Origin of the sequence: Pseudotabrizicola sp. (assembly GCF_030684215.1) — a bacterium.
In the GTDB taxonomy this organism is placed as follows: Bacteria; Pseudomonadota; Alphaproteobacteria; order Rhodobacterales; family Rhodobacteraceae; genus Pseudotabrizicola.
Genome location: NZ_JAUXOV010000040.1, coordinates 56,499 through 111,392, shown reverse-complemented (window position 1 = coordinate 111,392; position 54,894 = coordinate 56,499). Strand labels below are relative to the sequence as shown.

Below are 54,894 nucleotides of genomic sequence, written 5' to 3'. Positions count from 1 at the left end.
TAGGGGGATCGCGCAAGAGCGATGTGGCTTGCCGTATCTGCAGAGGCCGAATCTGTGGCTATATCCTTCACAACCTGCCAAGCTCTGTCGGATGACAATTCGAGAGACTTTCGCGAGAGTTGGGACGCGGAAGATCAAAGCAGGAATTTTTCCTCTTTGGCTCGACTCACCAGACGTGGTGCCAGCGGCTTGAACCAAACACGAAAGCCCAGTTGCAACGTTTGATGCAGTTTGATTCCGCCGCATGCTGGCGGCACCAAACCTCCGGCGCACAAGGAGCTTGTTTTGATTGGATTTGACCTTGGGCTGAAGCAACGCACCTCGCTTGCGATGACCCCGGTCTTGCGAGAAGCCATTGGCTTTATGGTGATGTCTAACACTGAACTGTCTGCGCGGCTGGCTGATCTTGCGCTTGCGGGGGCAATTATTAAGGTCACCTCTGGTCCCGAGGCCCACGACTGGTTTTCCTTACTCCGCCAGATCAAGCCGCCAACCTCGGGCCGTCAGTGCCAGCCACCTGAGGTCCACTCTGGGCCGGGTGGGTTCGATGCGGAACGACTTGCGCAGGCCGATGCCGGACTTATCGTGCATGTGCAAGCCCAGCTTGCGCTACTTGTGCGGAACCCTGAAGATCTGCGGATCGCGCATAGTTTCCTGTTTGCTTTGGAGCCTTCGGGCTGGCTTTGCGCAAGCCTCGCAGAGATTGCAGCCGACGCAAAATGTTCGGTTCCCCGTGCTGAAATGGTTTTGCGCCAGCTGCAAACGGCAGAGCCGACCGGACTCTTTGCGCGATCCCTTGCGGAATGTCTGGCCCTGCAAGCCGAGGAACAAGGCCTGCTGACGCCCGCCTTTGCCGCAATGCTGCGCAATCTGCCGCTTTTGGCTGCGGGCGAGACCGACGCATTGGCCGATGCCTGCGGGTGCGACGTTGACATGGTGCTGGACATGGCGCGCGCTTTGCGGCGGCTGAATCCGAAACCAGGGGCGGCCTTTTCAGATGGATCTGCCGTCGCGCGCCCGTGCGATCTGATTTTGCGCCAAGACAGCGAAGGCTGGATACTGGAATTGAATGCTCAGACGGCTCCTGCCCTTCACCTTGAGCTTAGCAAGGATGCCCCTCTTCAGGCCTTGCAAGAGGCCCGGTCCCTGATACAGGCGGTCGAGCGGCGGCACGCCACGGTTCTGACAATCGCGACTGAAATCATCGTGCGCCAAGATGGCTTTTTGCGTGGCAGCGCCCCGCTTGCCGCCCTGACAATCAACGATCTGGCATCGGCCACTGGCTTGCACCGAAGCACGGTCAGTCGGGTGACGGCGGCGCTGACCATGTCATTGCCAAAGCGGACCGTTGGGTTGCGTGGATTGCTGTGTGCCTCTGCACCGGCGGCTCGGCGCCAAGAAGAGCCGCTTTCGGTTCAGGCAGTGTTGGAGCGGATGCGAAAACTGGTGGCCATGGAAGATGGGTCCAACCCATTGACGGATGAAGCCCTTGCAAAACTGCTGCTGCCCGACGGTGTAGCTCTGGCGCGGCGCACTGTTACGAAATACCGCAAACTGGCGGGCATTCCTTCCAGACCGGCACGCCGGGATGCGTGAAGCGCAAACCACGCCGCGTGCAATTCGCGCCTGAGGCCGCGCCGACCAGCCTAAAGCGCCGTCAAATTCTGGCACGGACTGTGCATAACTGCATTTGTCCGCATCGGAAAGGACCAAGCACCCGAAAACGGGGCTCACTCATAAGGGAGAATTCCAATGAACGCACTGCCGCGCCTTTTACTGGCCACTGCTTTGGCCACATCCCCTGCCCTGATGCCTGCCGCAGTGGCGGCCGAGGACCTGATCATCGGCTTCACGCTCGATGCCGACACACTCGACCCCGCCAATCACCGCAAACGAGAGACAGAGACGGTCATCAGAAACATCTACGACGGCCTTTTAACGCGTGACCCGGATATGCGTGTCGTGCCCGAAATCGCAGAGTCGATGACGCAGGTTTCGCCCACGATCTATGATTTCAAGATCCGCTCGGGCATCAAGTTTCATGACGGCACAGACATGACGGCCGAAGATGTCAAGTTCAGCCTTGATCGCGTGACGGTCGAGGGAGCCATGGGCGATGGCCAGACAAGCCCGCGACAGGGCCTGATGGGGCCGGTTGCATCGGTCGAGATCGTCGACGGTGACACTGTCCGCATCACGCTGAAGGAACCTTGGCCGATCTTGCCTGCGATGCTGCCAAACCAACAGATCGTCTCAAAGGCCTTTGTCGAAGCCAATGGCACCGCCGGAATGGCGACAATGACAAATGGCACCGGACCGTTCAAATTGGGCGAGTGGCGCAAGGGTGATGCAATCATCCTTCAGCGCTTTGACGACTATTACGGCGGCGCGCCCGATATCGAACCAGTCGGAGCGGCCTGCGTTGACCGGGCGATCTTCAAGATCATTCCGGAAAGCGCGAGCCGTGTCGCAGCGCTTCTGGCGGGTGACGTTCATATCATCAACGAACTGCCAACGTTTTCGATCGCACAGGTCAAAGCGAATGCGGGAACCGATGTCATGACGGTAAACGGCACACGCAGCTTCTTTCTGGCCATGAACATGCAAGGCGAGGTGTTTGATGATCTGAAGGTGCGTCAGGCGGCAGCCCATGCCATCGACAAAAATCTGATCATCGACCGTATCCTTGACGGCACTGCCGCCCGGATCGAAGGTATCCTGTCACCCGATGCTTTCGGGGCAAGCGAGCTGCCCGCCGTTGCCTATGACCCGGAAAAGGCAAAGGCACTGCTGGCCGAGGCTGGGTATCCTGATGGCATTGCCATCACCATGGATACGGAAGGCGCCTTCAAAGATACAGCTGAGGCGATCGCCTCGATGCTGACAAACGCAGGCATCCGCACAACGGTTGCGGTTGGCGAAAGCGCGCAACTGACCGAAAAATGGCGCACCGCTGGCAAGCCAAAATCAGGTGACATGTATTTCTCCAGCTGGGGGAATGGCTCACTTGACCCGTTCGATATTTTCACGCCGACGCACAAGACGAATGATCGGGGAAATTCGGCGGGCTATGCCAATCCCGCACTGGATACGCTGCTGGATTCTGCTGCGATTGAAATGGATGTGGACAAGCGCGCCGCGATGTACCGCGAGGCCGAATTGATGATCAACGCCGATCAACCCTACGTCTATCTCTGGGTTCCGCAGGACATCTACGGCGTCTCTAAGAAGCTGTCCGGCTGGAAGCCTAGCGCTGACAGCAGGATCAATCTGCACGACGCCTGCATCAACTGATCAACGATCACAAACATAGGGGGCGAGCATGAGTCTGAGCAGATTACTGGAACGTTTGCTGCAACTTATACCCGTCCTGTTGGGTGTCAGCGCCATCGCCTTTCTGATGATGGCGCTGACACCGGGCGACCCGGTTCAGATCATGATCGGCGACCAGTCGATCACACCTGAACAGGAAGCCGAACTGCGGCGCGGCCTTGGTCTTGACCGGCCCTTGCTGGAACGGTTTTTCATCTTTCTTCGCAACGCATTGCAATTCGATTTTGGCACTAGTTTCTACCACCGTCGCCCGGTCAGTGACGTGATTGCCGAACGCCTGCCCGCAACGATCGAGCTGAGCCTTGTCGCGCTGATCGTGGCCTTGGTCACCGCGATTCCGCTGGGGGTGTTGGCCGCCATCCGCAAGAATTCCATCCTTGACCGGCTTGCGACCGTGGGCTCGCTGCTGGGGGTGTCGCTGCCGGGGTTCTGGTTTGGCATCCTGCTGATCATGCTGTTCGCGGTGCATCTGCAAATCCTGCCGGTCTCGGGCCGGATCGGCTATTCAAGTGAGGTGCCAACGATCACGGGTTTTCTGCTGATCGATACGCTGCTTCACCGTGATCTTGCGGCCTTTGGCGACGCTTTGCGCCACATCCTGCTGCCCGCCATCACACTGGGCCTGCCGATGACTGCCATTCTGATGCGCGTCACCCGCGCCTCGATGCTGGAGGTGCTGCGTCAGGATTACGTTACCTTTGCCGAGGCCAAGGGTCTGTCGCGCCGACGCGTTCTGTTTCGCCATGCCCTGAAAAATGCTTTGATCCCAACCGTTTCGGTTGCCGCCATTGAAACCGGCAGCCTGTTGGGGGGCAATATGATCGTGGAAGCCGTGTTTGGCTGGCCTGGTCTTGGGCGGCTGGTGGTGGAAAGCATTTTCTTGCGCAACTACCCGCTCGTGCAGGCCGCGGTGCTGCTCTACGCGGTCACTTATGTGCTGCTGAACTTTGTCGCCGACATTCTCTACACCATCCTGAACCCGAGGGTGAAGCTGTGACCGACGCAACCCTTTCCCATACCCCGCCCGCAGACTCGCTGTTTCGGCGCAATCTGCGCGACTTTCGCCGCAACCGTCTGGCGATGGTCTCGGTCATCGTGGTCCTGATCTTTGTCATCATGACAGTCGCGGCTCCGCTCGTGGCCCCACATGACCCCAATCAGACCGACCTGTTTCGCCGTTTGCAGCCCCCCGCATGGATGGAGGGGGGCGATTGGGCCTTTGTGCTTGGCTGTGACGGACTGGGCCGCGATATCCTGTCGCGCATCATCTACGGCGCACGCATTTCAATCTTTATCGGGGTTGTCGTGATCGTTCTGGCCACGGGTGTTGGTATTCTGGCCGGTCTGGCCGCAGGGTATTTTCGGGGCTGGGTCGATGTGGTGATCGGGCGGATCGTGGATATCCTGCTGGGCTTTCCCTATCTGATCTTTGCCATCGGCCTTATGGCCATGATGGGGCCGGGCCTGTTCAATATCGTGCTGGCGCTGGCCTATAAAGAGTGGGTCATTCCATGCCGCGTGGTGCGGGGCGAAACGCTTGCGGTGCGCGAGTTGGAATATGTCGAGGCGGCCCGTGCGTTAGGTGCCGGGTCAGGCCATATCATGTGGCGCGAGATCCTGCCCAACATCATGTCGCCGGTGATTGTCGTCTCTACGATCCGCATGGCCAATGTCATAATCCTTGAGGCGTCACTGTCGTTCCTGGGGTTGGGGGTGCAGCCCCCCACGGCAAGCTGGGGCAGCATGGTGTCGGATGGCCGCTCCTTTATCCTTGAGGCGTGGTGGGTATCTACCTTTCCGGGCCTTGCGATCGTACTTTTGGTTCTGGCCATCAATGTGGCCAGCCAGGGGTTGCGCGACGCCTTTGACCCGAGGTTCAGCGAATGACCGTTCTTCTTGAAGTCACAAACCTGCGCACCGAGTTTTCTGCACGGGCCGGTCTGGTGCGGGCGGTGGATGGGGTAAGCCTGCAGATATCGCGCGGCGAATGTCTGGGGGTGGTGGGCGAAAGCGGTTCGGGTAAATCCGTCACATTCGCGTCAATCATGGGGCTGGTGCGCCCGCCCGGACGAGTCACACAGGGCACGATTTTTTTCGATGGTTGCGACCTGCGCGGGATGTCACCGGAAGAGATGCGCGCTGTTCGCGGTCGCGATATCGCGATGACGATGCAAGACGCGCTGACGGCGTTGAACCCTGCCTTGACAGTAGGGGAGCAGCTGGCGGAAGTGTTGATCGCGCATGACGAGACGCTGCCCACCGGTCGCGCGGCCCGCCACAACGCGATCAAGGATCGGTGCGTCGAGATGCTGGGCCTTGTCGGCATCCCTTCCCCGGACTCGCGTCTGCGCCAGTATCCGCATGAATTCTCGGGCGGGATGCGGCAGCGGATCATGATCGCCATTGCTCTGGCCTGCCGCCCCAAGTTGTTGATTGCCGATGAGCCGACCACAGCGCTGGACGTCACCATTCAGGCTCAGGTGCTGGAGCTGATCTCGGACATCCGGGCGCAGATGGGCATGGCTGTGGCACTGATCACGCATGACCTTGGCGTGGTGGCCGAACATTGCGACCGCGTGATGGTGATGTACGCCGGTCAGGTGGTGGAAGAAGGACCGACCGATGATGTGATTGGCCACCCGCGTCACCCCTATACGCGCGGACTGCTGGCATCGATCCCACGCCCTGCGATGCGCGGGCAACCCCTGACACCGATCGTGGGACAGGTGCCCAATCTGATGGGTCTTGCGCCGCAGTGCCGGTTCCATTCGCGCTGCCCGCTGGCGCAACCCAGCTGTCTGGTAGAGGTGCCGATGCTGCCTGTCGGTCCCGGCCGACGCGCCCGGTGTTTGCGACTGGAGGAAACCGCATGAGCTTGCTTCAAGTCACCAATCTCTCAAAGCACTACGAAGGCCGCCTGTCATTGGCGCAGCGCCTGACCGGTGGGCGCAAATCGGTGGTGCGGGCCGTGAACGGTGTGTCTTTATACGTCAATAAGGGCGAGGTTCTGGGCCTGATCGGTGAAAGTGGCTGCGGCAAATCCACGTTGGGCCGCGCGATCCTGCGCCTGCATGAACCGACCGAAGGAAAGGTTGAATTTGACGGCACAGATGTGACGGCGCTTTCGCCCTCGGCGCTCAAGGCGATCCGCAGGCGGATGCAGATCATCTTCCAAGACCCCTACGCCAGTCTGAACCCGCGTCGCACTGTTGCCGAAATCGTTGGGCTTCCCTTGGCGTTGCACGGCATCGCAAGCGGAGACGAAGCACGCGCAATGACCACGCAGGTCTTGCAACGCGTGGGCCTGCAGGCTGACCAGATTGACCGCTATCCCCATCAGTTTTCGGGCGGACAGCGGCAGCGCATCGGCATCGCACGGGCGCTGGTCTCAAACCCCGAATTCATCGTCTGTGATGAACCGGTGTCTGCGTTGGATGTGTCGATTCAGGCGCAGATCATCGCGCTTTTGCTGGAGCTGAAGCAGGAACTGGGGCTGACCTATCTGTTCATCAGCCACGACATTTCGGTGATCGGATACCTGAGCGACCGCGTCGCCGTGATGTATCTGGGCGAAATTGTTGAAACCGGGCCTGTCGCGTCGGTTCTGGACAATCCGCGCCACCCCTATACCCAAAGCCTGTTGTCAGCGGTGCCTGAAATTGGCGCCAAGCGTGCAAAAGGCCGGGTGCGACTGCAAGGCGATCTGCCGTCGCCCTTGAACCCTCCCAAAGGGTGCAAGTTTCACACACGCTGTCCTTTGGCAATTCCAGCTTGTCAGACGCTTGCCCCTGTCACGCAAACTGTCGGTCTTGACCATTTCGCCGCCTGTCACCGCCTTGAAGAAGGGCTGAGCCTGTTGGAAAGCGCACGATGATAGAGGTTTCGGCAAACGGCACAGCCTATGAACGAGGCAAGGCGCAGGCAGGCGCGGCATCGGCAGATAAAGTTCGGCAAGCTACGATTGCCCGCGTCGAGCGGGCAAGTGCCGAAGGTCTGATTGACACTGCAGCCGAGACCTATCTGGCGGCGCAACGTCAGTTTCATGAGCGCCATGACCCCGAAGGGATGGCCGAACTTTCGGGCGTGGCAGCGGCCTTTGGTCTGTCAGAGCCAGACCTGTTTGCCCATCTTCATCTTGGCACCTTGCGTGACATCAAGGGTGGGGCTGTCTTGCTCGACGGGTGCAGCGCATGGGTGGTGCCTTCTGGTCCAGAGGGCGCGCTTGTGGTGAAAAACCGCGACACATCCGGGATTGCCGTAGGCGTACAATGCGTGTTGCGCCATTCCGGCCCCGATATCTTGACGGGCCAAGTCCTCAGCCTTGGCAGCCTTGGCAGTCTGGCCGTGTGGTCATCGGGCATCAACGCGGCCGGGCTTGCGGTGGCTGACACGCAGGTTGCCGTGAACCGGCACCGCGTCGGCTGGCTGCGCTATTTCCTTTTACCGCGGCTGCTGGCCCGCGCCCGCACGGTGGCCGAGGCTGTGGCCATGATCCGCAGCCTGCCGCATGCGGGGGGCGGCACGCTGGTTCTGGCGGATCGTGAGGGGGCAACGGCGGCGGTCGAGCTTTCTGCGGCAGGTCCGGTCATCACACAAGGCGGCGTGCAATGGCGGACCAACCATTACACCACACCGCAGACGCGTGCGGAAACGCTTGGCCCGGACGGCGACAAGATTGCAGGCAACTCGCACCTCCGGTTTGATTTCCTTGGTCGCATATTGCCGGATCAGGACTGGACTGTGCCCAAGGCAAAAGCATTGATGTCCACCCATCCTGGTTCTAGCACGGCGCCCCTCTGCCAGCACGCCGACGGCGTCAATGATGCTGAAACCATTTCCTCGGTGGTTTATTCCTGTAGTGTTGGCGGGATGGAGATCAGTGACGGGACACCCTGTCTGGGCCAATGGCAAAGGATCAAACCCTGCCGGTGATCACACGGGGGATGCAAGGACGGCATGGCAGATTATGGCAGTGAACTGGTCGGCACTTCTCCGGCGATAGAAGCGCTGCGCCGGCTAGTCGAGCGGATCGGAGGCAGCCCAACGCGAACGGTGCTGATATATGGTGAGACCGGCGTTGGCAAAGGGCTGGTCGCGCGCATGATCCACCAGATGTCGAGCCGCGCGAACCGTGACTTCGTTGATATCAACTGTGCCGCTTTGCCCGCCAATCTGATGGAGTCCGAGCTTTTCGGTCATGAGAAAGGTGCTTTTACAGGGGCCATCGACCGCAAGCTGGGGCTGGTCGAGGCCGCCGATCATGGCAGCGTTTTTCTGGATGAAATTCGGGAACTGGACCTGACGTTGCAGGCCAAGCTACTGACATTGCTGGATACTCAACAGTTTCGTCGTGTCGGCGCCGTAAAGCCGGTCAAGGTGGATGTGCGGTTTATCGCGGCCACCAACAAGGTGCTTTTGTCCGAAGTGACATCAGGCCGGTTCCGCGAAGACCTTTACTACAGGCTACAGGTGGTTGCGGTGAACCTGCCTGCTTTGCGCGAACGCGGAGAAGATGTGCTGACCTTGGCGCGCCACTTTATCGCGCGCTTCAATAAGTCTTATGGCCGCACCATGCGGGGGCTGGCTCCCGAGACTGAAAAGATCTTTCTGCGATACACGTGGCCCGGCAACGTCCGGGAATTGGAAAACCTTCTGGAGCGGATCTTCATTCTTGAGGATGAAGACATGATCTTGCCACAGCACCTGCCAGACCGTATTTTGCGGTCGGTATCCGGGCGCGTCGACCAATTTGCAGCCATGCCTTTGAATGGCTCAGAAGACTATCATGCAGCGACTGATTCTTTTCAGCGCGCTATGATCAGTCAGGCCATGGCAGAGGCCAACGCAAACCCGCAGGAAGCCGCGAAACTGCTGGGTTTGTCGCGCCATGCCCTGCGCCACCAGATGACAAAGTTGGGCCTTCTGAAATCCTGAACTGTCCACTGCGTGATGCGCGCGCATGCGCGTGCTTTTCGCGCAAAGCCGTCCGGTTTTCCGACTGTGCGACGATGTTTGCAACGCGGATTTTGGCACGCAATGTGCATATTATTCGATGAAACGCGATGCGCGAGGAAATCGAATGTCTTCTATCAGAATCATCTGCCCGAATGGTCATCTGGGCTTTGCCCCACTCAAGACCGAGAGTTTCCGCCTTGCGGTTGAAACCAACCCGGATTTCATTGCCGCAGATTCCGGCAGCGATGACATCGGTCCTGTGCCCTTGGGCAATGACAGTTGTGCCAGCCCCCGCTCGTGGCAAGAGCATGACCTAGAGGAAATGCTGGTGGCCGCGCGTCGCCTTGGCGTGCCGATGCTGATCGGATCGGCCGGCGACACGGGCACCAATTCCCGCGTTGACATGTTTGTTCAGATCATCCGCGAAATCGCTGCGCGCCACAATATGGCCCCCTTCAAACTGGGGTGGTTCTATTCCGAGGTGGACCGCGCCCATGTCCTGTCCAAGATCCGCAGCGGGTCGGCCATTCGCGGGCTCGATGCGCGCGAGGATCTGACGGAAGCCGAACTTGACGCGACCTCGCGGGTGGTCGCGATGGCTGGGGTCCACCCTTTTGTGAAGTTGCTGGAACAGGGGTGCGATGTCATCATCGGTGGCCGCTCGTCCGATAGTGCAATCTTCGCGGCCTGCGCGCTGTTCAAGGGCTTTCCCGAGGCGCAAAGCTATTACCTTGGCAAGGTGCTGGAATGCGCTTCCTTTTGCGCAGAACCCTACGGTGCCAAGGAAACCGTCATGGGCGAGATCACGTCCGACGCGGTTGAGGTAACGGCAATGGCCTCTTGGCAGCGTTGTACCGTGGCATCGGTTGCAGGCCATGCAATGTATGAGCGGTCCAATCCGTTCCACGAGTTTGTGGCCGGTGGCATGCTGGACATGACACATTGCCATTATGAACAGGTCAGCGAGAAAACCACCCGCGTGACCGGAATGGAATTCGTTGCCGCCGATGACTTCCGGGTAAAACTGGAAGGCTCTGGCAAAGTGGGCGAGCGCTTCATCGGCATGGCAGGTATCCGTGACCCCTACACCATCGCCAATGTCGATGCGGTGATCGACTGGGCCCGCACCCAGACCGAGGAACGGTTCGGACCGACGGGTTGGGAATTGCATTACAATGTCTTTGGTCGCAACGGCGTGATGGGGGATATGGAGCCTTTGAAAGACAAGCCGGGCCACGAACTTTGCGTCGTGGTGCAGGGTGTGGCACCAACGCGCGAGATGGCCGAAGAGGTGTGCATGACCGGAACGCGCCAGATGTTCTATGCCCGCTTGCCGGATGTAAAAGGCACTGCAGGCGGCGTTTCTTTCGTGCTGGACGAGGTGTTGCAGGCAAGCCCGGCGTATCGCTGGACGCTCAACCACACAATGTCGGCCAGTGATCCGCTGGAGCTTTTCCCTACCCATACCGAAATCGTCGGCTGAGGTGCGCCATGAACAACGTCAAGAAACTTTCCGATCTCGCGAAAACCATCCGGTCCAAAAACGCCGGCACCGACAAGATCACCTTTGATATCATCTTCCGGGAGCGTGAGACCTACGATCTGGTCAAGCGGTCCGGCACGCTGACACGCGACAGCGTTTGCCAGATCCTGAACGTGGACTCTGAGCGGCTGACCGATTTTGTCGAGTATGATCCGGCCTATGCCATCAAGTTCACCATACTGCGCGTGCGTCCTTCAGGAAGTGCCGGAGACGGCGATATTTTCGGAGCACAGCAATATGCGCCATTCCTCGATGTCGAAGTGGATATTTCGGCCTGATCCCTTACCTGATGCGCGGCATAACACTTGGTGCCGCGCGACTGGAGTGTTCAACCAGATCATCGACTAATCTGCTAAGACTTTCAGACTTCTTGTCATGGTGGTGACACAACCACATGACTGCTAAACGATGCATCAAGAGTGCGCAGACATCTGCATGCTGCACATACTTTTGCGTCAGCGTTCCTCGAACTGGTCCAGCGGTAGCTTCAGATACCGCCGCCCGTTGGTCTCGGGCGCAGGCGCACGCCCCCCCCGGATATTGATCTGCAAGGCCGCAAGCATCAGCTTGGGCAAGGCCAGAGTGGCATCGCGGGCATCGCGTCGCGCTTGAAATGTTTCCTGATCAGGTGCATCGGCCAGATGGATATTTGCCGCGCGATGTTCTGCCACTGTGGCCATAAAGGCAGCGGGCCGGCCGGGGGCATAATCATGGCCGACAAACAGCCGCGTTGCGGCGGGCAGCGCCAGAATACCTTGCAAGGACTTATACAGTGCCGCCGATGATCCGCCCGGAAAATCAGCGCGACTGGTACCACTGTCGGGCATCATCAGCGTGTCATGCACAAAAGCCGCATCGCCCGCGACAAAGGTCACCGAGGCCATCGTGTGGCCGGGCGAAAACATCACCCTCACCGGCAAAGAACCAACCATGAATGTCTCGCCATCCGTGAACATGCGGTCCCATTGACGGCCGTCTGCCACAAAATCGTCACCAAGGTTATAGATTCCTTTCCACAGGGCCTGCACTTTGACCACATGTTCGCCAACACCTGTTTGTGCGCCGAGCCGGCCTTTCAGCCAACCGGCAGCGGAAAAGTGGTCGGCATGCGGATGGGTATCAAGGATCCACTCGACCGTGATCCCGGCATCGCGCACATAATCAAGGATCTTTTGCGCGTCCCGCGTTGCAGTCGTACCCGACAGCGGATCAAAATTCCAGACCGGATCAACAATCGCACCCTTCATGGTTTCCGGGTCATGAAAGACATACTGCCAACTACCAGTAGCTTCATCCCAGAACGAGGCAATAACGGGCGAAATGGTCATGGCAGGCTCCTTGCATTTGGGGCGCCCGGACAAGATGGTCCGGGCGCGATCAGGGCAGTAAGGCAAGATCACAGCATCTTGGTGGTGAAATACCAGTCTACTGTCTCCAACCCTTCGATCATGCGGGCATCAGCGGCATCTGTTGTCTGCGGGGTTGGCACGATGACCGGTTGGCCCGGATGCCAATTCTCGGGTGTCGAGACCTTGTGCTCAACCGATGTTTGCAGCGCTGTCACCAGACGCAGAAATTCGTCCACGGACCGGCCATTTGTCATCGGGTAGTAGACCATGGCGCGCAGCTTGCCTTCGGGGTCGATCACAAACGTTGCCCGCACGGCCTGCGTGTCCGACGCTCCGGGCTGGATCATGCCGTAGGCCTGGGCCACTTTCATATCAAGATCGGCAATGATCGGGAATTTGATATCCACCCCAAAGCTTTGCTTGATCGACCGGACCCAAGCGATATGGGCATAGTGGCTGTCGATAGACAGACCCATCAACTCGGTGTTGAGGGCCGCGAAGTCATCGGCGCGTTTGGCAAAAGCGGTGAATTCGGTGGTGCAGACCGGGGTAAAATCAGCCGGGTGCGAAAACAGGATCAGCCATTTCCCCTTGTAATCAGACAGTGATTTTACGCCATGCGTGGTCAGCGCGGTAAAATCGGGGGCGGGCTCGTTCATCCGGGGCAGACCTGCGGCAACGGTGGCAACGGTGGGGGTAATGGCGTTCATGGCATCCTCTGGGGGTTGGTGTTGTGATGACCAACAGATAGCCTGACAGAATAAATAGTTGAAATTAATTATATATCTTATAGTTATAGTAAAAATCTATTATAGGCCCCGCATGACCACTCTGCGCCAGCTTCGCTTTCTTGTCGCTCTGTCCGACACGTTGAATTTTTCGCGCGCGGCAGAGCGTTGCCATGTGACCCAGCCCACCCTATCGGCAGGGCTGAAGGAACTGGAAGATCAACTTGGCGTGCCGCTAGCAGAACGTTCCAAGCGGTCAGTCATGCTGACGCCCGTTGGGGCAGAGGTGGTGCGCCGCGCGCGAGTGGTGCTGAATGATGTGGCCGATATCGAGGCCTTGGCCCATGCGCAGGCAGGGACATTGCAGGGCGATCTGCGACTGGGGGCCATTCCGACGGTCGGGCCGTTTCTGGTGCCGCGCGCCCTTGGACTGCTGCGCAAGGCATGGCCGGATCAACGGCTGTTTCTGCGCGAAGAGTTGACCGACTCGCTGCTTGCCGGGCTTGCCGAGGGCAGGCTGGACCTTGTCGTGCTGGCCTTGCCTCATGCCGTAGGGTCCATCGAAACCGAACTGTTGTTCGAGGATGGCTATCAATTGGCCACATCCATCGGACATGCCTTGGCAGGCAGTGCCGAGGTGACAGGCGCGAAGCTGGCAGAGTCGTCAATTCTGCTGCTGGAAAAGGGGCATTGCCTGCAGCGTCATGCGCTGGAGGCCTATGCAGAAATGGGCGCACCGCCGGGCGATGCTTTTTCCGCGACAAGCCTGCCGACATTGATTTCCATGGTTGAGGAAGGGTTGGGCATTACCCTGTTGCCGCAGCTTGCGGTCGATGCGGGTATCGCACGCGGTCATTCCATCATACTGACGCCACTGCCAGGTGCCTGTCCCCGTCGCGTGGTCCTAGGTTGGCGTGCGACATCGCCGCATGCGCGCAGATTCCGCGAAATTGCCGGAATCTTCCGTCAGGCAAGGGCCAGCCTGCGCGCGACGATGTAAGGGTTCTGGGGATGCGCGCCAAAGACACGGTCTGCCACGATCTCGAACCCGGCGTCCCTAATCGCCTGCCGAAGTTGGTCGCCATTCAGTGGGTTTGCAACCGGGAACAACCCGATCACCCGCAGCAGGGGGAACAACAGGCGCAGTTTCAGTGCGACATCAGCAAAGCACCACGTTTTGCAGATCAACTGACCGCCGGGCGTCAGATTGTCGTGGATTCGGGCCAGTGTCGCGGGAAGGTCATCAACCAGATGCAGGACATTGAACGCACACACCGCGTCGAACGGCCCATCGTCGAAGGCCTGCACCGCGTCCGAGACTGTGAAACTGACTTTGTCGGATGACGGTTTGGCCTGCGCAATCCGCACCATCTGGGTTGAAAAATCGGTCGCTTTCCACTGCGCAACGTTTGGCGCAAGCCGGATCGCGGTACCCCCCGTGCCGCAGCCAATCTCAAGCACCTTGTCGCTGGTCTTCAGCCGCGCGGCCACGTCGGCCAGCATCGCCTCATAGGCGGCGACATCCTTGAGCGGGCGGGCGGCATACCGATCGGCGACCTTGTTCCAGAACCGCCTTTGTCTGGCCTGCGCCATCGCTTCTTCCTTTCTGAAAAACAGTGCCCCTAAACGGGATCGGTTGCCGTCAGCCCCAGCCGCGCCAGTAGATCACCTCGGTTCACCGCAATCTGCGCCACAGTCAGATCATCCAGCACCGCCATGAAAGCCCGTGTCGCCTCATGCAGCTTGACCGACAGCTGGCACACACCCCGCAGCTTGCAGGTGTTGCGTTCGGCACTGAAGCATTCCACCAGTTCAAGTGGCCCTTCGGTCAGGCGGACCACATCGCCCACGACAATCTCGGCAGCCGGACGCGCCAGCCGCATCCCACCGCGCGGGCCGCGCACTGTGTCCAGATACCCCGCCTGACCAAGCTGATGTACCACTTTCGTCAAATGGGCACGGTTGACCCGGTGCGCTTTGGCCACATCGTCGATCCGCACCAGATGGGGCGCGCGGATGGCGGCCATTTGCAGGATGCGCAGTGCGTAGTTTGTATAGCTCGTCAGGCGCAAGGCAGGCTCCTTTGTTGGGTGTGACAACGCGTCCCATAATGAAACTTGAATATGATCCAGCGTCACTATATTCATTCATTGAAAGTATATCAATAGAAAGGCCAACCAATGTTCGGCTTTGATGCTATCGAACTGGCTCGCATCCAGTTCGCCTTTACCGTATCTTTTCACATCATCTTTCCGGCCTTTTCGATTGGGCTGGCCAGCTATCTGGCCGTGCTGAACGGGTTGCATCTGAGGACGGGGCGCGACGTCTACCTCCGGCTTTTCAACTACTGGAAAACGATCTTTGCTGTTGCGTTTGGCATGGGCGTCGTGTCGGGAATTGTGATGTCATATCAGTTTGGTACCAACTGGTCGGTGTTTTCCGACAAGGCCGGACCGGTGATCGGGCCGCTGATGGGCTATGAGGTGCTGTCGGCATTTTTCCTTGAAGCCGGTTTCCTTGGGGTGATGTTGTTTGGCCGTGAAAAAGTGGGGCCAAAGCTGCATTTCTTTGCGACTCTCATGGTCGCAATAGGCACGCTTGGGTCGGCGTTCTGGATCCTTTCGGTCAACAGCTGGATGCAGACGCCGCAGGGCCATGAGATAAATGATGTCGGCCAGTTTGTGCCGGTGAACTGGTGGGCCATCGTGTTCAACCCGTCCTTCCCGTATCGCCTCGTTCATATGGTGCTGGCGGCCTATCTTACGACCGCGCTGGTCGTGGGGTCTGTGGGCGCATGGCATCTGCTGCGTGACCGTGCAAACCGAGGAGCGCGGGTCATGTTTTCGATGGCGATGGCCATGCTGATTGTGGTGGCGCCGCTTCAGATTGTGGCGGGCGACTTTCACGGCCTGAACACCCTGAAATATCAACCTGCCAAGGTTGCCGCGATGGAGGGCCATTTTGATCCGCATCCAGAGGGTCGCGCGCCGCTTATCCTGTTTGGCTTGCCTGATGCACAGAGTGAAACCGTGCGCTATGCAGTGCAGATCCCTTATCTGTCATCATTGATCCTGACCCATGATCTGTCGTCACCGCTGCCGGGTCTCACGGATTTCCCGCGCGAGGAACGTCCGCCGGTTGCGATTGTGTTCTGGTCATTCCGGGTGATGGTGGCCCTCGGCTTTGCCATGCTGGGCCTTGGCCTTTGGGCGGCCGTGCTGCGCTGGCGTGGGGCGATGTATGACAGGCCATGGCTGCACCGCGCCTCTGTTGCCATGGGGCCTGCCGGATTTGTCGCAGTGCTGGCAGGGTGGATCACCACCGAAGTGGGGCGGCAGCCATGGACGGTTTACGGTTTTTTGTCCACCAATGACAGCGTGGCTCCGGTTCAGGCTGCGGCCGTGGCGTCATCGCTTGTAGCCTTTGTCGTGGTCTATTTCCTGCTGTTTGGCGCGGGCACCATCTACATCCTGCGGCTGATGGGCAAGCGGCCCGATGAGGGCACCCCGATTGAAGTTCTGGGACCGACTCGCGCCGCGGGCATCACCCCTGCCCCGGCGGTCGACGACACATTCATCCCGGCGGAGTGACCTGACATGATGTTCGATCTTGCATTTATCTGGGCCGGGCTGATCGCCTTTGCGGTGCTGGCCTATGTCATCCTCGACGGATTTGATCTTGGCGTGGGTATACTGTTCCCCTTCATGCGGTCCGAAGCGGATAAGGATCTGGCCATGAACACGGTGGCTCCGGTCTGGGACGGAAACGAGACATGGCTTGTGTTGGGTGGTGGCGGGTTATTTGCCGTGTTTCCTTTGGCTTATGCCGTGGTGATGCCCGCGCTTTATGTCCCGATCATTGTCATGTTGCTGGCACTGGTGTTTCGTGGCGTGGCTTTTGAATTCCGCTGGCGCACCAAAGATGGCAAGTTCCTTTGGGATCTCTCATTTTTTGGCGGCAGTCTTGTGGCGACACTGGCGCAAGGCGTGGCACTGGGCGCGCTGGTGCAGGGTATTTCCGTCGAGGGACGCGCCTACGCAGGCGGAAACTGGGACTGGCTGACACCGTTCTCGCTTCTGACGGGGGTGGCGTTGGTTGCAGGATATGCCCTGATGGGGGCGACATGGCTGGTGATGAAAACCGATGGACCCGTGCGCAGCGTAGCCCAACGCATCGCGATATGGACGGGCGGGATGACTTTGGCGCTGGTCGGGCTGGTCAGCCTTATCACGCCTTTTCTGAACCCGCTTTATCTGGACCGTTGGTTTGGTTTTCCCAATGCACTGTTCACGGTTCTGGTGCCAGCTGCAATTCTTGCCGCCGCCTTTGTGTTCATCAAAGGTTTGCGCGAACAGCGCGACAGCTGGCCTTTTCTGGCAACGATCACCCTATTCGCTCTTAGCTTCATCGGGCTGGGGATCAGTTTTTACCCCTATATGGTGCCGCCCTCGCTGACGATCTGGGATGTGGCTGCCCCCGACGAAAGCCTGTGGTTCCTGTTGGTCGGTGCGCTGGTGCTGGTCCCGATGATCCTTACCTACACCGCCTATGCCTATTGGGTGTTCCGCGGCAAGGTCGATCCTGCCGGGGGGTATCACTGATGTCGAACACGTTGCGCAAGGCGCTGTGGTTCGCGGCTTTGTGGCTGGGGGGCGTGGGAACGTTGTTGATCGTCGCGCTGTTCATCCGGGCGATGATTTTCTGACCCCGAACCTCAATCCTTAAACCTATGGAGATATTATGAAAACGTTCCTCACGGCTGCTGTCCTTTCGCTTGCCGCAGCTCTGCCTGTTGCTGCCGATGGCCACCGCAATCTGGTCACCATTCTGACCGCTCCGGAACCGCAGACCCAGCTAATGGCGATGGTGCTGACACTGAACGCGGTTCAGCAAGGCGCGGCGGCACAGATACTGCTTTGTGGGCCCGCAGCAGACATTGCGCTAAACGATGCCCCCGCATCCGCCACCGCAGGACAGCCTCCGCAAAATGCAAGCCCGCAAGCGCTGATGCGAATGATGATGACTCAGCACAATGTGCAGGTCGAGGTCTGCGCAATCTATCTGCCCGGTCGGGGTGGCAACGTATCCGACCTGATCGACGGCATAACTCCTGCCGCACCCGACGCCGCAGCGCGTGCCATCATTGCGGATAACACCGTCGTCATGAGTTTCTGAACCAGAAACCGGCCCTGTTTTCCATGACGCAAAGGGGAACCGGGCCGCAACACAAGACAGCCGTATCAGATGAAGGCAAACGCCGGGCACGTGTGATCGTCGGTGACAACTGCGTTAACCGCGACTTAAGGAATCGGCCCTAGACAGATCTGGCGCGGCTTTGGTCGTGTTGCTGCTTGTGGGGGCGCAAGCCCTTGATGACGTGCTGCTTGCAATCACACGTCACACAAACGTTCCCCGCCGATCCCCCAGGTTCGGCGGGGTTTTCAGATCGGGCACAGGTCATCCCAACGCTCTTACCATGCTGTCCCCGCACGCAGTCGCATTCAGTGCCGTCTGACCCCTTTTCATCGGGGTCAAATTCCCTATGCTGACAGGGCGAGAAGTTGAGGGTTCGGAATGGCGCGGTCGATTGATTACGGAAATCTGATGCATCGCGCAATGCGCAGCCTGATCCAGTCCGTCCTGGCGGATGTGGGCAAGAATGGCCTGCCCGGTGCGCATCATTTCTTCATCACCTTTGATACCACCCACCCAGAGGTGGAGATGGCCGATTGGCTGAAAGCCCGCTATCCGGCTGAAATGACCATCGTGATTCAGCACTGGTTTGAAAACCTGACCGTGACCGACGAAGGCTTCACCATCACGCTGAATTTCGGCAATCAGCCCGAACCGATGGTGATTCCCTTTGACGCGGTGCGCACCTTTGTTGATCCGTCTGTGGAATTTGGCCTGCGCTTTGAAAGCCATGCCGAGGACGAAGACGACGAGGACGACGAAGACGATGATCCGCCGCCGCAGCACGATGCCGAGGTCGTCAGCCTGGACAAGTTCCGCAAACAATAGCGCCTTGTGCATTCGGATAATACGATGCGCATTCCTCGCAGTATGCGACGGTATGCCAATTGATTTTTCTGCGCCCGCACCGTAAGGACGGGGCAGCAAAATCAGGAGGCTTGCAGATGTCCGCCACCCAAAATACCCGCTCTGAGACCGACAGCTTTGGCCCGCTGGACGTTCCCGCCGACAAATACTGGGGCGCGCAGACTCAGCGCTCTATCATCAACTTCCCGATTGGCTGGGAAAAGCAGCCAGTTGCCATCATCCGCGCCTTGGGGGTGATCAAGAAGGCTTGCGCGCTGGTCAACATCGACCAAGGCGACATCCCGGCAGAGTTGGGCAATGCGATTGCCGCTGCCGCCACCGAGGTGATCGACGGCAAGTTCGACGACAATTTCCCGCTGGTGGTCTGGCAAACCGGGTCCGGCACGCAAAGCAACATGAACGCGAATGAGGTGATCTCGAACCGCGCAATTGAAATACTGGGTGGGGTGATGGGGTCGAAAAGACCTGTCCACCCGAATGACCATGTAAATATGGGCCAGTCCAGCAACGACACCTTTCCCACCGCGATGCATGTGGCGACCGGCATGATGGCGCGTGACGTGCTGCTGCCGGGCCTGGAAAAGCTGCATGCAGCTCTTGCCGCAAAATCCGAAGAGTTCAAGGATATCATCAAGATCGGCCGCACCCATACGCAGGATGCAACGCCGCTGACACTTGGTCAGGAATTCGGCGGTTATGCCAAGCAGGTCGAAAAGGGCATCGAGCGGGTGAAAATGTGTCTGCCCGACATGTATGAGCTGGCCCAGGGAGGCACCGCCGTTGGCACCGGCCTGAACACCCGTGTTGGCTGGGATACTCGCGTGGCAGCAGCCATTGCCGAAATCACCGGCCTGCCCTTCGTGACCGCGCCCAACAAGTTTGAAGCACTCGCCGCGCATGATGCCATGGTGATGTTTTCCGGCGCCCTGAAAACCGTGGCCGCCAGCCTGTTCAAAATCGCCAATGACCTGCGCCTTCTGGGCTCTGGCCCGCGATCGGGTCTGGGTGAGTTGATCCTGCCAGAAAATGAGCCCGGATCGTCGATCATGCCGGGCAAGGTGAACCCGACACAAGCCGAGGCGCTGACCATGGTCTGCGCGCATGTCATGGGTAACGATGCCGCCATCGGCTTTGCCGGATCGCAGGGCCATTTCGAGTTGAACGTCTATAACCCGATGATGTCGTATAACCTGTTGCAATCCATGCAGCTTTTGGGCGATGCGGCCGCGTCCTTCACCGACAACATGGTTGTGGGCACCCAAGCCAATGTGGCGCGCATCGACAAACTGATGAAGGAATCGCTGATGCTGGTCACGGCGCTGGCACCTACCATCGGCTACGACAACGCCACAAAGGTCGCGAAAACTGCACACAAAAACGGCACCACCCTGCGCGAGGAAGCGATTGCGCTTGGCTTTGTCGATGGCGAAACCTTCGACCGCGTCGTGCGGCCCGAAGACATGATCGGCCCGAAAGGCTGATGGCGGACATCATCAACCTGCGCCAGAAGAAAAAGCAGGCCGCCCGCAAAGCGGCCCGCGCGCAAGGTGATGAGAACGCGGCAAAGTTCGGCCTGACCCGGTCCGAGCGCGACCGGCAAAAGGCCGAGGCAGAGAAAACCACCCGCGATCATGCAGCCCACAAACGCGAGCCGTAGGGCGGGGTTTACCCCGCCTTGCGCGTGCCGGAGCGAAAGGCGGGGTGAACCCCGCCCTACCCCCTACTCTTGCAGCGCAGCCCTGCGCCTGCTAGGGCGATGGCATGCTGTCATATCAACACCTGTATCACGCCGGAAACCTTGCCGATGTCCATAAGCACGCTTTGCTCGCGTGGACGCTGGATTATCTGACCCGCAAGGACAAACCGCTAACCTATGTGGAAACCCACGCGGGGCGGGGTCTCTATGACCTGACCGCCCCCGAGGCGGTGAAAACCGGCGAGGCAGCAAAGGGCATCGCCATTGCCGAAGGCTGGTTTCCCGCCACCCATCCTTATACTCGCGCACTGGCCGCAACCCGCGAACAACGCGGGCCGAACGCCTATCCCGGCAGCCCGCTGATCGCTGGGCATCTCTTGCGTGACATCGACAGCATGCACCTCTGCGAGTTGCACCCGCAGGAACATGCCGCACTGGATTATGCCGCAGCCCCCTTTGGCGCCAAGGTGTATCACGAGGATGGTCTTGCCAAGGCTGTGTCGATCTGCCCGCCGACGCCCCGGCGCGGAATGGTGCTGATCGATCCGTCCTACGAGGTCAAAACCGACTATGAGACGATCCCCCGCGTGCTGGGCCAGTTGCACCGCAAATGGAATGTGGGTCTGATTTACCTGTGGTATCCGATCCTGCGCGAAGGCTATCACAAGCCGATGCTGGCCGAGATAAAGGCGATGGCACCCGAGGCGCTGATCCACGAGGTGCGCTTTCCCCCTGTGCGCGATGGGCACCGGATGGAAGGGTCAGGCATGGTGATGATAAACCCGCCCTTCGGGATTGAGGATCAGACAAAGCGGCTGAGCGCCTTGTTTCGCAAGCTGGGTTAACACACTCACGTGTCATTGTGACCAATGACACGCGACACGCTCTAATCGCCCAGCATCCGCACCGCCATTTCGGTCAGATCACGGCTTAGCCCATCGGTGGCCAGCATCCGCTGCAATGCCTCGCGCACCATGGCCTGACGGTCGGCATCATAGCGCGGCCATGTGTCAAAGGCGGTGGACATGCGCGCCGCCGTTTGCGGGTTCAGCGGGTCCAGCCGCAAAAGCCATTCCGCCACAAGGGCATAGCCCGCGCCGCTGCTGTGGTGAAAGCCCGCATGATGGCCCGACAGCGCACCGATCACGCTGCGAAAGCGGTTGGGGTTCTTCCAGTCGAAATCCGGGTGCTGGGTCAGGGTCTGCGTCACTTCCGCTGCGCGGTCGGGCGCGGCATAGGCGATTTGCAGCGCGAACCACTTGTCCATCACATTGCGGTCGGAACGCCAGCGCGCCTCAAACCGCGCCAATTCCTCTGCACCCTGCCCGATATCGAGCAGGCAAGACAGCGCGCCCACCTCCTCGGTCATGTTGTCAGCCGCGCGATAGGCGGCGCGCGCCGCCGTGCCGCCATCGACGCGCGACAGCAGCGACAGCGCCGCCAACCGAAGCGCGCGACGACCTGCGGCACGGGCATCAGGGGTAAACGGCCCCGGCTCGGCCAAGGATGCGATCAACCCCGGCAAATCGGGTGCCAGCCGCCGGGCAAGCGCATCACCCATCCGTCTGCGCCCCGCGTAAATGCCAGCAGGATCAGGCACATGGCCAGCTGCGTGCTGCGTTTGTGCCATGTCATCCTCGGATGGCAAGCGCAGACACAGCGCGCGGAAGGCCGGATCCAGGCTGCCATCCTGCGCCACCCGCGCCATCGCTTCCAGCCAGCCCGGCCCGATGGCCGCGCCCTCGGTCACCATCCGCGCTAGCAGATCCTTGGCCAAGGCGCGCCCGGCTTCCCATTTGTTGAACGGGTCAGTATCGTGGGCCAGCAAGAACGCCCGCTCTTCGGCACTGACCGCGCGTTCCAGCACCACGGGCGCAGAAAACCCACGCAGCACCGAGGCGACAGGCCGCGTCGCCAACCCCTCAAAGGCAAAGGACTGCCGCATATGCGTCATTTCCAGAACCGTGGTCGGCAGCACCTCATCGCCATTGGGGTTCAACAGACCCACGGCAATGGGCAGAACTTTGGCCCCTTTGACCGGCTGTCCGGGTGTAGCAGGATTTTCCTGTTCGAAATGAAGAGTATAGGTGTCGTTGTTAAAGTCATCTGACACCTTCAGCCGGGGCGTCCCCGCTTCGGAATACCAGCGTTTGAACTGGGTCATATCCCGGCCTGTGGCATCTTGGAACACGCACAACCAATCTTCGATCGTGGCGGCCTGCCCATCATGCCGGTCGAAATACAGATCGAGCGCGCGCGCATAGCCATCGTCGCCCACCAGACGGCGCAGCATCCCGATCACCTCGGCGCCCTTTTCGTAGATCGTCGCGGTGTAGAAGTTATTAATCTCTACATAAGATTCGGGGCGCACCGCATGGGACAGCGGCCCCTGATCCTCGCGGAACTGACGGGCGCGCAGCATCAGCACATCCTCGATCCGCTTTACCGCATGGGACCGCATATCGCCGGTGAACTGCTGATCGCGGTACACCGTAAGCCCTTCTTTCAGGCACAGCTGAAACCAGTCGCGGCAGGTGATGCGGTTGCCGGTCCAGTTGTGAAAGTACTCATGCGCGATGATCGCCTCGATCCGGGCGAAGTCGTCATCGGTCGCCGTCTCGGGGCTGGCCAAAACGAACTTGGAGTTGAAAATGTTCAATCCCTTGTTCTCCATGGCGCCCATATTGAAGTCATCAACTGCCACAATGTTGAAAATATCCAAGTCGTATTCGCGGCCGTAGACCTGTTCATCCCACTTCATCGACCGGATCAGGCTGTCCATCGCATAGGCACAGCGCCCCTCATCCCCCGGACGTACCCAGATGTTCAGCGCGACATCGCGGCCTGACAAAGTGCGGAACGTGGCGGAATGGGCGCGCAGATCGCCCGCGACAAGGGCGAACAGATAGGCAGGTTTGGGCCATGGGTCATCCCATTCGGTCCATCCCGGCCCTTGATCCACCAGATTGCCGTTCGACAATAGCACCGGATGATCACCATTCACCCGCACCCGGAACCGCGCCATCACATCGGGGCGGTCGGGGTAAAAGGTGATCTTGCGAAAACCCTCCGCCTCACATTGGGTACAATACATGCCGCGCGACATATACAGCCCTTCCAGCGCGGTATTGCCCTCGGGCGCGATTTCCACCTCGGTTTCCAGCACGAAAGCTGTGTCGGGAAGGTCCGCCGCCCGGATCGTGAGGCCGGTTTCATCGGGCTGTACGGTCAACTCCCGCCCATCTACCGCCAACCGCACCAGCCGCAAGCCTTCGCCATCCAGCCGCAGATCAAGCCCCTGCTCCCGCGCGGGATTTGGCCGCACCGCTAGCCGCGCCTGCACGCGGGTTGCGTTTGGCGACAGGTGAAAGGTCAGCGCGACATGTTCGATCAGGTGCGAAAACGGCTGGTAATCGGCAAGGTGAATGGCGCGGGCGTCTGTCATCGGGGGGTCCTCCTGCCCGGCCAAGCTATGCGCCCTGTCGGCGCGTGCAACCCCGAACACAGCGGCGAAGGGCAAAAATCGCACGGGCTGCGGGCAGATCAGGTCTTTACGAATCTGCGCCAACCGCTATCTGTTTGTTCCATGAATGTTCTTGCATGGCTCAAACGCGATCTGCGTATCCACGACCACCCCGCACTGGGGCAAGCGGCGGAAATGGGGGCGATTTTGCCGCTGTATATAGTAGAGCCGGAGTATTGGGCGCTGCCCGATACCTCGGCCCGGCAGTGGGAGTTTACTGCCGAATGCCTGACCGATCTTCGCCGCGATCTGGCGGGGCTTGGTGCGCCCTTGATCGTGCGGGTGGGCGACGCGGTGGATGTGCTGGACAGGCTCTGCCGCCAGAACCGGATCAGCCGCATCATCAGCCATGAGGAAACTGGCAATCTGTGGACCTTTGCCCGCGACAGGCGGGTGGCGGCATGGGCTAGACAGGCGGGGATAGAGTGGAAAGAACTGCCGCAGTCGGGCGTGGTGCGGCGGTTGGCCGGGCGCGATGGCTGGGCGCGACGTCGCGACAGCTTTACCGTGCAGCCCCAAGTGCCCGCCCCCATCGCGCTGACCCCGGTTGCCGGAGTAGAGCCGGGGGTGATCCCCACCGCCCGCGCGCTGCGTCTGGGGGAAGACCGCTGCGCCCATCGCCAGACCGGCGGGCGGCAGCACGGGTTGCTGGCGATGGAGAGCTTTCTGACCAAGCGGGGCGAGCCTTATCGCGCAGCAATGTCCTCGCCCCTGACAGGGGAACGCGCCTGCTCGCGGCTGTCGCCATATCTGGCGATGGGCGCGCTGTCAGGGCGAGAGACGGCGCAGGCCACAACCGCCCGGCTGGCTGAGCGGCCCGGCGGGCGTTGGCCGGGGGCGCTGGCCAGCTTTCAAAGCCGCTTGGCATGGCGCGATCACTTCATGCAAAAGTTGGAGGATGAGCCGCAGATAGAGGTGCGATGCCTGCACCGTGCCGCCGAAACCCTGCGCCCGCGCGACCCTGATGCCACGCGTTTGGCGGCGTGGGATGCTGGGGAAACCGGGCTGCCCTTTGTCGATGCCTGCATGCGCTATCTGGCGGCGACGGGCTGGCTGAACTTCCGCATGCGCGCGATGGTGACATCGGTGGCGTCCTATCATCTGTGGCTGGATTGGCGGGCAACAGGGCCGGTGCTGGCGCGGCGCTTTACCGATTACGAGCCGGGGATTCATTGGCCTCAGGTGCAGATGCAATCGGGGACAACGGGCATCAACACGCCGCGCATCTACAATCCGGTGAAACAGGGGCAGGATCAGGATCCGACCGGCGCTTTCACCCGTCGCTGGCTGCCGGAACTGGCCGAGGTGCCGGATGCATTCGTGCAGACCCCGTGGCGATGGGAGGGCGCGCGGGGCCTGTTGGGGCGGCGCTATCCTGAACCTTTGGTCGATGTAGCGGCGGCCGGGCGCGCCGCCCGCGACGCGGTGTTTTCCTTGCGCAAAGTCGCGCCACGCGCCGAGATCGTTGAGATAATCGAACGCCACGCCAGCCGCGCTGATCCGCGCTTTGTCAACGACCGCGCCCCACGGCGGCGCGCTCAGGTGGCGTCGGCGCAGCTGAGCCTTGGGCTGTAGCCCATGGCAAAGATGGTGAAAAAGGGTGACCTGCCAAGCAAACCCTGCACCCATTGCGGCCGCCCGTTTGCGTGGCGCAAGAAATGGGAAAAGGTCTGGGATGAGGTCCGGTTTTGTTCGGACCGCTGCCGGGGTGAGGCAAAGCGCAAAGCGGGCAACGGTTGACGCTTAAATCTTTGCCGCCAGCACCGCGAGCTTGCCCAGTGTCTGATGACCCAGTTCCACCGCGCCAAACCCCACCGCCATGGCACGGGCCGCCGGACTGGGAAAGGTCATCTCATACCTTATCCGGGTGGCATCGCCGTTGGCGGTCAGGGTCATCACCACCTCATTCGGGGATTCGTCATCAGCGCCGGAATCGAGCAGAAAATCAATCTGATACGCCTCCATCCGCGTGTAGCGGTGGCGGTTCGGCCAGACCTTCCCATCTGGCCCGGTCATGTCAAACAGCCAGTGCCCGCCAGTCCGCAAGTCGATGTCATGCGTGCGGCAACTATACCCGTCTGGGCCGAACCATTGCGGCAACAGCGCAGGATCGGTCCAGCACCGCCAGACCTTTGCGACCGGGGCGGCGATCAGCCGCGACAGGGCAATCGACCGACCGCTCATAGCGTTGCCGCCAATGCGTCAAGCTGCGCCGCTGCTGCGCCCCAGCCAGCCTCAAATCCCATATCCTCATCCGCTTTGCGCTGATCGGGGGTGCGGTGCATCGCGATGGCCCGGTACAGCGTGCCACTGCCTTCGGGTTCCATAAGGATAATGGCTGTAAAGCCAAAGCTTTCCGCAACCGGGCGATAGCCGGGGCCAAGCAGATCGGTCCAGACCAGCCGCCGCTGCGGCTCGACCTCCAGAATGCAGCCCGCCCCAGTTTGGCTTCCCATGTCGGGAATATCCATCGTAGTCGCGAAGATGCCACCGGGGCGCAGGTCGATTTTGACATCCCGCGTCACCACTGGCTTGGGCGCAAACCACTGCGCCAGCAGCGCAGGTTCCGTCCAGCAGCGCCAGACTTTTGCGGGCGGCGCTTTCAGATGGCGTATCAACTCAAGGTCAGTGTCGAGGTTCTGCGTCATCGTCATCCTCCAGCGTTTCAAGAAAGGCTTCCAACCGGTCGGTCCGCGCCTCCCATTCGGCACGGGCTTCGGCCAGCCAGTCGCTTGCAGCATCCAGCGCAACCGGCACCGCGCGGCACAGCCTTGTGCGGCCGCGCTTTTCCGTTTGTATCAGCCCTGCGTCTTCGAGCACCGACAGGTGGCGCAGCACGGTGGGAAGCGCAAACCCGGTCGGGGCCGCAAGGGCGGACACCGGCACAACCCCCTGCCCCATGTGCCGCAAAAGGGCACGGCGCGTGGGATCACCAAGCGCGTGAAAGATGCGGGACAGGTCGGGATCATACTTAGCCATATAGATTAGTAACACAGTCCCGGCCCAAGCGCCAAGATAAACTTAGCCAATCAGCTTTGTTTCTACTCTTAGCGAAACCGGAAAGCTGTCATCTGATTTTTTGGTCAAATAACATGACCGCATTTATTGCCTCTGGAAGGTTTTCTGACTATCTGTGCCACTACAGCATACCACGGCATCCCATCGGGCACCGAAACCAGAGACGAGGACAGCATGACAGAGCGCATCGCCATCACCGGGCTGAAAGTTGACGCCCGCCTTGTGGATTTCGTCGAAAAGCAGGCGCTTCCCGGCACCGGGATCGACAGCAACAGTTTCTGGCATGGTTTTGCCGGGGCGGTAGAAGACCTGATGCCAAAGAACCGCGCACTTTTGCAAAAGCGTTCCGCGTTGCAGGCGCAGATCGACGACTGGCACAAAGCCCGTCGCGGTCAAGACTTTGATGCGCAGGCTTACCGCGCGTTTCTGAGCGACATTGGATATCTGGTCCCAGAAGGCCCTGATTTCAGCATTGAAACCACCCAGACCGACCCCGAGATCGCCCTTGTGCCCGGCCCGCAGCTTGTGGTGCCGGTAATGAACGCACGTTACGCGCTGAACGCGGCCAATGCGCGCTGGGGCAGCCTGTATGACGCGCTGTATGGCACGGATGCTTTGGGCGACCTGCCCGCGGGTAAAGGCTATGACGCAGACCGCGGCGCGCGTGTCATTGCTTGGGGCCGCGCGTTTCTGGATGATGCGACCCCGCTGGCGGGCGCCTCATGGGCTGAGGTTCAGGGCTTCCGCGTGGCAGGTGGGCAGCTTCAGCTTGAAACCGCAAAGGGTGCCGCTGGCCTTGCCGACCCGTCGCGCTTTGCAGGCTATGTGGGGGATGCAGACGCACTCACCACCATTGTCTTGAAAAATAACGGCCTGCACATCGCGCTGCATATTGATGCGTCCAGCCCGATCGGCAGCGATGATCTGGCGCATGTGTCTGATATCCGCCTGGAGTCGGCCATGTCGGCGATCATGGATTGCGAAGATTCGGTCGCCGCCGTGGATGCTGTGGACAAGGTGCTGGCCTATAGCAACTGGCTGGGGCTGATGAAGGGCGATCTGGCCGAGACGATCACCAAAAACGGCAAGGACAGCACCCGCCGCCTGCACCCAGACCTGTCATTGACGGCCCCAGATGGCACCCCCCTGACGCTCAAAGCGCGCGCGCTGCTTTTGGTACGCAATGTCGGCCACCTGATGACCAACCCTGCGATCCTTACCGAAGATAACCGCGAAATCGGCGAAGGCATCATGGATGCGTTCCTGACGACGCTGTGCGCGATGCATGATCTGAAAAAGACCGAAGGATTGCGCAATTCGACCATGGCATCTGTCTATGTGGTCAAGCCAAAGATGCACGGCCCCGACGAAGTGGCCTTTGCCTGCGAAATCTTTGACCGGGTGGAACAGGTTCTTGGCCTGCCGCGCCATACGGTCAAGCTGGGCATCATGGATGAAGAACGCCGCACCAGTGCCAACCTGCGCGAATGCATCCGTGCCGCCAAGGATCGTGTGGCCTTTATCAACACCGGCTTTCTGGACCGCACCGGCGACGAGATTCACACCAGCATGGAGGCTGGGCCAATGGTCCGCAAAGGCGACATGAAGGCATCAAGCTGGATCAAGTCTTATGAAGACCGCAACGTCGATATCGGCCTTGCCTGCGGCCTTCAGGGCCGCGCACAGATCGGCAAGGGCATGTGGGCCGCGCCCGATCTGATGGGCGATATGCTGGCGCAAAAGATCGCCCACCCGCAGGCGGGGGCAAACTGTGCATGGGTGCCTTCGCCCACCGCCGCAACGCTGCACGCCACGCATTACCACCGTGTCGATGTGCTGGCCCGGCAGGCCGAGATTGCCAAGGGCGGCCCACGTGGCACGCTGGACGCGCTGCTGACCATTCCGCTGGCGCAGGGTGCCAACTGGTCAGAGGAAGATATCCGGCAAGAGGTGGAGAACAACGCGCAAGGCATCCTTGGCTATGTGGTGCGCTGGATTGATCAGGGGGTCGGCTGCTCCAAAGTGCCCGATATCCACGATGTTGGCTTGATGGAAGACCGCGCCACCTGCCGTATTTCATCGCAGGCGCTGGCAAACTGGCTGCATCATGGCGTGGTCGGCGAAGATCTGGTCATGGCCGCGATGCGCAAAATGGCGGCGGTGGTGGACCGCCAGAACGCGGATGACCCGCTGTATCAGGCGATGGCACCCGGCTTTGACGGGGTTGCATTCCGCGCGGCATGTGATCTGGTGTTCAAGGGCCGCGAGCAACCCTCGGGCTATACCGAACCCGTTTTGCACGCACGTCGACTGGAAAAGAAGGCAGAGGCAGCATGAGCATTTCGATCAAGAAAGCCCGCACCATCATCAAGACCACTTTAGCCAAAGGCCGTGAGGCGGGAATGAAGCCCTTGTCGGTTGTGGTGGTTGATGCAGGTGGTCACACCATCGCATTCGAGCGCGAGGATGGCGCCGCACCGGGCCGCTATGCACTGGCGCATGGCAAGGCACATGGCTGCATCATGCTGGGCCTGCCCGGCAGCGCCATTCAGGCTCGCGCCGACAGCCAGGCGTATTTTGTGCAGGCGATGAACGGGCTGTATGGCGGCGATTTCGTGCCGGTCAAAGGCGGTGTTCTGGTGCGCGATGCCAAGGGCAATACGCTTGGTGCCGTTGGCGTGACGGGCGATTCATCCGACAATGACGCCCTGGCCGCCACCGCCGGGATCGAGGCCGCCGGCCTGATTGCAGAGGCCTGACCATGACCCCAGCACAAGTTCCCGAGGTGACCTTTCACACCCGCGTGCGCAATCCAGATCTTGCGGGTCCGAACCCTTTTGAATGGCGCGACGTGACCACGGATGAGCTTTTCGCCGGGCGCCGGGTCGTGCTGTTTGCCCTGCCGGGGGCTTTTACCCCCGCCTGCTCGGAAAGCCATCTGCCAGGGTTTGAGGCCGCCTATGACAGCTTTGTCGATCTGGGAATTGACGAGGTGATCTGCCTGTCAGTCAATGACGCCTTTACCATGCACCAATGGGCAAAGGCGCAGAACATCAACAAAATCAGGATGTTACCTGACGGTAATGGCGACTTCAGCCGGCTGATGGGCATGCTGGTAGACCGCTCGGCGCAAGGGATGGGGCTGCGGTCTTGGCGCTATGCCATGCTGGTCGAAGACCGCCAGATCACCGCACTGTTTGCAGAACCCGGCCTGCGCGACAACCCGCCGGGCGTGCCGGTGCTGCGCTCGGACGCGGCCACGATGCTGGCGCATCTGCAGAACCGCTGACCTGCGCAGGATCAACCCAGATCCAGTGCAATGGCATGAACCCTCGTATTAAGGTCGCCAAGGGCTGCGTGGACTGCGCGGTGACGCGCAACCCGGCTCATCGGGGCCAGAATGTCGGACCGCAGCACTATACGGAAATGGCTTTCGCCAGAACCATCATCGCCGGAATGCCCGGCATGTTTGTGACTTTCATTCACAATTTCAATATGTTGCGGTGAAAATGCGGCCCTTAGCCGCTGATCCATGTCATGCTTCACGGTCATTTTTGTCTGCGCCCCCTTCAATCTGCCGCCCAAACCCCTAAACTGTGCCGCCCGAGTCGGAAAGATGCGGGACGCAGGAAAGGCAGACCATGGTCACGAAACCCCCATTCGAATTCGACATCCGCGTCTCAGCGGACAAGAAACGCAAGAAGACCACACGGCGGGGAATGTCGGGTGCCTTTGATACGTCGAACAAGCCATGCGACTTTCCGGGCTGTGCCGAAGCGGGGGCGTATCGCGCGCCCAAAAGCCCGGATCTGCTGGATGAGTTTTTCTGGTTCTGCAAAGATCACATCCGCGAATACAATCTGAAATGGAACTTCTTTCAGGGCACATCTGACGACGATTTCCAGAAGTTTCTGGATAAGGACCGGCTGTGGGAACGCCCTACAAAGCCATTCAGCCGCAAGGACGATGGCCGGGCCTGGGCCCGTCTGGGGGTCGATGACCCGATGTCGCTGCTGGGGGAAAAAGCCACGCAAAATCCGGGCAGACCGGCTGGAACCTCGACCCGCAAACTGCCCCCGACCGAGCGCAAGGCGATCGAAATACTGGACGCCCGCGACACCTGGACCAAGACCGAGATCCGCAAGCAGTACAAATCGCTGGTCAAGGATCTTCATCCTGACATGAATGGCGGCGACCGGTCAGACGAAGACCGCCTGCAAGAGGTGGTCTGGGCCTGGGACCAGATCAAGGACAGCCGCTATTTCCGGGAATGACGGCGCCCCCGCAAGGGGGGCGCCATCCTGTGCGCAGATATCCGGTCAGGCGGCCCGGAACGTCAGCGCCGCCCCGTTCATGCAATAGCGCTTGCCTGTCGGCTGTGGCCCGTCCCCAAATACATGGCCGAAATGCCCACCACAACGGCGGCAATGCACCTCTGTGCGCGTGCCAAACAGGCTGCGGTCATCCTTGGTGCCGACGGCGTTCTGCAACGGCTGCCAGAAGCTGGGCCAGCCGGTGCCGCTGTCGTATTTATGCGCGGATGAGAACGCAGGCAGATCACACCCGGCGCAGTGATAGGTGCCGGTGCGCGTTTCAGTGTCCAGCGGGCTGGTGAAGGCACGCTCTGTCGCCTCCTCGCGCAGCACGCGGTAGGGCAGATCGCCCAGCTTTGCGCGCCATTCGGCATCGGTCAGCTTGTATTCAAAATTCCCATCGGCGCCCCAGGCCGACGGGCCAAAGGCAAACAGGGCCACGCCCCCCAATACAACTGCACGTCTGTTCATCGTCGCCTCCATCATATGCGAACTCTATGCTGTCTATACGCGGCATTGGGGACAAAGGTTTCGGCCTCACGCAAACGGGAACTGGTGCCCTTCCCCTTGAACCCCTCTGTGTTATGTTCCACAACTCCACAAGATTTGACCAAACGACCGAAACAAGGCGAAGCAGGATGCTGGATCACGCGATGAAACCAACCGAGGAAATTTCTGTTCGTGAGGTGTTCGGCATCGACACCGACATGAAGGTCAAGGGTTTTGCCGACCGCACCGACCGCGTGCCGGAAATCGACACCACCTATAAGTTCGATCCCGATACCACTTTGGCGATTCTGGCGGGCTTTGCCTATAACCGCCGGGTAATGATCCAAGGCTATCACGGCACGGGAAAATCGACGCATATCGAACAGGTGGCCGCGCGGCTGAACTGGCCCTGCGTGCGGGTGAACCTCGATTCCCACATCAGCCGGATCGACCTGATCGGCAAGGATGCGATCAAGCTGCGCGACGGCAAGCAGGTGACCGAGTTCCACGAAGGCATTCTGCCATGGGCCTTGCGCAACACGGTGGCGATTGTGTTCGACGAATACGACGCAGGCCGGGCGGATGTGATGTTCGTAATCCAGCGTGTGCTGGAAACCGATGGCAAGTTGACCTTGCTGGACCAGAACGAGATTATCACTCCGAACCCATATTTCCGCCTGTTTGCCACCGCAAACACTGTGGGCCTTGGCGATACGACCGGGCTGTATCACGGCACCCAGCAGATCAACCAGGCCCAGATGGACCGCTGGAGCCTTGTGGCCACGCTCAACTATCTGTCCCACGATGCCGAGGCGGCCATCGTGCTGGCCAAATCGCCGCATTACAACACCGAAGCCGGGCGCAAAAAGATCAGCCAGATGGTGACTGTGGCCGATCTGACCCGGACCGCGTTCATGAATGGCGACCTGTCCACCGTCATGTCACCGCGCACAGTGCTGAATTGGGCACAAAACGCCGAGATTTTCCGCAACGTGGGCTACGCGTTCCGGCTGACGTTCCTGAACAAATGTGACGAGTTGGAACGGCAGACGGTGGCAGAGTTCTATCAGCGCTGCTTTGCCGAGGAACTGCCGGAATCAGCCGCCTCCATGGCGATGAAATAAGTCGGTAGGGCGGGGTTCACCCCGCCTGTGCCACATCGGCGGGGTGAACCCCGCCCTACCGGGGCGTATGATGACCAAACCCACCGACAACCCAGCAGATCCGTTCAAAAAGGCTCTGGCCGAGGCCACGAAGGTCATGGCTGACGACCCGGAGATGACCGTCACCTATTCGGTGGACCCGCCGGGCATGAACCGCGACGGCGTTCGTCTGCCGCAGGTCAGCCGCCGCATGACACGCGACGAGGTTCTGCTGGCCCGTGGCACCGCCGACGCCTTTGCACTGCGCCGCAAGTTCCATGATGAGGGCGTGTCGGCCCGCTATGCGCCCTCTGGGCAGCTGGCGCGCGACATCTATGACGCGATGGAGACCGCGCGCTGCGAGGCAGTGGGCGCGCGCGCCATGCCGGGGACCGCTGGCAATATCGACGCCAAAATCGCGCATGAAGCCGACCGAAAGGGCTATGGCCAGATCACCAACAGTCAGGACGCGCCGCTGTCGGTGGCTGCGGGCTATCTGGTGCGCCATCTGGCGACCGGGCGTGATTTGCCGCCGGGTGCAGCCAATGTCATGAACCTGTGGCGCGGGTTTATCGAGGAACAGGCCAGTGGCACGCTGGACAACATCGACCATGTGCTGTTCGATCAGGCCGCCTTTGCCCGCCTTGCGCGCAAGGTGATTTCAGACCTTGGCTACGGCGATCAACTGGGCGACGATCCCGACGCGCCTGACGATGACCAAGCCGATGACGAGGCGCAGGAAGACGAGGACAGCCCCGAAAGCCAGGGCGACGAGCAGTCGGAGCAAGACGAATCCGAGGCCAGCCCCGAGCGCAGTCAGGAAGACCAGCAAGACCAGTCTCAGGCGCAGGTCTCGATGGAAGACAGCGCCGATATGGAACAGGGCGACGAGGCCGAACTGCCCGAGGGCGAAGCCCCGCTGGAGCCGCCACCGCCTGCCCCGCATTCCTCGGCTGACCCGAATTACATCGTTTACACCACTGAATTCGATGAAGAAATCCGCGCCGAAGATCTGGCCGAACCAGCTGAACTGGAGCGCTTGCGCGCGTATCTGGACCAGCAGCTTGAACCGCTTAAAGGCGCTGTCAGCCGCTTGGCCAACAAGCTGCAACGCCGCCTTCAAGCGCAACAGAACCGCAGCTGGGATTTCGACCTTGAGGAAGGCACGCTGGATGCGGGCCGCCTTGCGCGCGTGGTGGCCAACCCGACCACGCCCTTGTCTTTCAAGCAGGAAAAGGACACCGAGTTCCGCGACACCTGTGTGACCATATTGCTCGATAACTCCGGCTCGATGCGCGGACGGCCGATCAGCATTGCCGCAATCTGCGCTGATGTGCTGGCGCGCACGCTGGAACGCTGCTCGGTCAAGGTCGAGATCCTTGGCTTTACAACCCGCGCTTGGAAGGGTGGGCAAAGCCGCGAGCGCTGGCTGGCCCAAGGCCGCCCGCAGCAACCGGGGCGGTTGAACGACCTGCGCCACATCATCTACAAAGGCGCCGATGCCCCGTGGCGGCGCACCCGGCCAAATCTGGGGCTGATGATGAAAGAGGGGCTGCTGAAGGAAAACATCGACGGTGAGGCACTGGAATGGGCGCACCGCCGGGCTGCGGCCAGACCCGAGGCGCGCAAGATCCTGATGGTGATTTCAGACGGCGCCCCTGTGGATGACAGCACCCTGTCGGTCAACCCTGCGAATTTTCTGGAAAAACACCTGCGTGATGTGATCGCGATGGTGGAGCGCAAAAAGGCGGTCGAGCTGATCGCCATTGGCATCGGCCACGACGTGACCCGTTATTACAACCGTGCGGTGACGATCACCGATGTGGAGCAGTTGGCCGGGGCGATGACCGAGCAACTGGCGGGGTTGTTCGACACCGATCCGCGCAAACGTGCCCGAGTGATGGGGATGCGGCGCGCGGGATGAGGGTGCCGCTGCCCTCCGGGCGGGGCAAATGGGGCGCTGCCCCCTCGGCCTTTGGCCTCACCCCCGGAGTATTTGAACCAAGGTGAATGCTATGTTCCAGAGCTTTGACAACCATGCCACGCCAGAACAGGGGCCGCCCCGTCTGGTGGCCCTGCGTGAGGTTTTGGCACGTGAGGGCTTGGCCGGGTTCATCGTGCCGCGCGCTGATGCGCATCAGGGGGAATATGTGGCCGCGCGCGACGAGCGGTTGCAATGGCTGACCGGATTTACAGGGTCCGCGGGTTTTGCTGTGATTTTGCGCGATGTGGCGGGTGTGTTCATCGACGGGCGCTACCGGGTGCAGGTCAAGGCGCAGGTCGATCTTGGGCATTTCACGCCCGTGCCTTGGCCCGAGATAAAGCCCGGCGACTGGATCACCGAGCATCTGAGCGCGGGCGAGGTCGGGTTTGACCCCTGGCTGCATACTGCCGATGACATTGCGGCGCTGCGGGCGGTGCTGGAGCCTGCGGGGCTGGGTTTGCGCGCCACAGAAAATCTGGTCGATGCGATCTGGCCCGACCAGCCCCCACCCCCTTGCGGCTTGGCGTTTGTGCATCCTGATGCTCTGGCGGGCGATAGCAGCGCCGACAAACGCGCCCGGCTGGCCGAGGGCTTGCGCAAGGCCGGTCAGCGGGCGGCGGTGATCACCTTGCCCGACTCGATCTGCTGGCTGTTGAATATCCGTGGCGCCGATGTACCCAAGAATCCGGTTCTGCATGGCTTTGCCATTCTGCACGATGATGCGCGCTTGACCCTGTTCGCCGATCCGGCCAAGCTGGATGATGCCACGCACGCCCATATGGGCCCACAGGTCAGCCTGCGCCCGCCTGAGGCCTTTGTATCCGCGTTGCGCAGCCTGTCCGGTCCGGTGCGGGTGGACAGGGCAAGCGCGCCTCTGGCGGTCAGTGACGCGCTGACCGAGGCGGGAATCGCGGTCGCATGGGGCGAAGATCCTTGCCGCCTGCCAAAGGCCCGCAAGACCTCAGCCGAGATTGAGGGGATGCGCGCGGCCCATTTGCGGGACGGCGCGGCGGTGGTGGAGTTACTCGCATGGCTTGAAAGTCAACCGCAGAGCACGCTGACCGAGATTGATGTGGTCACAGCGCTGGAAGGGTTCCGCCGCGCCACCAATGCGCTGCATGATATCAGCTTTGATACCATCTGCGGCGCGGGGCCAAATGGGGCGATCATGCATTACCGCGTAACGCGTGAGACGAACCGGCCGGTGCAGAACAATGAGCTGCTGCTGGTGGATTCGGGCGCGCAATATCGTGACGGCACCACCGACATCACCCGCACGGTTGCCATGGGCGATCCGGGCGCGGATGCGCGGGCCTGCTATACCCGTGTGTTGCAAGGCATGGTTGCCATTTCGCGCGCACGCTTTCCCAAAGGGGTTTCGGGGCGCGATCTGGACCCGCTGGCGCGGGTGGCGCTTTGGGTCGCTGGGCAGGATTTTGACCACGGCACCGGGCATGGTGTAGGGGCGTTTCTAAGCGTGCATGAGGGGCCGCAGCGGATCAGCCGACTGTCAGAGGTGCCGCTGGAACCCGGCATGATCTTGTCGAACGAACCTGGCTATTACCGCGAGGGCGCGTTTGGAATCCGGCTGGAGAACCTGATCGTGGTGCAGGTCGCGCCTGATCTGGGCGACAACCGTGCGCAGTACAGCTTTGAAACGCTGACCTTTGTGCCGCTGGACCGTCGGCTTATCGTGACGGCCATGCTGGCCCCCGCCGAGCGGGAGTGGCTTGACGCGTATCACGCCGAGGTGCTGGCAAAGATCGGACCGCGGGTCGGCGGGGGCACGCTGGAGTGGCTGACGGCGGCCTGCGCGCCGCTCTGACAACGGCTAGGCAGACACCGCGACGGACCGGATACGGTCCACCATCGCCCGCACCCCGTTTGACCGCTGCGCCGACAAATGGTCGTTCAGCCCCAAGCGCCCCAATTCGGCGGGCGCATCCACGGCGGCGATCTGATCGACCGGCACGCCGGAATAGAGCGCGTGCAGAATAGCGATCAGCCCGCGCACGATCATCGCATCACTGTCCCCCTGAAAATCAAACTGGCCGTCTGCCACGACCGGGCGCAGCCAGACCTGACTGGCGCAGCCATCGACTTTCAGTGCAGGCACCTTGAATTCGTCGGCCAAGGGCGGCATGGCTTTGCCCAATTCGATCACATGACGATAGCGGTCTTCCCAATCGTCCAGAAAATCGAAGGTCTCGGCAATATCTTCAAACGCGGGGGTGGCCATAATCGGGGCTCCTTTGCATTGTGAGGTAATGCCCGACCCTGCATACGTCCAGCCCCTTTGCCCGAAATCAACACCCGCCCTTTTCAAAAGCCGACGCATCGGCTACCCAATATCAAAGCGAAGATGGATGGACCAATGAAACGCCCTGTGACCGCTGCCCTTGTTGCCGTTCTGGTTCTGACCTCTTGTGGGCCGGTGCGCGACTCGCGGCTTAACCCGTTCAACTGGTTTGGTCGGTCAGAGCGGGTGGAAACCATCTCACCGCTGCAAGAAAAGCGCGATCCTAGGCTGTTAGTGGCCGATGTGGTGTCACTGACCATCGAGCCTTATTCCGGCGGGGCTATCGTGCGGGCCACCGGGGTTATGGAAACCCAAGGCTGGTGGCAGGTTGAGCTGGTTGAGGTCAAAGGCGATGACCCCACACATCTGGTGCTAGATTTCCGCACCCTCCCCCCGGTCACGCAAACGGCTGTCGGCACCGTGCGTTCGCGCGAGGTTACGGCCGCAATGACCGTCTCCCCGCGCAGGCTAGAGGATATCTCGCGCATAACCGTTCAGGGAGAGCGGTCAGCCCGCACCACCCGCCGGTAAGATCACAGGCGGACGACGCGCACTTCGTTGCCCTTGGCCGACAGGGCGATTTCGCCCCGGCACAGGCGCAGGGCATCATCGCCAAACGCTTCTTTGCGCCAGCCGCCCAAGGCTTCAACCTCGCGCCCGCCAGCGGCGATGGCATCAAGGTCTGCGGACGAGGCGATGAGCTTTGGCGCGACGCCCAGACTTTCCGATTTTGCCTTGAGCAAGACCCGCAGCAGATCGGCCAGCGCCGGGTTGACCTGAATTTGCTCGCGCTCATCCGCAACCTTTGGCATGTCTTCGGGTTTCATCGAAAGCCCGGCATTGACCGCCGCCAGAATGCCTTCAGCAATCTCTGGCTTGCGGCCTTCGCGCATCAACAGACGCGACCGACCCAGTTCCTCGACCGAGGTGGGCCGGGTTGAGGCCAGTTCAAGCAAAGCATCGTCCTTCATCACCCGGCTGCGCGGCACGTTGTGTTTTTGCGAATACTCCTCACGGAAGCGCGCCAACTCTTTGACCACAGCCAGAAACCGGCCCGAGGTGGTGCGGGTCTTGATCCGCAGCCACGCCTCATCCGGGGTGGTGGTGTAGGTGTCGGGGTTGGTCAGCACCGACAGTTCTTCGCCCACCCAATGCGACCGGCCGTTCTTGGCCAGTTGGGCCGCCAGCCATTCGTAGATCACCCGCAGATGGGTGACATCAGCCAGCGCATATTCCTTTTGCGCATCGGTCAGCGGGCGGCGGGACCAGTCGGTAAAGCGGCTGGTCTTGTCCAGATTTTCCTTGGCAATCTTGCGCACCAGCGTCTCATACCCGACTTGCTCGCCAAAGCCGCAGACCATGGCGGCGATCTGGGTGTCGAACAGCGGTTCGGGAAAGACATTGCCCTCGACAAAGAAAATCTCCAGATCCTGCCGGGCTGCGTGGAACACCTTGACCGTCGCGGTATGGCGGAACAGGTCATAGAGCGGCTCCATGCTCATCGCCTCGCCCTCAATCGGATCGACAAGCACCGCATCACCGTTCTTGCCGGGAAGCGCCATCTGGATCAAGCACAACTTTGACCAGTAGGTCCGCTCGCGCAGGAACTCGGTGTCGATAGTCACATATGGTTGGGATTTGGCTGCCTCGCAAAATGCGGCGAGATCTGTCGTCGTCGTGATGGTGCGCATCGGTCGCAACTTTCAAGGGGCCGCGGGGGCATCCCGCAACAGGTGTTCTTTCGCTATAGGCGGCAGCTTTCTCCTTGAAAAGCCCCTGACACGCCCGTTTCCCAGTTTTCCGCAAGACAGGTGATTCGAAAGGTGGTTAACTAAAGGTTAAATCGAGCAAAAAAAACGTGGCTAAAATGCCCGACGTCGAACTCTTTCTGCGCGGCGATCAAATCGCCACTTATGGGTCCGCCTCCTCTACAGGGAACGGAAACAATATGATTGTGAGCTTGTCAGGCGTAGCAACGCTGGGCAATGCCAACACCTATTACCGGGCTGTTGTGCGACAGGTGGGAAATGGCCAGACGAGCTTTGGCAACGGGCAGTTCGTTGATATCTACGTCTGGCCTGATGATGACCCGCCCGATCCGCCGATTTACAGCAGCCTGAACCCCCAGCACGACCAGTTTCAGGGGCGTGCTGGATCTGATGGGCATCAGATCTTTACCAGCCCGGCGCGGATCGTGTTTCAGATGGAACCGATCACAGATGGCACCATTCAATATGGGCCGGGGATATTTCCCCCGCGCAATACCCGGTTGCCGTTTGACTCGTTTCCGACCAATCCTCCAGCCATTCCCTGTTTTGTCGAGGGCACGCTGATCAGGACCGCGCGCGGAGAGGTTCCGGTCGAATGCATCCGGCCCGGTGACCGCCTGCAAACAATGGACAACGGTTACAGCCCCGTGGTCTGGGCCGGACGGCGCAAGGTGTGTGGGTTGGGGCGTATGGCCCCGATAAGATTCGAGGTCGGGGCGGCTGGCAACCGCCGAAAGCTGCTGGTGTCGCCCCAACACCGCATGTTGGTCGAGGGCTGGCGTACCGAATTGATCATGGGGAAACCGCAAACCATTGCGGCAGCGGCGCATCTGGTGAACGGGCGCACTATCCGCCGGGTGCGCAGACCGATGATCACCTATGTGCATCTGCTGTGTGAAGAACATCAGGTGATCTTTGCCGAAGGTGCTGCCACTGAAAGCCTGTTTCCCGGTGGCAAGTCGCTGTTGGCCTTTGATCAGCCTGCCCGTGATGAAATCCGCAGGCTTTTCCCATCGCTTTGCCCCGTCCGTGGCACAGGAAGCGGCGTTGTCCGCCCTGTCATGAACGGCGTTACGGCGCGGCAGGTGTTGGCCTAGGCCGAGCCCTCAAGCATCAAGGGGGTTCGATCGCCTGCCACAAAGCGGCGCAATACCTGCGGATAAAGCAGGTGTTCCTGGATAAGCACCCGTGCCGCCAGCGTCTCGGCGGTGTCGCCCGGCAAGACCGGCACCACAGCCTGCCCAAGGATCGGCCCGGCATCCAGTTCTGCCGTCACCTCATGCACGCTGCACCCGGCCTGCGCGTCGCCCGCGTCAAGCGCGCGCTGATGGGTGTGCAGGCCGGGGTATTTTGGCAACAATGACGGGTGGATGTTCAGCATCCGCCCTTCAAACTGGCGTACAAAATCGGGGGTCAGCACGCGCATGAACCCAGCAAGGCACAAGACATCGGGCTTTGCGGCAAGGATAGGTTGCAAAAGCTGCGCCTCAAACGCCGCGCGGTCTCGGCCAAAGGAGCGGTGATCAACCGCCGCCGTCGCCACGCCATTCGCCGCCGCTTTGGCCAGCCCCGCCGCCTGAAGGTCATTGGATGCGACCAGAACGGGCGTGGCAAAGCCGCCGTCGTGCATCGCCTGCACCAGCCGAAGCATATTCGAGCCACCCCCGGATATCAGGATGGCAACGCGTGTCACAGCAGGCGGCCCTTGTAGATCACGCCCTCACCTTTGACGACCCGACCCATATGGACAACCGTTTCACCTTCGGCGCGCAAAAGGTCGGCGATTGCCTCGGCCCGGTCCTCGGCCACCACCAGCATCATGCCGATCCCGCAGTTAAAGGTTTTCAGCAGTTCTGGCTCAGACATGTTGGCCGTCCGCGCCAGCCAGTCGAACACCGGCGGCAGGGTCCACGCACCCAGATCAATCTGGCAGGCCAGCCCATCGGGGATCACGCGCGGCGGGTTCTCTGTCAATCCGCCTCCGGTGATATGGGCCAAGGCGTGAACGCCCCCGGCCCGCACGGCTGCAAGCGATTGCTTTACATACAGTCGTGTGGGCGCCAGCAGTGCCGCGCCCAATGTGCCCTCACTGAACGGCGAAGCCGCATCCCACGCAAGCCCTGACAGCTCAACCACCTTGCGCACAAAGCTGTAACCGTTGGAATGCACCCCGTCAGAGGCAAGACCCAGCAGCACATCGCCCTCAGCCACGCCTGAAGGCAGGTCAGACCCGCGCTCCATCGCGCCCACGGCAAAGCCCGCAAGGTCAAAATCGCCACCGTGATACATGCCGGGCATTTCCGCCGTCTCGCCACCAATCAGCGCGCAGCCACTGGCCTCACAGCCCGCCGCGATGCCGGTGATGATACGGGTGGCCTGATCCAGTTCCAGCTTGCCCGTCGCGAAATAATCAAGGAAGAACAACGGCTCTGCGCCTTGGCACACCAGATCGTTGACGCACATCGCCACCAGATCCACGCCGATGGTGTCAACATTGCCGGTATCAATCGCGATGCGCAGCTTTGTGCCCACGCCATCGGTCGCCGCCACCAGAATAGGGTCGGTATAGCCTGCACCCTTCAGGTCGAACAACGCGCCAAAACCGCCAAGCCCGCCCATGGTGCCCGACCGCATCGTGCGCTTGGCGGCAGGCTTGATCCGGTCGATCAGCGCGTTGCCGGCGTCAATATCCACGCCCGCATCGGCATAGGTCAACCCGTTGTGGCCTTTGGTCATCGCCCGTCTCCGTTCAGGGAATCCGCTGTTGGGCTTCCCTTACGCGTTTCGCAATCCGCGCGCAACAAACCAACCCGATCTTGGCGCGCTCAATCTTGACCCGCCCGCGTGATCTGTTAGGCAAGACATCGGTACGGGGCTGTAGCTCAATGGTTAGAGCCGGGCGCTCATAACGCCTTGGTTGGGGGTTCGAGTCCCTCCGGCCCTACCACTTTCCCTTGCGCTCAGCCGCGCATAACCGCGCCGGGGTTCATGATGCCCTTTGGGTCCAGCGCCGCCTTGATCGCCCGCATCGCCGCCAGCTTGGTCGGATCGCCGTAGCGTACCAGATCATCCACCTTCAGTCGCCCGATGCCATGTTCGGCGCTGACTGATCCGCCCATGTCATGCACGATGTCATGCACACAGGTTTTCACCGCATCGCGCTGGTTTTCATGGTCGCGCCTGCTGCGGCCCGGCACCGGGAACACGTTGTAATGCAAGTTCCCGTCGCCCAGATGGCCAAAGCAATTGATCCGCCACTCCCCCAGACGTGCAAGCGCCACCCCAGCACGGGGGATGAAATCGGGGATGGCCGACAGGGGCAGGCTGATATCATGGCTCGACACCGCGCCAATGCGGCGGTTGCCTTCGGGGATGCTTTCGCGGATGCGCCACAGCGCCGCCGCCTGCGCCTGTGATGTGGCGATAACGCCATCCAGCACCAACCCGGCTTCTGTTGCCTGCGCATAAAGACTGGCCATCGCCTCCTCTGGTGCCATGCCTTGCGGCAAGCCCAGTTCTATCAACACGGACCATTCCGGCACCGGCAACAACGGCACGGCAACCTCGGGCATGGTTTCGGCCAGAAAGTCGTAGCCCATGCGGTTGATGAGCTCAAAAGCCGAAATCAGCCCGGCCAACTGCCGCTCGGCCAGCGCCAGAAGATCCAGTGCAGCCCGCGGCGAGGGCACTGACAGCAGCGCAACAACGTTTGCCGATGGCTTGGGAAACAAGCGCAGGCTGGCGGCGGTGATGATGCCAAGCGTGCCTTCAGACCCGATCAGCAAATGGCGCAGGTCGTAACCGGTGTTATCCTTGCGCAGGCGTTTCAAGCCATTGAAAATGCTGCCATCTGGCAATACAGCCTCTAGGCCCAGACACAAATCGCGGGTATTTCCATAGCGCAGGACATTCAGGCCGCCCGCATTCGCAGCCAGATTGCCACCAATCCGGGCCGACCCCTCAGACGCAAGTGACAGCGGAAACAGCCGGTCCACCCGGTCCGCCTCGGCCTGCACATCGGCCAAGATCATGCCCGCCTCAACCAGCAGCACGTTTTCTGCGGGAAAGGCCGCTCGCAGGGCCGTCATCCGCTCCAGCGACAGGATCAGCGGCGCGGGGCCGTCAGGCATCACCTGCCCGCCGACAAGCCCGGTCCCGCCACCCAAAGGGATAATTCCAACCGATGCCGCATTGCAGGCCGCCACCACCGCCGCCACCTCGGCAGTGGTGCGCGGACAAGCAACCGCGCCGCCCTGCCCCTGCCAGCGCCCGCGCGGATCGGCGACATCGCGCGGTGCCACGTCGCGTAATACACCGCGATGCGCAGAAGCGAGGGCTGCGGTGAAATCTTGGGTGCAGGGGTTCAGCATGGGACGGCTCCTTTGCGCCAGCTTTACGCCAGTGCCGCGCGCAATTAAACCGCTCATCAGCCCGGCGGGCGGACCTTCAGTTGATCGCCTCGGGCGTCAAGACCATGATCGTGGGCCGCCCCGGGAGGTTGCGCAAGGACACATCCAGCGACGGCATCCCGGTTTCTACCACGTCAAATTCGGTTTGCATGGTGCTAAGGAACACTCGCAACGATGAACCGGAAAACCAGTGCATCGGAATCACGATAGACGACCGAAAGCGCCGCACCACTTCCGACATTTCACTGACCGCCATGGTATAACCGCCATCGACCGGCACCATCACCACATCCAGCCGCCCTATGCTGGCATATTGCGCATCATCAGGCGCGTGATGCAGATGGCCCAGATGACCGATGCACAAGCCTCCCGCCTCGAAAACAAAGATCGAATTGCCATCCTTGCGCACGTCATCCCCCCAGCGCGAGCGCACATCGGTCGGCACATTGCGCACCAGCATCACGCCAAGATCCAGCTCGTGCTGCGCCGGGCCTGCCTCGGTGGCCCAGCCCGGCAGCACATTGGGAATACGCGGATCGGGATAGGGGGTCCAATGGGTGGAATGGGCGTTGTTCATCGTCACAACATCGGGCACCCAGTCGCGCATGCCCGTATAGCCGGTGAAATCGGTCACTGCCGTCTTGCCGCCCGCCGCTATGGCAAAGCTGGCGTGGTCGATGAAATGGATGCGGACATAATCTGCGGCAACATCGCTCGCGAAACTGACTGGCATAACCTGCGCAATCCCCTGCGCAACCGCAAAGCAATGCGAAGGGATGCGCACTTGCGCGTCCGGGATGCGTGCTTGTTCTTGCGAAAGCGCAGGCAAGGCGCAAAGCGCAAGCAACATGGCGGGAAGCAGTGTCAGACGCATCGGGCACCTCCGAGTTGAACCCGAAACCTAGCACGGCTTGCCCCAAGGTCAGCCGCATCACCCGATCACGCTTGCGTCAGAGGTCAGCCAACATCGGTCCGACCACGCCTATCGGCGCGCAAAGCGGCATAAAGCACATGATTTCGCCAGCGCCCGTTGATCTGAAGGTAGCTTTGCGCCACGCCCTCATATTTGAAGCCAGTCTTTTCCAGCACCCCACGCGAGGCCGCGTTTTCCGGCAGGCAAGCGGCCTCGATCCGGCTCAGGTCCAGCGTGGTAAAGGCGTGATGCACCACCGACAGAATCGCCTCGCGCATGTAGCCCCGGCGGCTGAACTGCTCGCCCACCCAATAGCCGATGGTCGCGCATTGCGACGGCCCGCGCCGGATGTTGTCCAGCGTAATCGCGCCCAACAGCTGCTGATCTTGCCGCCGGATCAACAGGAACGGAACGGCCGTGCCCTGCGCCTCGGCCCGCTGCGCCCAGTAGACCCGGTTGGTAAAGGATCGCCGCGAGAGATGATCGACAGACCAGACCGGCTCCCATTGGGTCAGAAACCCGGCGCTGCCCTCACGCAGTTCGGCCCATGCCCGCCAGTCACCATGCGTGGGCAGGCGCAGCGTCATGCGCTCTGTCTCCAGCTTGGGGCGACGGCGGAAGGGCAGCATCAGGCGGCAAGCCTGTGGCGGATGGTGTCGAGACCGGGGGCGCGTGCAACCGGACCATACATCGCCAGCGCGCATTTCGCGCCCGCAAGATCACCTGCAAATCGGCGCACATCGGCCATGCTGACCGAATCGATCTTTTCCACCGCTTCCGCAGGAGTTGGCACCCGGCCCCAGACTGCCAGCAACCGCGCATTCCGCTCAGCCCGGTTCGACGGGCTTTCAAGGCCCATCAGCAAGCCCGCTTTCAGCTGCGCCCGCGCCCGTGCGACCTCGGCCTCGGTCATATCCTCGGCGGCGCGCTTCATCTCATCCACGGTCAGTTGCGTCAGCGCCGCAATCTCCTCCTTGGAGGTGCCGGCATAGATTGTGATCGACCCGGTGTCTTCATAGGCGCCGGATTGCGCAAAGATCGAATAGCACAGCCCGCGCTCTTCGCGAATCTTCTGGAACAGGCGCGACGACATGCCCCCGCCCATCGTCATCGCATAGACCTGCGCGGTATAAACATCAGGGTGACGATAGCCGGGTGCCTCCAGCGACAGGGCGAAATGCACCTGTTCCAGCTTTTTCACCTCGCGCCGCTCACCGCCAATAAAGGCGGCGGGTTCCACGATGCTCAGGCCACGGGCAGACAGATGGCCGAAAATCTCACGCGCCTGATGCACGATGGATTCGTGATCCACCCCACCCGAGGCCGACAGGATCATCTGATCGGGCGCGTAATGCTGGCCGACAAAACCGCGCAGATCATCAGCCGAAAAGCTGCTGACCCGTTCGGTCGGACCAAGGATCGTGCGGCCAAATGGCTGGTCTGGGTAGCTGACCTCTTGCAACCAGTCGAAGATGATGTCGTCAGGTGTGTCCAGTGATTGCCCGATTTCCTGCAAGATCACATGGCGCTCGGTCTCGATTTCTTTCGGATCGAACACCGGGTTCAGCACAATGTCAGAAATCACATCCAGCGCCAGCGGCACATCCGCCACCAGACAGCGCGCATAATAGGCTGTCATTTCCTTGGAGGTATAGGCGTTGATATAGCCGCCCACATCCTCAATTTCTTCGGCAATCTGCAAGGACGTGCGCTTGGCCGTGCCCTTGAACGCCATATGTTCCAGAAAATGCGCGATGCCGTTCTGGGCCGCCGTTTCGTGCCGCCCCCCAGCCATCACCCAGACCCCGACCGAGGCCGATTGCAGCCCCGGCATATGTTCAGTGACGATCTTCAATCCATTGGGCAGGGTCGAGATTTGCAGGCTCAAGATGCGATCCTTTCGCGGATCAGGGATTGAAGACGGCCAAGATCATTCGGCACGCGGGTAAGCCGTTCGCGCCGGTCAAACAGATCGGACATGCGGGCGGGCAGTTCGGGGCGCTGGCCGATGGCATCCAGCACGGCATCGGGGAATTTGGCGGGATGTGCGGTGGCCAGCGTGATCATCGGTGTCGCCCCCAGATAGTCATTCGCCACCCTCACGCCAACGGCGGAATGCGGGCATAGTATCTCACCGGTGCGCACGTATTCGCGGGTGATGGTGGCGGTGGTTTCTTCCTCGGAACAGCGGCCCGAGGCAAAGGTCGCGCGCAAGGATTCCAAAGCCCCTTGGCTGATATGGAAGCCGCCGGATTTCATCTCATCCATCAGCTGCGAAATGGCCCGGCCATCGCTTTCATAGGCAAGAAACAGCGCGCGTTCAAAGTTGGATGACACCTGAATATCCATCGACGGGCTCATCGACGGCTTTACCCCATTGGTGCGATAATCGCCCGAGGTCAGGGCGCGATGCAAAATGTCGTTCTGGTTGGTCGCGATCACCAACCGTTCAATCGGCAAGCCCATTTGCCGTGCGATATATCCCGCGAAAATATCCCCGAAATTGCCGGTCGGCACGGTAAAGCTGATCGCCCGGTGCGGTGCGCCCAAGGATACGGCGGACGAGAAATAATAGACCACCTGCGCCAGAACCCGCGCCCAGTTGATGCTGTTCACCCCTGCAAGCCGCACGCCATCGCGAAAGGCAAAGTCGTTGAACATATCCTTTACGCGGGCCTGACAATCATCAAAATCGCCGTCCATCGCAAAGGCATGCACGTTCGCCTCTGACGGGGTGGTCATCTGGCGGCGCTGCACGTCAGACACCCGGCCATGCGGGTACAGGATAAACAGGTCCACATTGGACAGACCCCGGAACGCCTCCATCGCCGCCGACCCGGTATCGCCGCTCGTGGCCCCCACAATCGTGATCCGCTCACCCGTTTTGGCCAGCGCCGCCTGCATCATCTGGCCAATGAGTTGCATGGCGAAATCCTTGAACGCCAGTGTCGGGCCGTGGAACAGCTCCAGCAGGAAATGGTTCGGCCCCATCTGCACGAGGGGCGCTCGGGCAACATGGCCAAAGGGTTTGTAAGCCGCCGCCAGCAGACCCCGGAATTCATCGTCGTCAAAGGTGTCACCCAGATAGGGCCGCATCACCCGGTAGGCGATCTCTTCATAGCTTTGCCCCGCCAGCGCGGCGATCTCATCTTGCGTCATCGTCGGGATTGATTCGGGTACATACAGGCCGCCATCGCGGGCAAGGCCGGTCATCATCGCCTCACCAAAGGTCAGGATCGGGGCGGAACCACGGGTAGATATGTATTTCATCGCAACCTTGCCTTCAAACCGTTCTGCGCCTGATACGCCACAGAAGATACGCTGTCATCCCCAACCATACAGCGGCCAGCCCGAACCACTGCACCGCATAGCCAAGGTGATCATTCGGGATGCCGGAAGTATCAACCGGCAGCGGCTCGATCCCCGGTGCGGTGGGCTCTCGGGCAATGAGCAAAAGCGGCTCGGCGGTCAGCGCAGAGGCCATCGCTGGCACGTCACGAGCGAACCAAAGCCCGGTTTTCGTATCTGGCGGCGGGGTGAAGCTGTCCACCTCGGACGGCCAGTGCAAGTTGCCGACAACGGTGGTGGCATCCGCCCCACGCGGCGCGTCGCGCGCACCCTGCGCCACGAAGCCGCGATCCACCAGCACGCGGCGGCCATCGGTTTCGAACACCCCGACCACCCGCACGCCCGCGCCGATCTGTTTGCGGCTGACCAACACATCCAGCGACTCACCGGTAAAGCGCCCGGTGGCCGTCACTGGCAAATAGCGGTCGGCCTCGGGGTCCGCCAACAGCGGCAGAGCCACCGGGGCCGCCACGATCCGCGCCTCGATATCGGCCAGAACCGCCTCTTTCCACGTCAGCCGTTGCAACTGCCAGATGCCAAAGCCCATCAGAATGCCCCCCCCGATCAGGCCGAAGAGCAAGGGAATGATCATGCGACGGGTCATTTGTCTCTCCAAAAGAAAGGCGCGGACCCTTTGGCCCGCGCCTTATGGCATCAACAAGGGGCTGGATGGCCCCGAAAGGCTTATTGGCCCCAGACGTAGATCGCGGCGAACAGGAACAGCCACACCACATCCACAAAGTGCCAGTACCAAGCCGCTGCTTCAAAACCGACGTGCTTTTCAGGGGTGAAATGGCCCTTGAGCGCGCGGATCAGACAGACAGTCAGAAAGATCGTGCCAATGACTACGTGAAAGCCATGAAACCCCGTCGCCATAAAGAAGTTGGCGCCATAGATGTTGCCAGCAAAGCCAAAGGCGGCGTGGGTGTATTCATAGACCTGCAGGATGGTGAAGAACACGCCCAGCACGATCGACAGGATCAACCCGTTGACCAGATCCTTGCGGTTGTTCTCATGTGCCAGCGCGTGGTGCGCCCAGGTGGCAGCCGCGCCAGAACACAGCAAGATCAACGTGTTGATCAGCGGCAGGTGCCATGGGTCAAAGGTCTCAATCCCGGCAGGCGGCCACTGGCCATCCTGAATAGGCGACAGCGGCCCCATCGGATACATGGCGTGTTTGAAGAACGACCAGAACCATGCGGCAAAGAACATCACTTCGGACATGATGAACATGATGAAGCCGTAGCGCAGCCCGATAACCACGACCGGGGTGTGGTCGCCTTCCTGGCTTTCCTTGATCACATCCGCCCACCAGGCAAACATCACATAAAGCATCCCGACAAAGCCGATAAGCCCCATCCATGGGCCAGAGCCGTGCATCCACAGCACAGCGCCAAACAGCATGACAAAGGCCGCTACTGCCCCAAGAAAGGGCCAGATAGATGGCGGCAGAATGTGGTAATCGTGGTTCTTGGCGTGGGCCATGGTCGGTTCCCTCGGTTTTTTTATCAGTTTACAGTGTCCGCAGGCGAAACGGCAAGGGCCGCCTGATCTTCGGACAAGGGTGTTTCGTAAAAGGTATAGGACAGCGTGATCTCTTTCACGAACTTGCCTTCGCGATCAGTGACGATTGCAGGGTCCACGAAAAAGCTGACGGGCATCTGAACGGTTTCGCCAGGCTGCAACACCTGCTCGGTAAAGCAGAAGCAAGCAATCTTGGCAAAATACCCGCCTGCCGCATCTGGCGTCACGTTATAGCTGGCGGTGCCCGCAATCACACGGTCAGTCGGGTTGTGCGCCTCATAAAACGCGAGGGCGTTTTCCCCGATCCGCACGGTCATGGTGCGCTGCATCGGCTTGAAGGTCCACGCCATTCCGCCTGAGGTCGAGGCATCAAACCGGATCTGCATGGTCTGGTCCAGAATGGTATCCGGCGCGGCTTCAGCCACCGACGTTGTGCCGCCAAAACCGGTGACCCGGCAAAACCAGTCATAAAACGGCACAGCGGCAAACGAGAGTGAGGCCATCATGACCACAACACCCGCCAGTTTTGTAGCAGTTTTCGCAGTGTTATTCATGGCTGGGTTGTCCTGTCGAGTTCGGGCCGAACGGTGTGATCAAACCCCTGCATGGGATCGCCACGTGTGACCTTTACGACCGTCAGCGCAAAGACCAGCGCCACAAAGGCAACCAGGGTCACGCCAAGACCGATATTCCGCGACAACCGGCGGCCATGTAGTTCGTGGTCGGGACGAAAGCTCATGCCCAGCCCCCCAGCCCATAGGTCTTAAGCAAAGCCTCGACCAGAAAGGCCGCGAAATGCAGGAACAGATAGCCAAGCGAGAATTTGAAGAACAATTTTTCCACCGCATATTTATCGGCCTCGGCCTGCGGCTCGGCGCGTTTCCAGATATCAAAAGCGCCCTTCAGGAAGATTGCGTTCAATACAACCGCAGTGGCCAGCGTGAACGGTCCGCCGATGGTAGTGAGCGCGGCCCAGATTGAAATCGGGATCAGCAGCACCGTGTAAATCAGGATCTGACGGCGGGTTTCGGCGCGACCGTGGGTCACGGTCAGCATCGGCACGCCTGCCTTGTGGTAGTCTTCCTTCATGAACAGCGCGAGTGCCCAGAAATGCGGCGGGGTCCACATGAAGATCAACCCGAACATCAGCGCCGATTCTACCGACACACCGCCCGTCGCCACAGCCCAGCCGATCATCGGCGGAAAGGCACCTGCCGCCCCACCTATCACGATGTTCTGCGGGGTCAGTCGCTTGAGCCACATGGAATACACCACAGCGTAGAAAAAGATCGTGAAGGCCAGCAACCCGGCGGCAAACAGATTGGCCGCCAGTGCCAGCATCACCACAGCAATGCCCGACAGCGCAAGGCCCAAACCCAACGCCTCACCCGCCTGCACCTTGCCGGCTGGCACCGGACGGCTCTGGGTGCGCTTCATCACCGCGTCAATATCAGCGTCCCACCACATGTTCAGCGCACCCGAGGCCCCTGCCCCAAGCGCCACGAACAGGATTGCAGCAAATCCCACCACCGGATGCACCCCGACCGGGGCCACCAGCAGACCGACCAGCGCGGTAAAGACAACCAGCGACATTACACGCGGCTTGAGCAGCGCGACATAGTCGCCAAATTGCGCCTCGCCGTTAAGTGGATTGGCCTGAACGTCGCTCATTTATTTTCCTTGGCTTAGGGAAATGGCCCCGGTTTACGGGGCCATTCACATCGCTTCCTGACGGATCAGGATCAGTTGTTGGCGGCAAGACGGGTCGCGGAATAGGATTCGACATCGGCGGCCGACAGCACCACATCACCCGCTTGCGCAGCGGCAAGCCATTGGGCGTAAACGTCTTCGGACACGACCTTGACCGTTATTGGCATATAGGCATGCGCGATTCCGCAAAGCTCTGAACACTGACCGAAATAGATGCCCTCACGCTCTGCGTTGAACCACAATTGCGCCAGTCGGCCTGGCACCGCGTCTTGCTTCACGCCAAAGGCCGGGATGGTCCACGAGTGAATCACGTCGGCAGCAGTGATCTGCATGACCACTGTTTTACCAATCGGCACCACAACCGCCGTATCGGTGGCAAGCAGGAATTCACGGTCGGTGTAGCCAGCGGCGGCAAGCTGCGCCGATACTTCCGGCGTCAGGCGGTTGTCGCCGCCCGTAGCAGGCGCACCAATCATGTAGCTGTCAAAGGCCACCGGTGTTGCACCTTCGGCATTTGGCGAGTTTATGCCGTCATCAACGTATTCATAGCCCCAATACCATTGGTACCCGGTTACCTTGATGGTGATGTCACCCACAGGAATTTCCTGCTGTTTGAACAGCACTGGCAGCGAAAATGCCCCGATGAACACCAAGATCAGGATTGGCACCACAGTCCACGCTACTTCCAGCGGCGAGTTGTGGGTAAATGTCGCAGGCTTGGGGTTCCGCTTTTCGCTGTAGCGAAAGATGATCCAGATCAGCAGGCCGGTCACAAAGACGGTGATAACGGTGATAATCACCAGGATCATCCAATCTAACCCCTGCAAATCGCGCGCAAGCTCGGTCGCTGCCGGCTGAAAATCGGTGCCTCTGTCAATGGGAATACCCACCAATTCAAGACCTTGCGCGACGGCAGCACCGCCTGCCATCAAGCCCGCAACAGTGGCGGCGACACCGCCGATTTTGTTCCAAAGACGCATGTTCTGTTCCCGTTATCCTTACGGCTTGGGCGCCGCTTGTCAGAATACCCCACATGCCGCATGGTAGCGACACGCAGAAGAATCCCGTTGTTTCCGCCTGTCTTGAAACCATATTAGGGCCTCTGCCACAAGAGAAACCGTTGCGACAAAGCAGCGCCATTTGACCCAGATCAAGGACAGCTTTCATGACCGATCAGCCCTTTCGCCCGTTTGAGACACATCTGGACGAGGCGGCGGCACTGGCGATCCTTCGCGCGGCCACGGCCGGGGCCGAGGACGGAGAGCTGTTTTTGGAGCGCCGCAGGTCCGAGGCGATTGTTCTGGATGATGGCCGGATCAAAACCGCATCCTATGATGCGTCCGAAGGATTTGGCCTGCGTGCCGTGCGAGGCGAGGTAGCAGGCTATGCCCATGCCACCGAGATCAGCGAAAATGCGTTGAAGCGCGCGTCGGAAACGGCGCGGCTGGCGGTTGGCGATGGTGGCGGGACCATGGCCGCGCCGCCGCAGGGTACAAATGTAAAACTTTACGGAGATGCCGACCCGATGGCCGACGCGAGTTTTGCGGTCAAGATCGACATGCTGCGCGAGATTGATGCCTATGCCCGCGGGCTTGATGCTCGGGTGATTCAGGTCTCGGCCACGATCTCGGCGTCCTATCAAGAGGTTGAAATCCTGCGGCCCGAAGGCCTGCGGGTGCGCGACATTCGCCCAATGGCCCGTCTGAACATCTCGGTGATCGTAGAACAGAACGGCCGGCGCGAACAGGGCGGCATGGGCGGCGGCGGTCGCTTTGGGCTGAAGTCGCTAATGCAGACCGATCATTGGCAACCAGTGGTGCGTGAGGCGCTGCGGATTGCACTGGTCAACCTTGAGGCGGTGCCCGCTCCCGCAGGCGTGATGGATGTGGTGCTTGGCCCCGGCTGGCCTGGCATCTTGCTGCACGAAGCGATTGGCCACGGGTTAGAGGGCGATTTCAACCGCAAGAAAACTTCGGCCTTTGCCGGGCTGATGGGCCAGCAGATCGCCGCGCGCGGTGTGACGGTGCTGGATGATGGCACGATCCCGGACCGGCGCGGCAGCATCAGCATTGACGACGAAGGCACAGCATCGGCCCGTAACGTGCTGATCGAGGATGGTATTCTGGTAGGCTACATGCAGGATCGCCAAAATGCGCGGCTGATGGGCGTGACGCCCACCGGCAACGGTCGGCGCGAAAGCCATGCGCATATCCCGATGCCGCGCATGACCAACACCTATATGCTGGCAGGTCAGGATGACCCAAGGGATATTCTGGCCGGTCTCAAAGACGGTATCTATGCCGTCGGCTTTGGTGGCGGACAGGTCGATATCACCAATGGCAAGTTCGTATTTTCCTGCACCGAAGCCTACCGGGTGCAGAGCGGCGTAGTGGGTGCCCCGGTCAAGGGCGCCACGCTGATCGGTGACGGGGCGACCGCGCTGAAACAGATCCGCGCCATTGGCAACGACCTGTCGCTAGACCCCGGCATCGGCAATTGCGGCAAAGCCGGGCAATGGGTGCCTGTCGGTGTGGGCCAACCCACGCTGCTGATCGGCGGGCTAACGGTGGGTGGTTCCGCTGCATGAGCCTGATCCGGTCGCGCGAGCAGTTGCAAACTCCTTGGCGCGACCTTTTGACAGCTGCTGTGGCAGCGGTGCTGTTGCCGTCGGGGCTGGGCATTGTGTGCCTTGGCATCTTCAGTCTGGTGCAGCAGATCATGCCTGCAACTGCGGGCATTTCGCTTTGGGTGATCGGCACGGCGCTGATGCTGTCGCCGATCCTCAGCCTTGTGGGGATGATTCTGGCCCTGCCCGTCGCGTCTTTGCTGATCCGTCTGGGCTGGTTCGGCTGGGTGCCCGCCGCCGCCACAGGGTTGGTGATCGGCGGCGTGATTGGCGCGATGATGGATTTTGCGCCCGGCGCTTTGGCCGGGGCAGCGATTGTGCTGATCCTGCGCGCGACGCTTGGGCTGCTACGCCCGATGCGCGCGCTTTAGTTTTGGAGCATCGCTGAAATCGGGGCCAGGGCCACGGTGGACGCGCGCCCTTCGACCGCCCATTCCAGAATGCCTGCCACGGTTTCGGGACGCAGCACACCGATCACGACGACCCGCCCTTCTTGAGCAGCCTTAAAGGCCGCGCGGTCCAGATATCGGCGGATCACCGGGCTGTCTTCGGCCCCATCGTCAATGCTGCGGAAAATCGTGGCTGCGGCCAGACCCTCGCGTCGCGCGACCTGATCGGCGGCGTTCAACCCCTGATCAAAGGTAACCAGCCCCCGGCCCTGCGCAGCAAGGATCGGCACCACTTGCGTGGCCAACGGGCGGTTGTTCTGGAACGCGCTGCCATCAGGATCAATCACCGCGACCGCCTCGGGCAAACGGCTGGCCAGCACCTGAAAGCTTTGCTCCAGATCACCGGGCCCTGCGCCAGCGGGAATACCTGTCCCCGCCATCACCACCTCTTGCCCGCCCGCGCGCCAGATCGCAGCCCGGTCAGCGGCACCATCGGACAGCGGGTCAATCACAATCGACAAGGGCAGTGCCAGCGCGGCGAGTTCGGCGCGATTCACCCCGTCCTTGCCGTTATCCTGCAACAAAATGGCGAAAAGCGGCTTTTGACCGGCATTTTCAAAGGGCCGCGCAAAACGGCGCAGTGGCGGCAGGCTTTCGTCATCCTCGAACTCTGGCGCGCCTTGGGTCACCTCGGGCGCAGGCTCTGCGCCGATCCGGGGCAAACGTCCGGTCACGACACCCGGCGTCTGGTTGGCAAGCTCTGGCGCGGGGGCC

At 60.7% G+C, this 54,894-nt stretch carries 58 protein-coding genes and 1 tRNA gene (1 of these 59 cut by a window edge); 33 read left to right on the top strand and 26 right to left on the bottom strand.

Annotation, left to right across the window (positions count from 1 at the left end; all coding sequences use genetic code 11):
• Nucleotides 1–285 precede the first annotated feature (285 nt).
• The 10 genes from Q8K08_RS08380 (at nt 286) to Q8K08_RS08335 (ending at nt 11,109) form a co-directional block, all read left to right on the top strand.
• Nucleotides 286–1,596, top strand: coding sequence for an RNA polymerase sigma-54 factor (locus Q8K08_RS08380; RefSeq protein WP_305249762.1), 1,311 nt, complete (start codon nt 286–288; stop codon nt 1,594–1,596).
• A gap of 156 nt (nt 1,597–1,752) precedes the next feature.
• Complete coding sequence (locus tag Q8K08_RS08375) at nt 1,753–3,294, top strand: ABC transporter substrate-binding protein (protein WP_304803021.1); 1,542 nt, start codon at nt 1,753–1,755, stop codon at nt 3,292–3,294.
• A 28-nt stretch (nt 3,295–3,322) separates the two neighbouring features.
• Entirely contained in the window at nt 3,323–4,330 is a 1,008-nt protein-coding gene (locus Q8K08_RS08370) for an ABC transporter permease (RefSeq protein WP_304803019.1), read from the top strand.
• Nucleotides 4,327–5,220: an ABC transporter permease gene (locus Q8K08_RS08365; protein WP_305249761.1), complete on the top strand. Its 894-nt coding sequence runs from the start codon at nt 4,327–4,329 to the stop codon at nt 5,218–5,220. Before Q8K08_RS08370 ends, Q8K08_RS08365 begins: the two co-directional genes overlap by 4 nt.
• On the top strand, nt 5,217–6,206 hold the full coding sequence (locus Q8K08_RS08360) for an ABC transporter ATP-binding protein (RefSeq protein WP_304803015.1): 990 nt from the start codon (nt 5,217–5,219) through the stop codon (nt 6,204–6,206). The genes Q8K08_RS08365 and Q8K08_RS08360 overlap by 4 nt, the downstream gene beginning before the upstream one ends.
• Nucleotides 6,203–7,207 carry an ABC transporter ATP-binding protein gene (locus Q8K08_RS08355; protein WP_305249760.1) on the top strand — a complete coding sequence of 335 codons (1,005 nt, stop codon included), beginning with the start codon at nt 6,203–6,205 and terminating at the stop codon, nt 7,205–7,207. Before Q8K08_RS08360 ends, Q8K08_RS08355 begins: the two co-directional genes overlap by 4 nt.
• The gene (locus tag Q8K08_RS08350; RefSeq protein WP_304800874.1) at nt 7,204–8,265 is read left to right on the top strand and encodes a C45 family peptidase; all 1,062 of its coding nucleotides are present in this window, start codon (nt 7,204–7,206) and stop codon (nt 8,263–8,265) included. Before Q8K08_RS08355 ends, Q8K08_RS08350 begins: the two co-directional genes overlap by 4 nt.
• A gap of 24 nt (nt 8,266–8,289) precedes the next feature.
• Entirely contained in the window at nt 8,290–9,267 is a 978-nt protein-coding gene (locus Q8K08_RS08345; RefSeq protein WP_304800876.1) for a sigma-54-dependent Fis family transcriptional regulator, read from the top strand.
• A 145-nt stretch (nt 9,268–9,412) separates the two neighbouring features.
• A complete protein-coding gene (locus Q8K08_RS08340; protein WP_304800878.1) occupies nt 9,413–10,771 on the top strand; it encodes an acyclic terpene utilization AtuA family protein in 1,359 nt (452 codons plus the stop codon).
• Between the two features lie 8 nt (nt 10,772–10,779).
• Nucleotides 10,780–11,109, top strand: a complete 330-nt coding sequence (locus Q8K08_RS08335; protein ID WP_304800880.1) for a DUF4387 domain-containing protein — start codon at nt 10,780–10,782, stop codon at nt 11,107–11,109.
• Nucleotides 11,110–11,286: 177 nt separating this feature from the next.
• Here Q8K08_RS08335 and Q8K08_RS08330 read toward each other — a convergent pair whose 3' ends face one another.
• Together Q8K08_RS08330 and Q8K08_RS08325 are read right to left on the bottom strand one after the other, a co-directional pair.
• Nucleotides 11,287–12,159: an MBL fold metallo-hydrolase gene (locus Q8K08_RS08330; RefSeq protein WP_304800882.1), complete on the bottom strand. Its 873-nt coding sequence runs from the start codon at nt 12,157–12,159 to the stop codon at nt 11,287–11,289.
• Between the two features lie 68 nt (nt 12,160–12,227).
• On the bottom strand, nt 12,228–12,890 hold the full coding sequence (locus Q8K08_RS08325; RefSeq protein ID WP_305249759.1) for a peroxiredoxin: 663 nt from the start codon (nt 12,888–12,890) through the stop codon (nt 12,228–12,230).
• 112 nt (nt 12,891–13,002) lie between these two features.
• Between Q8K08_RS08325 and Q8K08_RS08320 the strand changes: the two genes are divergently transcribed.
• Complete coding sequence (locus Q8K08_RS08320) at nt 13,003–13,908, top strand: hydrogen peroxide-inducible genes activator (protein WP_305249758.1); 906 nt, start codon at nt 13,003–13,005, stop codon at nt 13,906–13,908.
• Here the strand turns inward: Q8K08_RS08320 and Q8K08_RS08315 are convergent.
• Nucleotides 13,875–14,501 (bottom strand): bifunctional 2-polyprenyl-6-hydroxyphenol methylase/3-demethylubiquinol 3-O-methyltransferase UbiG, encoded by a 627-nt coding sequence (locus Q8K08_RS08315; protein ID WP_304796879.1) that lies wholly within the window; start codon nt 14,499–14,501, stop codon nt 13,875–13,877. The two genes, Q8K08_RS08320 and Q8K08_RS08315, sit on opposite strands and share 34 nt — an antisense overlap.
• A gap of 29 nt (nt 14,502–14,530) precedes the next feature.
• Nucleotides 14,531–14,980: an Rrf2 family transcriptional regulator gene (locus Q8K08_RS08310; RefSeq protein WP_305249757.1), complete on the bottom strand. Its 450-nt coding sequence runs from the start codon at nt 14,978–14,980 to the stop codon at nt 14,531–14,533.
• A 108-nt stretch (nt 14,981–15,088) separates the two neighbouring features.
• On the opposite strand from Q8K08_RS08310, the gene Q8K08_RS08305 reads away from it, so the two are divergent.
• The 8 genes from Q8K08_RS08305 (at nt 15,089) to Q8K08_RS08270 (ending at nt 21,509) form a co-directional block, all read left to right on the top strand.
• Nucleotides 15,089–16,498 (top strand): cytochrome ubiquinol oxidase subunit I, encoded by a 1,410-nt coding sequence (locus Q8K08_RS08305; protein ID WP_305249756.1) that lies wholly within the window; start codon nt 15,089–15,091, stop codon nt 16,496–16,498.
• A 6-nt stretch (nt 16,499–16,504) separates the two neighbouring features.
• Entirely contained in the window at nt 16,505–17,509 is a 1,005-nt protein-coding gene (gene cydB / locus Q8K08_RS08300; protein ID WP_304800915.1) for a cytochrome d ubiquinol oxidase subunit II, read from the top strand.
• Entirely contained in the window at nt 17,509–17,613 is a 105-nt protein-coding gene (locus tag Q8K08_RS08295) for a DUF2474 domain-containing protein (RefSeq protein ID WP_304800917.1), read from the top strand. The genes cydB and Q8K08_RS08295 overlap by 1 nt, the downstream gene beginning before the upstream one ends.
• A gap of 35 nt (nt 17,614–17,648) precedes the next feature.
• Nucleotides 17,649–18,083, top strand: a complete 435-nt coding sequence (locus Q8K08_RS08290) for a hypothetical protein (protein WP_304800919.1) — start codon at nt 17,649–17,651, stop codon at nt 18,081–18,083.
• 399 nt (nt 18,084–18,482) lie between these two features.
• Nucleotides 18,483–18,929: an SspB family protein gene (locus Q8K08_RS08285; RefSeq protein WP_304800922.1), complete on the top strand. Its 447-nt coding sequence runs from the start codon at nt 18,483–18,485 to the stop codon at nt 18,927–18,929.
• A 116-nt stretch (nt 18,930–19,045) separates the two neighbouring features.
• Nucleotides 19,046–20,449 (top strand): class II fumarate hydratase, encoded by a 1,404-nt coding sequence (fumC, locus tag Q8K08_RS08280; RefSeq protein ID WP_304800924.1) that lies wholly within the window; start codon nt 19,046–19,048, stop codon nt 20,447–20,449.
• On the top strand, nt 20,449–20,625 hold the full coding sequence (locus Q8K08_RS08275) for a DUF4169 family protein (RefSeq protein WP_304800926.1): 177 nt from the start codon (nt 20,449–20,451) through the stop codon (nt 20,623–20,625). The genes fumC and Q8K08_RS08275 overlap by 1 nt, the downstream gene beginning before the upstream one ends.
• Before the next feature lie 104 nt (nt 20,626–20,729).
• A complete protein-coding gene (locus Q8K08_RS08270) occupies nt 20,730–21,509 on the top strand; it encodes a 23S rRNA (adenine(2030)-N(6))-methyltransferase RlmJ (RefSeq protein WP_304800929.1) in 780 nt (259 codons plus the stop codon).
• Nucleotides 21,510–21,550: 41 nt separating this feature from the next.
• Here Q8K08_RS08270 and pepN read toward each other — a convergent pair whose 3' ends face one another.
• Nucleotides 21,551–24,109 (bottom strand): aminopeptidase N, encoded by a 2,559-nt coding sequence (pepN, locus tag Q8K08_RS08265; RefSeq protein WP_305249755.1) that lies wholly within the window; start codon nt 24,107–24,109, stop codon nt 21,551–21,553.
• 141 nt (nt 24,110–24,250) lie between these two features.
• Here pepN and Q8K08_RS08260 point away from each other — a divergent pair, with 141 nt between their 5' ends.
• Nucleotides 24,251–25,762, top strand: coding sequence for an FAD-binding domain-containing protein (locus tag Q8K08_RS08260; RefSeq protein WP_305249754.1), 1,512 nt, complete (start codon nt 24,251–24,253; stop codon nt 25,760–25,762).
• A gap of 3 nt (nt 25,763–25,765) precedes the next feature.
• A complete protein-coding gene (locus tag Q8K08_RS08255) occupies nt 25,766–25,927 on the top strand; it encodes a DUF2256 domain-containing protein (protein ID WP_304800936.1) in 162 nt (53 codons plus the stop codon).
• 3 nt (nt 25,928–25,930) lie between these two features.
• Here the strand turns inward: Q8K08_RS08255 and Q8K08_RS08250 are convergent, their stop codons facing one another.
• The 3 genes from Q8K08_RS08250 to Q8K08_RS08240 are packed head-to-tail and all read right to left on the bottom strand — an operon-like array spanning nt 25,931 to nt 27,166.
• Nucleotides 25,931–26,371, bottom strand: coding sequence for an SRPBCC domain-containing protein (locus Q8K08_RS08250; RefSeq protein ID WP_304800938.1), 441 nt, complete (start codon nt 26,369–26,371; stop codon nt 25,931–25,933).
• A complete protein-coding gene (locus tag Q8K08_RS08245; RefSeq protein ID WP_305249753.1) occupies nt 26,368–26,841 on the bottom strand; it encodes an SRPBCC family protein in 474 nt (157 codons plus the stop codon). Before Q8K08_RS08245 ends, Q8K08_RS08250 begins: the two co-directional genes overlap by 4 nt.
• Nucleotides 26,813–27,166, bottom strand: a complete 354-nt coding sequence (locus tag Q8K08_RS08240) for a helix-turn-helix transcriptional regulator (RefSeq protein WP_305249752.1) — start codon at nt 27,164–27,166, stop codon at nt 26,813–26,815. Before Q8K08_RS08240 ends, Q8K08_RS08245 begins: the two co-directional genes overlap by 29 nt.
• A gap of 213 nt (nt 27,167–27,379) precedes the next feature.
• Between Q8K08_RS08240 and Q8K08_RS08235 the strand changes: the two genes are divergently transcribed.
• From Q8K08_RS08235 to Q8K08_RS08225, 3 genes are read left to right on the top strand one after another with little or no spacing between them, the layout of a single operon-like run.
• Complete coding sequence (locus Q8K08_RS08235) at nt 27,380–29,542, top strand: malate synthase G (RefSeq protein WP_305249750.1); 2,163 nt, start codon at nt 27,380–27,382, stop codon at nt 29,540–29,542.
• Nucleotides 29,539–29,964 carry a heme-binding protein gene (locus tag Q8K08_RS08230; protein ID WP_304800949.1) on the top strand — a complete coding sequence of 142 codons (426 nt, stop codon included), beginning with the start codon at nt 29,539–29,541 and terminating at the stop codon, nt 29,962–29,964. The genes Q8K08_RS08235 and Q8K08_RS08230 overlap by 4 nt, the downstream gene beginning before the upstream one ends.
• Before the next feature lie 2 nt (nt 29,965–29,966).
• Complete coding sequence (locus Q8K08_RS08225; RefSeq protein ID WP_305249749.1) at nt 29,967–30,494, top strand: peroxiredoxin; 528 nt, start codon at nt 29,967–29,969, stop codon at nt 30,492–30,494.
• A gap of 11 nt (nt 30,495–30,505) precedes the next feature.
• On the opposite strand, the gene Q8K08_RS08220 is transcribed toward Q8K08_RS08225, so the two are convergent.
• Nucleotides 30,506–30,757, bottom strand: a complete 252-nt coding sequence (locus Q8K08_RS08220; protein ID WP_304800956.1) for a BolA family transcriptional regulator — start codon at nt 30,755–30,757, stop codon at nt 30,506–30,508.
• 89 nt (nt 30,758–30,846) lie between these two features.
• On the opposite strand from Q8K08_RS08220, the gene Q8K08_RS08215 reads away from it, so the two are divergent.
• The gene (locus Q8K08_RS08215) at nt 30,847–31,479 is read left to right on the top strand and encodes a J domain-containing protein (RefSeq protein ID WP_304800958.1); all 633 of its coding nucleotides are present in this window, start codon (nt 30,847–30,849) and stop codon (nt 31,477–31,479) included.
• Nucleotides 31,480–31,524: 45 nt separating this feature from the next.
• Here Q8K08_RS08215 and msrB read toward each other — a convergent pair whose 3' ends face one another.
• A complete protein-coding gene (gene msrB, locus Q8K08_RS08210; RefSeq protein ID WP_304800960.1) occupies nt 31,525–31,989 on the bottom strand; it encodes a peptide-methionine (R)-S-oxide reductase MsrB in 465 nt (154 codons plus the stop codon).
• A gap of 167 nt (nt 31,990–32,156) precedes the next feature.
• On the opposite strand from msrB, the gene cobS reads away from it, so the two are divergent.
• The 3 genes from cobS to Q8K08_RS08195 all read left to right on the top strand — a co-directional run bounded on the left by cobS (nt 32,157) and on the right by Q8K08_RS08195 (nt 36,958).
• Nucleotides 32,157–33,131 (top strand): cobaltochelatase subunit CobS, encoded by a 975-nt coding sequence (cobS, locus tag Q8K08_RS08205; RefSeq protein ID WP_305249748.1) that lies wholly within the window; start codon nt 32,157–32,159, stop codon nt 33,129–33,131.
• Nucleotides 33,132–33,201: 70 nt separating this feature from the next.
• The gene (gene cobT, locus Q8K08_RS08200; RefSeq protein WP_305249747.1) at nt 33,202–35,073 is read left to right on the top strand and encodes a cobaltochelatase subunit CobT; all 1,872 of its coding nucleotides are present in this window, start codon (nt 33,202–33,204) and stop codon (nt 35,071–35,073) included.
• Between the two features lie 91 nt (nt 35,074–35,164).
• On the top strand, nt 35,165–36,958 hold the full coding sequence (locus Q8K08_RS08195) for an aminopeptidase P family protein (RefSeq protein ID WP_305249746.1): 1,794 nt from the start codon (nt 35,165–35,167) through the stop codon (nt 36,956–36,958).
• A gap of 6 nt (nt 36,959–36,964) precedes the next feature.
• On the opposite strand, the gene Q8K08_RS08190 is transcribed toward Q8K08_RS08195, so the two are convergent.
• Nucleotides 36,965–37,372 carry a SufE family protein gene (locus Q8K08_RS08190; protein ID WP_304802261.1) on the bottom strand — a complete coding sequence of 136 codons (408 nt, stop codon included), beginning with the start codon at nt 37,370–37,372 and terminating at the stop codon, nt 36,965–36,967.
• A 135-nt stretch (nt 37,373–37,507) separates the two neighbouring features.
• Between Q8K08_RS08190 and Q8K08_RS08185 the strand changes: the two genes are divergently transcribed.
• Nucleotides 37,508–37,963, top strand: coding sequence for a hypothetical protein (locus tag Q8K08_RS08185; protein WP_304802263.1), 456 nt, complete (start codon nt 37,508–37,510; stop codon nt 37,961–37,963).
• A gap of 2 nt (nt 37,964–37,965) precedes the next feature.
• Here the strand turns inward: Q8K08_RS08185 and rnd are convergent, their stop codons facing one another.
• Entirely contained in the window at nt 37,966–39,123 is a 1,158-nt protein-coding gene (gene rnd / locus Q8K08_RS08180) for a ribonuclease D (RefSeq protein ID WP_305249745.1), read from the bottom strand.
• Between the two features lie 257 nt (nt 39,124–39,380).
• On the opposite strand from rnd, the gene Q8K08_RS08175 reads away from it, so the two are divergent.
• Nucleotides 39,381–40,298: a Hint domain-containing protein gene (locus Q8K08_RS08175; protein ID WP_305249744.1), complete on the top strand. Its 918-nt coding sequence runs from the start codon at nt 39,381–39,383 to the stop codon at nt 40,296–40,298.
• Here Q8K08_RS08175 and purN read toward each other — a convergent pair.
• On the bottom strand, nt 40,295–40,894 hold the full coding sequence (gene purN / locus Q8K08_RS08170) for a phosphoribosylglycinamide formyltransferase (protein WP_305249743.1): 600 nt from the start codon (nt 40,892–40,894) through the stop codon (nt 40,295–40,297). The genes Q8K08_RS08175 and purN overlap by 4 nt on opposite strands.
• A complete protein-coding gene (purM, locus tag Q8K08_RS08165) occupies nt 40,891–41,937 on the bottom strand; it encodes a phosphoribosylformylglycinamidine cyclo-ligase (RefSeq protein ID WP_304802271.1) in 1,047 nt (348 codons plus the stop codon). The genes purN and purM overlap by 4 nt, the downstream gene beginning before the upstream one ends.
• A gap of 135 nt (nt 41,938–42,072) precedes the next feature.
• Here purM and Q8K08_RS08160 point away from each other — a divergent pair.
• A tRNA-Ile gene (locus tag Q8K08_RS08160) sits at nt 42,073–42,148 on the top strand.
• Nucleotides 42,149–42,161: 13 nt separating this feature from the next.
• Here Q8K08_RS08160 and Q8K08_RS08155 read toward each other — a convergent pair.
• The 11 genes from Q8K08_RS08155 to coxB all read right to left on the bottom strand — a co-directional run bounded on the left by Q8K08_RS08155 (nt 42,162) and on the right by coxB (nt 52,085).
• Nucleotides 42,162–43,571, bottom strand: coding sequence for an FAD-binding oxidoreductase (locus tag Q8K08_RS08155; protein WP_305249742.1), 1,410 nt, complete (start codon nt 43,569–43,571; stop codon nt 42,162–42,164).
• Between the two features lie 76 nt (nt 43,572–43,647).
• A complete protein-coding gene (locus Q8K08_RS08150; RefSeq protein ID WP_305249765.1) occupies nt 43,648–44,460 on the bottom strand; it encodes an MBL fold metallo-hydrolase in 813 nt (270 codons plus the stop codon).
• Between the two features lie 107 nt (nt 44,461–44,567).
• Complete coding sequence (locus tag Q8K08_RS08145; RefSeq protein WP_305249741.1) at nt 44,568–45,152, bottom strand: GNAT family N-acetyltransferase; 585 nt, start codon at nt 45,150–45,152, stop codon at nt 44,568–44,570.
• Nucleotides 45,152–46,411, bottom strand: coding sequence for a pitrilysin family protein (locus Q8K08_RS08140; protein ID WP_305249739.1), 1,260 nt, complete (start codon nt 46,409–46,411; stop codon nt 45,152–45,154). The genes Q8K08_RS08145 and Q8K08_RS08140 overlap by 1 nt, the downstream gene beginning before the upstream one ends.
• A complete protein-coding gene (thrC, locus tag Q8K08_RS08135) occupies nt 46,408–47,793 on the bottom strand; it encodes a threonine synthase (RefSeq protein WP_304799569.1) in 1,386 nt (461 codons plus the stop codon). Before thrC ends, Q8K08_RS08140 begins: the two co-directional genes overlap by 4 nt.
• A gap of 13 nt (nt 47,794–47,806) precedes the next feature.
• Entirely contained in the window at nt 47,807–48,475 is a 669-nt protein-coding gene (locus tag Q8K08_RS08130; protein WP_305249738.1) for an SURF1 family protein, read from the bottom strand.
• Nucleotides 48,476–48,555: 80 nt separating this feature from the next.
• Complete coding sequence (locus Q8K08_RS08125) at nt 48,556–49,356, bottom strand: cytochrome c oxidase subunit 3 (protein WP_305249737.1); 801 nt, start codon at nt 49,354–49,356, stop codon at nt 48,556–48,558.
• 23 nt (nt 49,357–49,379) lie between these two features.
• Nucleotides 49,380–49,949 (bottom strand): cytochrome c oxidase assembly protein, encoded by a 570-nt coding sequence (locus Q8K08_RS08120; RefSeq protein WP_304797706.1) that lies wholly within the window; start codon nt 49,947–49,949, stop codon nt 49,380–49,382.
• Nucleotides 49,946–50,134: a hypothetical protein gene (locus tag Q8K08_RS08115; protein ID WP_304797708.1), complete on the bottom strand. Its 189-nt coding sequence runs from the start codon at nt 50,132–50,134 to the stop codon at nt 49,946–49,948. Before Q8K08_RS08115 ends, Q8K08_RS08120 begins: the two co-directional genes overlap by 4 nt.
• On the bottom strand, nt 50,131–51,066 hold the full coding sequence (gene cyoE / locus Q8K08_RS08110) for a heme o synthase (RefSeq protein WP_305249736.1): 936 nt from the start codon (nt 51,064–51,066) through the stop codon (nt 50,131–50,133). Before cyoE ends, Q8K08_RS08115 begins: the two co-directional genes overlap by 4 nt.
• Nucleotides 51,067–51,137: 71 nt before the next feature.
• Nucleotides 51,138–52,085 carry a cytochrome c oxidase subunit II gene (gene coxB / locus Q8K08_RS08105; protein ID WP_304797712.1) on the bottom strand — a complete coding sequence of 316 codons (948 nt, stop codon included), beginning with the start codon at nt 52,083–52,085 and terminating at the stop codon, nt 51,138–51,140.
• A 185-nt stretch (nt 52,086–52,270) separates the two neighbouring features.
• Here coxB and tldD point away from each other — a divergent pair, with 185 nt between their 5' ends.
• Nucleotides 52,271–53,692 carry a metalloprotease TldD gene (tldD, locus tag Q8K08_RS08100; protein WP_304797713.1) on the top strand — a complete coding sequence of 474 codons (1,422 nt, stop codon included), beginning with the start codon at nt 52,271–52,273 and terminating at the stop codon, nt 53,690–53,692.
• Nucleotides 53,689–54,102: a hypothetical protein gene (locus Q8K08_RS08095; RefSeq protein ID WP_305249734.1), complete on the top strand. Its 414-nt coding sequence runs from the start codon at nt 53,689–53,691 to the stop codon at nt 54,100–54,102. The genes tldD and Q8K08_RS08095 overlap by 4 nt, the downstream gene beginning before the upstream one ends.
• Here the strand turns inward: Q8K08_RS08095 and Q8K08_RS08090 are convergent.
• Nucleotides 54,099–54,894, bottom strand: partial view of a polysaccharide deacteylase family 2 protein gene (locus Q8K08_RS08090; RefSeq protein WP_305249733.1) — the 3' portion only. Its footprint extends 698 nt past the window's final position; the window shows 796 of its 1,494 coding nt (coding positions 699–1,494); its start codon lies off the right edge, out of view — the gene reads right to left on this strand; its stop codon occupies nt 54,099–54,101. The genes Q8K08_RS08095 and Q8K08_RS08090 overlap by 4 nt on opposite strands.

What these genes read in the sequence shown, in the direction of transcription:
- Q8K08_RS08375 (WP_304803021.1), top strand. Translation starts at nt 1,753, where the DNA reads ATGAACGCACTGCCGCGCCTTTTACTGGCCACTGCTTTGGCCACATCC.
- Q8K08_RS08370 (WP_304803019.1), top strand. Translation starts at nt 3,323, where the DNA reads ATGAGTCTGAGCAGATTACTGGAACGTTTGCTGCAACTTATACCCGTC.
- Q8K08_RS08360 (WP_304803015.1), top strand. Translation starts at nt 5,217, where the DNA reads ATGACCGTTCTTCTTGAAGTCACAAACCTGCGCACCGAGTTTTCTGCA.
- Q8K08_RS08355 (WP_305249760.1), top strand. Translation starts at nt 6,203, where the DNA reads ATGAGCTTGCTTCAAGTCACCAATCTCTCAAAGCACTACGAAGGCCGC.
- Q8K08_RS08350 (WP_304800874.1), top strand. Translation starts at nt 7,204, where the DNA reads ATGATAGAGGTTTCGGCAAACGGCACAGCCTATGAACGAGGCAAGGCG.
- Q8K08_RS08345 (WP_304800876.1), top strand. Translation starts at nt 8,290, where the DNA reads ATGGCAGATTATGGCAGTGAACTGGTCGGCACTTCTCCGGCGATAGAA.
- Q8K08_RS08340 (WP_304800878.1), top strand. Translation starts at nt 9,413, where the DNA reads ATGTCTTCTATCAGAATCATCTGCCCGAATGGTCATCTGGGCTTTGCC.
- Q8K08_RS08335 (WP_304800880.1), top strand. Translation starts at nt 10,780, where the DNA reads ATGAACAACGTCAAGAAACTTTCCGATCTCGCGAAAACCATCCGGTCC.
- Q8K08_RS08330 (WP_304800882.1), bottom strand. Translation starts at nt 12,159, where the DNA reads ATGACCATTTCGCCCGTTATTGCCTCGTTCTGGGATGAAGCTACTGGT.
- Q8K08_RS08325 (WP_305249759.1), bottom strand. Translation starts at nt 12,890, where the DNA reads ATGAACGCCATTACCCCCACCGTTGCCACCGTTGCCGCAGGTCTGCCC.
- Q8K08_RS08320 (WP_305249758.1), top strand. Translation starts at nt 13,003, where the DNA reads ATGACCACTCTGCGCCAGCTTCGCTTTCTTGTCGCTCTGTCCGACACG.
- Q8K08_RS08315 (WP_304796879.1), bottom strand. Translation starts at nt 14,501, where the DNA reads ATGGCGCAGGCCAGACAAAGGCGGTTCTGGAACAAGGTCGCCGATCGG.
- Q8K08_RS08305 (WP_305249756.1), top strand. Translation starts at nt 15,089, where the DNA reads ATGTTCGGCTTTGATGCTATCGAACTGGCTCGCATCCAGTTCGCCTTT.
- cydB (WP_304800915.1), top strand. Translation starts at nt 16,505, where the DNA reads ATGATGTTCGATCTTGCATTTATCTGGGCCGGGCTGATCGCCTTTGCG.
- Q8K08_RS08295 (WP_304800917.1), top strand. Translation starts at nt 17,509, where the DNA reads ATGTCGAACACGTTGCGCAAGGCGCTGTGGTTCGCGGCTTTGTGGCTG.
- Q8K08_RS08290 (WP_304800919.1), top strand. Translation starts at nt 17,649, where the DNA reads ATGAAAACGTTCCTCACGGCTGCTGTCCTTTCGCTTGCCGCAGCTCTG.
- Q8K08_RS08285 (WP_304800922.1), top strand. Translation starts at nt 18,483, where the DNA reads ATGGCGCGGTCGATTGATTACGGAAATCTGATGCATCGCGCAATGCGC.
- fumC (WP_304800924.1), top strand. Translation starts at nt 19,046, where the DNA reads ATGTCCGCCACCCAAAATACCCGCTCTGAGACCGACAGCTTTGGCCCG.
- Q8K08_RS08275 (WP_304800926.1), top strand. Translation starts at nt 20,449, where the DNA reads ATGGCGGACATCATCAACCTGCGCCAGAAGAAAAAGCAGGCCGCCCGC.
- Q8K08_RS08270 (WP_304800929.1), top strand. Translation starts at nt 20,730, where the DNA reads ATGCTGTCATATCAACACCTGTATCACGCCGGAAACCTTGCCGATGTC.
- pepN (WP_305249755.1), bottom strand. Translation starts at nt 24,109, where the DNA reads ATGACAGACGCCCGCGCCATTCACCTTGCCGATTACCAGCCGTTTTCG.
- Q8K08_RS08260 (WP_305249754.1), top strand. Translation starts at nt 24,251, where the DNA reads ATGAATGTTCTTGCATGGCTCAAACGCGATCTGCGTATCCACGACCAC.
- Q8K08_RS08255 (WP_304800936.1), top strand. Translation starts at nt 25,766, where the DNA reads ATGGCAAAGATGGTGAAAAAGGGTGACCTGCCAAGCAAACCCTGCACC.
- Q8K08_RS08250 (WP_304800938.1), bottom strand. Translation starts at nt 26,371, where the DNA reads ATGAGCGGTCGGTCGATTGCCCTGTCGCGGCTGATCGCCGCCCCGGTC.
- Q8K08_RS08245 (WP_305249753.1), bottom strand. Translation starts at nt 26,841, where the DNA reads ATGACGATGACGCAGAACCTCGACACTGACCTTGAGTTGATACGCCAT.
- Q8K08_RS08240 (WP_305249752.1), bottom strand. Translation starts at nt 27,166, where the DNA reads ATGGCTAAGTATGATCCCGACCTGTCCCGCATCTTTCACGCGCTTGGT.
- Q8K08_RS08235 (WP_305249750.1), top strand. Translation starts at nt 27,380, where the DNA reads ATGACAGAGCGCATCGCCATCACCGGGCTGAAAGTTGACGCCCGCCTT.
- Q8K08_RS08230 (WP_304800949.1), top strand. Translation starts at nt 29,539, where the DNA reads ATGAGCATTTCGATCAAGAAAGCCCGCACCATCATCAAGACCACTTTA.
- Q8K08_RS08225 (WP_305249749.1), top strand. Translation starts at nt 29,967, where the DNA reads ATGACCCCAGCACAAGTTCCCGAGGTGACCTTTCACACCCGCGTGCGC.
- Q8K08_RS08220 (WP_304800956.1), bottom strand. Translation starts at nt 30,757, where the DNA reads ATGACCGTGAAGCATGACATGGATCAGCGGCTAAGGGCCGCATTTTCA.
- Q8K08_RS08215 (WP_304800958.1), top strand. Translation starts at nt 30,847, where the DNA reads ATGGTCACGAAACCCCCATTCGAATTCGACATCCGCGTCTCAGCGGAC.
- msrB (WP_304800960.1), bottom strand. Translation starts at nt 31,989, where the DNA reads ATGAACAGACGTGCAGTTGTATTGGGGGGCGTGGCCCTGTTTGCCTTT.
- cobS (WP_305249748.1), top strand. Translation starts at nt 32,157, where the DNA reads ATGCTGGATCACGCGATGAAACCAACCGAGGAAATTTCTGTTCGTGAG.
- cobT (WP_305249747.1), top strand. Translation starts at nt 33,202, where the DNA reads ATGACCAAACCCACCGACAACCCAGCAGATCCGTTCAAAAAGGCTCTG.
- Q8K08_RS08195 (WP_305249746.1), top strand. Translation starts at nt 35,165, where the DNA reads ATGTTCCAGAGCTTTGACAACCATGCCACGCCAGAACAGGGGCCGCCC.
- Q8K08_RS08190 (WP_304802261.1), bottom strand. Translation starts at nt 37,372, where the DNA reads ATGGCCACCCCCGCGTTTGAAGATATTGCCGAGACCTTCGATTTTCTG.
- Q8K08_RS08185 (WP_304802263.1), top strand. Translation starts at nt 37,508, where the DNA reads ATGAAACGCCCTGTGACCGCTGCCCTTGTTGCCGTTCTGGTTCTGACC.
- rnd (WP_305249745.1), bottom strand. Translation starts at nt 39,123, where the DNA reads ATGCGCACCATCACGACGACGACAGATCTCGCCGCATTTTGCGAGGCA.
- Q8K08_RS08175 (WP_305249744.1), top strand. Translation starts at nt 39,381, where the DNA reads ATGATTGTGAGCTTGTCAGGCGTAGCAACGCTGGGCAATGCCAACACC.
- purM (WP_304802271.1), bottom strand. Translation starts at nt 41,937, where the DNA reads ATGACCAAAGGCCACAACGGGTTGACCTATGCCGATGCGGGCGTGGAT.
- Q8K08_RS08155 (WP_305249742.1), bottom strand. Translation starts at nt 43,571, where the DNA reads ATGCTGAACCCCTGCACCCAAGATTTCACCGCAGCCCTCGCTTCTGCG.
- Q8K08_RS08150 (WP_305249765.1), bottom strand. Translation starts at nt 44,460, where the DNA reads ATGTTGCTTGCGCTTTGCGCCTTGCCTGCGCTTTCGCAAGAACAAGCA.
- Q8K08_RS08145 (WP_305249741.1), bottom strand. Translation starts at nt 45,152, where the DNA reads ATGCTGCCCTTCCGCCGTCGCCCCAAGCTGGAGACAGAGCGCATGACG.
- thrC (WP_304799569.1), bottom strand. Translation starts at nt 47,793, where the DNA reads ATGAAATACATATCTACCCGTGGTTCCGCCCCGATCCTGACCTTTGGT.
- Q8K08_RS08130 (WP_305249738.1), bottom strand. Translation starts at nt 48,475, where the DNA reads ATGACCCGTCGCATGATCATTCCCTTGCTCTTCGGCCTGATCGGGGGG.
- Q8K08_RS08125 (WP_305249737.1), bottom strand. Translation starts at nt 49,356, where the DNA reads ATGGCCCACGCCAAGAACCACGATTACCACATTCTGCCGCCATCTATC.
- Q8K08_RS08120 (WP_304797706.1), bottom strand. Translation starts at nt 49,949, where the DNA reads ATGAATAACACTGCGAAAACTGCTACAAAACTGGCGGGTGTTGTGGTC.
- Q8K08_RS08115 (WP_304797708.1), bottom strand. Translation starts at nt 50,134, where the DNA reads ATGAGCTTTCGTCCCGACCACGAACTACATGGCCGCCGGTTGTCGCGG.
- cyoE (WP_305249736.1), bottom strand. Translation starts at nt 51,066, where the DNA reads ATGAGCGACGTTCAGGCCAATCCACTTAACGGCGAGGCGCAATTTGGC.
- coxB (WP_304797712.1), bottom strand. Translation starts at nt 52,085, where the DNA reads ATGCGTCTTTGGAACAAAATCGGCGGTGTCGCCGCCACTGTTGCGGGC.
- tldD (WP_304797713.1), top strand. Translation starts at nt 52,271, where the DNA reads ATGACCGATCAGCCCTTTCGCCCGTTTGAGACACATCTGGACGAGGCG.
- Q8K08_RS08095 (WP_305249734.1), top strand. Translation starts at nt 53,689, where the DNA reads ATGAGCCTGATCCGGTCGCGCGAGCAGTTGCAAACTCCTTGGCGCGAC.